The following is a 56,639-nucleotide window of genomic DNA, read 5'->3' as shown; positions in this document are numbered from 1 at the left end:
AATTATCTATGTCTACTGCAACCACCCAAGATTCCGGTATGGAAAGCTTCGCAGCCCTCTTCGAGGAATCGCTGTCGCGTCAAGATATGCGCTCGGGCGAAGTCATTTCCGCTGAAGTCGTGCGCCTGGATCACAACTTCGTGATCGTCAACGCCGGCCTGAAGTCGGAAGCTTTCATTCCGGTCGAAGAATTCAAGAATGACCAGGGCGAACTGGAAGTCCAGATTGGCGACTTCGTTTCCGTGGCCATCGAATCGCTGGAAAACGGTTTCGGCGATACCATCCTGTCGCGCGACAAGGCCAAGCGCCTGGCATCGTGGCTGGCTCTGGAAAAAGCAATGGAATCGGGTGAAATCGTCACCGGTACCGTCAACGGTAAAGTCAAAGGCGGCCTGACCGTCCTGACCAACGGCATCCGCGCATTCCTGCCGGGTTCGCTGGTTGACACCCGTCCGGTCAAGGACACCACCCCATTCGAAGGCAAGACCCTCGAATTCAAGGTCATCAAGCTCGACCGCAAGCGTAACAACGTCGTCCTGTCGCGCCGCGCCGTCATCGAAGCATCGATGGGCGAAGAGCGCCAGAAGCTGATGGAAACGCTGAAGGAAGGCACCGTCGTCACCGGCGTCGTCAAGAACATCACCGACTACGGCGCGTTCGTCGACCTGGGCGGCATCGACGGCCTGCTGCACATCACCGACCTGGCATGGCGTCGCGTGCGTCACCCGTCGGAAGTGCTGTCGGTTGGCCAGGAAATCACCGCCAAGGTCCTCAAGTACGACCAGGAAAAGAACCGCGTCTCGCTGGGCGTCAAGCAGCTGGGCGACGATCCATGGACCGGCCTGTCGCGTCGTTACCCGCAAGGCACCCGCCTGTTCGGTAAAGTCACGAACCTCACCGACTACGGCGCGTTCGTCGAAGTCGAGCAGGGCATCGAAGGCCTGGTGCACGTGTCGGAGATGGACTGGACCAACAAGAACGTGGCCCCGAACAAAGTCGTGCAGCTGGGCGACGAAGTCGAAGTCATGGTCCTGGAAATCGACGAAGAGCGTCGCCGTATCTCGCTGGGCATGAAGCAGTGCAAGGCGAACCCATGGGACGACTTCGGCATGACCCACAAGAAGGGCGACAAGGTCCGTGGTTCGATCAAGTCGATCACCGACTTCGGCGTGTTCATCGGCCTGCCAGGCAACATCGATGGCCTGGTGCACCTGTCGGACCTGTCGTGGACCGAAGCCGGCGAAGAAGCAGTGCGCCGCTTCAAGAAGGGCGACGAGCTGGAAGCCGTTGTTCTGGCCATCGACGTCGAGCGCGAGCGTGTTTCGCTGGGCGTCAAGCAGCTGGAAGGCGACCCGTTCAACAACTTCGCAGCCCTGAACGACAAGGGTTCGCTGGTCACCGGTACGGTCAAGTCGGTTGAGCCGAAAGGCGCCGTCATCGCCCTGAACGAAGAAGTCGAAGGCTACCTGCGCGCTTCGGAAATCTCGCGTGACCGCGTTGAAGATGCCGGCACCCACCTGAAGGTCGGCGACAAGGTCGAAGCCCTGGTCATCAACATCGATCGCAAGGCTCGCAGCATCCAGCTGTCGATCAAGGCGAAAGACAATGTCGAGACCCAGGAAGCGATGAGCAAGCTGGCTTCGGACAACAGCGCAGCGACCGGCACCACCAGCCTGGGCGCCCTGCTGAAGGCCAAGTTCGATAATAAGAACTAAGCAAGAAGTCTAGCTAACTGAGGCGACCAGATGACCAAGTCCGAGCTGATTGCAAGACTGGCTGAGCGTTATTCTCAGCTGGTCGCCAAGGATGCCGAGTATGCTGTCAAGACCATCCTCGACGCGATGACGAACGCCCTGGCGACCGGCCAGCGCATCGAGATCCGTGGTTTCGGCAGCTTTGCGCTCAACAGCCGCCCGCCCCGCATCGGCCGCAATCCGAAGTCCGGCGACAAGGTGATGGTGCCCGAAAAACGGGTGCCGCACTTCAAGCCGGGCAAGCAGTTGCGCGAACGGGTCGACGCGATGGTCGGGCAACCGATCATCGAAGACTGAAGTCCTCTGCCACGTGCAGGCACAGAAACGGCGTCCATTGGGCGCCGTTTTTTTTCGTCGGCGCAGATACCCGTCGGCAAACGGACCTCAACTTTGAAATAAACGTGCGGATATGCGACACTGCGCCTTTGCATCTCCCACCGCCAGGCCCATCTGATGAAATTTGTTTCCACCATCGCGGGATTTATCCTCTTCGTCCTGTTTTTCGGCTTCGCACTGAAGAACACGCAGGAAGTCGACCTGAACTTTTTCCTCGGTTACGAACTGCGCGGCCCGCTCGTGCTGATGCTGCTGGCCTTCTTCATCGCCGGCGCCGCCCTCGGCATCCTGGCCCTGACGCCGACCGTGTTCCGTCACCGCCGCGAAGCCTCGCAGCACAAGCACACCGTGCAGGCGCTGCAGACCGCGGCCGGCACCGGCGCGGCCCAGCCCGCCGCCGACGCGGTCCCGCTCAGCCCGCGCTAAGCGTGCCTTTCAAAACTTAACAATAACAACTCCATGGAATTTGAAATCTGGTGGCTGCTCGCCGTCCCCGTCTTCTTTGGCCTCGGCTGGATCGCCGCCCGGGTCGACATCAAGCAACTCCTGTCCGAATCGCGCACCTTGCCGCGGGCCTATTTCAAGGGCCTGAACCTGCTGCTGAACGACCAGCCCGACAAGGCGATCGACGCCTTCATCGAGATCGTCACGCTCGACCCTGAAACGGCCGACATGCACTTTGCGCTTGGCAACCTGTTCCGCCGGCGCGGCGAGATCGAGCGCGCCATCCGCGTCCACCAGAACCTGCTGGCGCGGCCCGATTTACCCCTGGAGCAGCGCACCCAGGCCCAGTACGAGCTCGGCATGGACTACCTGAAGGCGGGCCTGCTCGACCGCGCCGAAGAAACCTTCAACGGCCTGGTCGACAGTTCGTACAGCGTCCAGGCACGCCGCGCCCTGCTCGAAATCTACCAGCGCGAAAAGGAATGGGGCCGCGCGATCGAGGCCGCCAGCGGCCTGCAAGCCTCGGGCGCCGGCGCCCGCCAAAAGGAAATTGCCCAGTTCTATTGCGAACTGGCGCACGACGCCCTCGTGCGCGGCGACCAGGCGGACGCCCTGGCCCTGCTCGACAAGGCCCTGCACGCCGACCGCAACAGCGTGCGCGCGACCATGCTGCTGGGCGACGCGCTGCTGGCCAAAGGCGATGCCGAGGCCGCGATCACGACCTGGAAGCGGGTCGAACAGCAAAGCGTGCCGCACGTGGCGCTGGTTGCCGGGCGCCTGATGGACGCCTACCGCCGCGTCGGCCGGCCCCAGGAAGGCGTCAACCTGCTGCGCTCGTATTTGGCCGAAGCGTCCTCGATCGACCTGATCGATGTCGTCTTCAAGGCCATGATTGAACTCGACGGCGTCGACGCTGCCAAACAGCTGGTGGTCGACGAGCTGCGCCGCAACCCGACCTTGCTGGGACTGGACAAGCTGCTCGAGGCCCGGCTGATGGACGCGCCGGCCCACATCTGGGAAGAGCTGTCGATGGTGAAGAACCTGATCCACGGCTACACGACCAAGCTGGCGCGCTACCAGTGCAGCCATTGCGGCTTCAAGGCGCGCCAGTACTACTGGCAATGCCCGGGCTGCAGCAACTGGGAAACCTATCCGCCGCGCCGCACGGAAGAACTGAACGTCATGAACTGAATGCATCGAACATGAGCACTGATACCGCAAGCCGCCTGCTCTCGGGCGCAGACTACCTCCACACGGCCGCACCGAGGCTCGACAACGTCCGCATGCTGGTGGTGGGCGACGTGATGCTCGACCGCTACTGGTTCGGCGACGTGTCGCGTATTTCGCCGGAAGCGCCGGTGCCGGTGGTGCGCATCGAGCGGCGCGAGGAGCGTCTCGGCGGCGCCGCCAACGTCGCCCGCAACGCGGCCGCGCTGGGCGCCCACAGCGGCCTGCTGGGCGTGGTCGGGGCCGACGAAGCCGGCGCCTCGGTCGAAGCCTTGCTGCGCGATTCGAGCATCCACAGCTACCTCAAGCGCGACGAGGCGATCTCCACCATCATCAAGCTGCGCGTCATCGGGCGCCAGCAGCAGATGGTGCGCATCGACTTCGAGGACGCGCCGACCGAAAACGTCTTGCGCGACAAGCTGACCCAGTTCCGCGCGCTGCTGCCGGACTACGACGTGCTGATTTTCTCCGACTACAACAAGGGCAGCCTGGTCAACGTGGCCGAGATGATCCGCGCCGCCCGCGAGGCCGGCAAGATCGTGATGGTCGACCCCAAGGGCGACGATTTCTCGCCGTATGCGGGCGCCACCATCCTCACGCCCAACAAGTCCGAACTGCGCCGCATCGTCGGCAACTGGAAGAGCGAGGAGCAACTGACCAGCAAAGCCCAGGGCCTGCGCGTCGAGCTGGGCCTGGAAGCCCTGCTGCTGACCCGATCGGAAGAGGGCATGAGCCTGTACACCGCGGACCAGGTGCTGCACGTGCACGCCGACGCGCGCGAGGTGTTCGACGTGTCGGGCGCGGGCGACACCGTGATCGCCACCATGGCCGCGATGCTCGGCGCCCGCGCCCCGCTGGACGTGGCGCTGGCGACGGCGAACCGGGCAGGGGGCATCGTGGTCGGCAAGCTCGGCACGGCGACCGTCACCCGCGAGGAATTGTTTGCCGCGTAGGGTGGGCTCCGCCCACCGCTGCGGCGCTTGATCGGCCGGCCGGCTGGGCAAAGCCGTGGTGCTCGTTCGGCGAGCTCTGCGGGCCTCGGGTGCGAAATACACGGACCGCATGCGTCGGTCCGCGTAAGCCCAGCCCGCCGCCGACGCCCCTCACATCAACAACACCTCCGCATCCTGCGGCAGCACCAGCCGGCTCGCCGCCGGATACGCCTCATCGCCGTCGAAGCTGCGGCAAAACACCGTCTCGTTCGCATAGTTGCGCAGCTCCTCGCTGGCCGGCAGCGTCGCGACGACCTGCCCGCCGTCGACCAGGGTGACGGCTGCGTCGCGCAGGCGGCTGCACACGGCCACGCTGAGCTTGCGCGTCACCAGCCACACCACGGGCTTCTGATACCAGGGCAACAGGCGACCGACCGAGCCGCGCGCATCGGCCAGCAGGCTGCGCACGCCGCCGATGGTCCAGCCGTCGGCCGCCGTGAGGGGCACCAGCACCAGGTTGACCGACAGGTCTTCCTTGCGTTTATTGATGAGAAAGTGTCCTTTTTCCTGCGCAAGCTGGTCGATCACCGGCACCACGTAGACGCCGCTGCGTTCCGGCCGCACCGCCACCATGTCGCGCTCGCCTTCGAGCCAGATTTCGAGGTCGTCGGTGCGCACGCCCTGGCGCGTCGCGCGCAACTGGACGGCCAGCGCGGCGCGCCCGCCGAGCGCCTGCTGGACCGCCTTGGCCATCGGGTAGAACAGGTCGGCGTAGGGGACCAGGCGGGTGCGCGTGCCCGTGACCTGGACCGTCTGGATCGGTTCGGGCGGCGCTTCGGCCCGGGCCGGCGCCGCGCACAGGGCGCAACACAGCAACAGCAGCGGAAAGAGCCGGATTGGGCGCATGGCGGGCGTGGGATCGCATCTCATGGACTGTCATCCTTTCACGCTTTTGCAAAAAGCTCAACATCGAGGCCGGCAATTGTCGGTTTCCCCGCACAGTCTCGCTTGATTGGGCTCAAGCGTACGGCGTCAACAGGCTCGGCTTTGGGCCGTTAAGCGCTGGTGGCCGGCATCCGCCGTCCACTTCCCGAACATGGAGAGAATCGATGATCAAGAAACTGATGCTTGCCGTTGCCATGCTGGTCGCCTCGGCCGGCTTTGCCTTTGCCCAGGTCGACGTCAACAAGGCCGACGAGGCCGCGCTCAATGGTGTCAAGGGCGTCGGCCCGAGCATGACGAAAACGATCCTGGACGAGCGCAGCAAGGGCGAGTTCAAGGACTGGGCCGACTTCCAGAAACGCGTCAAGGGCGTCGGCGACAAGAAGGCGGCCAAGCTGTCCGAAGCCGGCCTGCAGGTGAACGGCAAGGCCAAGGAAGGCGCGGCCGCCGCGCCGGCGCCGAGCAAGGCCGCCAAGGCAGCCCCGGCCACGAAAGAGCCCAAGGCCAAACCGGCCGACGTCAAGGCAGCCACCTAAGGCGGCCGGTCGCGGAAAACGGCCCCGCCGCCAGGAATATTTGCATGTAAATACTGCAGGCGGCGGGGCATGCATGAGAAGATATGTTGCTTGCTTGAAGCGCAACGATTCCAAGGATTCTCATGCCTCCCATTCGCCTTACCGCCGGCCTGATCGCCGCCCTGTTTGCCGGCAGCGCCGCCGCTGCCGCTGTTGCTCCCGCCGCTGCTCCCGACGTTTCCCGCCGCCAGCCCCAGATCGAGAAGATCGTCGCCGAGATCTCGCCCAAGCGGATCGAGGCCTATGTGCGCAAGCTGGTCAGCTTCGAGACCCGCCACACGATGTCCGACACCGTGTCCGACACGCGCGGCATCGGCGCCGCGCGGCGCTGGATCAAGGCCGAGCTCGAGCGCTGCGGCGCCGGCACCGCCCTGCAGGTGGCCTTCGACAGCCACATCGCCCCGGTCTCGGCGCGCATCTCGCGCCCGACCGAGATCGTCAACGTGGTCGCCACGCTGCCCGGCACGCAGGAGGCCTCGAAGAACCGCCTGTACGTCGTCAGCGGCCACTACGATTCGCGCAATACCGACGTGATGGACGCGAGCGGCGCGGCGCCGGGCGCCAACGATGACGCCTCGGGCACGGCGGCGGTGATGGAAATGGCCTGCGTCATGGCCAAGCACAAGTTCGACGCCACGCTGGTCTTCATGGCCGTCGCCGCCGAAGAGCAGGGCCTGCTGGGCGCCGGCCACTGGGCGAAACAGGCACGCGCGAACAACCTGAACGTCGCCGGCATGTTCACCAACGACATCATCGGCAGCTCGCGCGCCGACGACGGCCGCATCGACAACAAGCAGGTGCGCCTGTTCTCGCAAAGCGTGCCCGCCACCAAGGAAATGAGCGAGGCCGTGCGCGCACTGCTGGCCACCGGCGGCGAGAGCGATTCGATCTCGCGCCAGCTCGCGCGCCACACCAAGGAGCAGGGCGAGCGCTACGTCAAAGGCTTCAAGGTCAACGTGATCCACCGCCACGACCGCTACCTGCGCGGCGGCGACCACATGCCCTTCCTGGAGCAGGGCTACGCCGCGCTGCGCTTCACCGAGCCGAACGAGGACTTCGCGCACCAGCACCAGAACCTGCGCACCGAAAACGGCAAGGTCTATGGCGACCTGACCGAGTTCGTCGATTTCGACTACATCGGCAAGGTGGCGAAGGTGAATGCGGCGACGCTGGCCTCGCTGGCCCTGGCCCCGGCCGCGCCGCAGCAGGTCAAGGTCCGCACCGACAAGCTGACCAACGACACGACCCTGGTCTGGCAGGCGAACGCCGAACCGGATGTGGCCGGCTACCGCGTCGTCTGGCGCGAAACGACCTCCCCCGTCTGGCAGGGCGCCAAGTCGGTCGGCAACGTCAACGAGGCCACCATCAACCTGTCGAAGGACAATTACTTCTTCGGCGTGCAGGCGCTCGACAAGGATGGCAACGTGAGCGTGGCGACCTATCCGCTGCCGCTGCGTTAATAGGTGGTCAACGCGTGGAGTCGGGGACTCCACCCTACGTAGGGTGGAGCGGGCGGCGAACCGCTCCTGACTCCACGCGCTCCAAGCCCGGCGCTTACCGACCCCTCCCAATACGCCTGATTGCTTCTCGGATTAAAATGGCAGCTTAAGAACTGCAAGAGAGCAACCATGGCCTACAAGACCATCGAAGATACGATCGGCAATACTCCGCTGGTACAACTGGTGCGCCTGCCGGGCGCCGACGCTGCCGCGCGCAACAACATCATCCTCGGTAAACTCGAAGGCAACAACCCGGCCGGGTCCGTGAAGGACCGCGCCGCGATGTCGATGCTCAAGCATGCCGAGGAACGCGGCCAGATCAAGCCGGGCGACACCATCATCGAGGCCACCTCGGGCAACACGGGCATCGCGCTGGCGATGGCCGCCGCCATCCGCGGCTACAAGATGCTGCTCCTGATGCCGGACAACCTGTCGATCGAGCGCCGCCAGAGCATGGCCGCCTACGGCGCCCAGATCGTGCTGACGCCGAAGACGGGCGGCATGGAATACGCGCGCGACATGGCCGAGCAGATGCAAAAGGAAGGCAAGGGCATCATCCTGGACCAGTTCGGCAACCAGGACAACCCGCGCGCCCACTACGAGACCACCGGGCCGGAGATCTGGCGCGACACCGACGGGCGCATCACCCATTTCGTCAGCGCCATGGGCACCACCGGCACCATCATGGGCGTGTCGCGCTACCTGAAGGAGCAGAACGAGGCGGTGCGCATCGTCGGCGCCCAGCCCGAGGAAGGCTCGTCGATCCCCGGCATCCGCAAGTGGCCGCAGGCTTACCTGCCGAAGATCTTCGACAAGTCGCGCGTGGACCAGGTGGAAAACGTGAGCCAGGCAGCGGCCGAGCAGATGGCGCGCCGGCTGGCGGCCGAGGAGGGGATCTTCTGCGGCATTTCCGCCGCCGGCGCCTGCGAAGTGGCGCTGCGCATTTCGCAGACCGTGGAGAATGCGACCATCGTGTTCATCGTTTGCGACCGCGGCGACCGGTATTTGTCGACGGGCGTGTTCCCGGCCTGAGCCTGCCACTGGACGGGCAATAAAAAAACGGGGCAATGCCCCGTTTTTTCATGACGCCTGGATGGTCGTCCGATGCGTCTTTCCGTATCCCGTTTGCTGCAATGCAGCCAGGATGGCCCCGGCGCGTGGCCGGGACACAGCGCGATTACTCGCCGCTGTTGCCGGCAGGCGCTGCGCCTTCTTTTGGCTTGAACTGCTTGTCGCTGATGCGGAACTTGTTGCGGCGGTCGCCCATCAGGTAGCGCAGGTCGCGGATCGACAGGTCGCTCACTTCGTGCATGCGGATCAGCAGCGAAGCGCCGACCGGCAGGCGGTGGTGGCGGATCTTCGAGATGACCGGCGGTGCCACTTCCAGTGCACGCGACAGCGCTGCGTCGTTCTTCAGGCGCAGGTTCTCGATCAGGGTGTCCAGCAGACGGTTCGGGTTGTATTGCAACAGTTCATCCGACTCCGCATCGCTGTTCATATCAATGCCGACTTGGTTTGTCATGATTTCAAAAATTCCTATGTGGGTTACGGAAAGTCGCTAGCGGCGTTTCGATTCCGGAAGTTCTTTCGAAAAAATCTACTCAATTGTACAACTATTTTAGGCTCTAGTACTTATGAGCAATAGAATTCGGTGCGAAGTATTGACTCTGTTGTCTAATCGCAACAATAGCCGCAATGCAATTCTCTCACAAACTCACTGAAAAAATAATTGTTTTTTCATTAAACTGAAGTTTAAGGGAAACACGTGTTGCGCGCCGCACGTTTCAAGAAAGTATGCCGGATTGATAAGATAACGGGGAGTATGCCCGACGCATGAATGTTTCCATAGAGTACAGAAACTGCGCCAGGAGGGATACACCGGGGGAGTACCCGGTGTGAAGCGTGCTGCACTGCGGCAGAGGACGCCGCAGGTGGTTACAACCTGTTACAAAGTTTCCATCGCTGCAATAGCTGCGCGCGCGCGCGCTTCGCGCACGGCACGGCCCAGGTCGATGACCGACATGGCGTAGAAATAACTCCGGTTGTACTTGGTGATGGCAAAGAAGTTATCGGTCGCCGCCCAGTATTCGGTCGGCTCGGCGCCGTTTTGCAGGTCGACCAGGCCGTACAGGCGGCCGGGCGGCAGCGGCACGTCCGTCACCACGCCGGCTGCCAGCAGTTCGTCGGGACGCAGGGTGGCGGCCAGGCCGCGATCGAGCAGGCTTTCCCATTTCTGGTGCGGCGCGACGTCCGCCTGGAACACGGCGGGCCCGGTATCGCGCGGATTCCAGCCGTGTTCGATCAGGAAGTTAGCGACGCTGCCGATGGCGTCGCTGGTCGAGCCGCGCAGGTCGACGTGGCCGTCGCCGTCGAAGTCGACGCCGTATTTCAGGATATTGCCGGGCATGAACTGCGGCAGCCCGACGGCGCCGGCAAAGGAACCGAGCAAGGAGAACGGATCGATCTTTTCGTGGCGCGCCAGCAGCAGGGCGTTCTCGAGCTCGCTACGGAAGAACACGGCACGGGCCGCCTGGTTCGGCGCTTCCGGATAGGCAAAGGCGAGCGTGGTCAGGGTATCGATCACGCGGAAGCGGCCGGTGTCGCGGCCATACACGGTTTCCACGCCGATGATGCCGGCGATGATCTCGGCCGGCACGCCGTAGGTCGCTTGCGCGCGCTCCAGGGCTTCGGCATTCTCGTTCCAGAAGCGCACCCCGGCGTTGATGCGGATCGGTTCGATGAAGCGATCGCTGTAGGCTTGCCAGTTCTTCGGCTTGCCCGGCGGCGCCGGCTTGACCAGCTGCACCGCCGATTCGACGAAGCGCGCCTGGCGCATCAGGATTTCCAGTTCGCTGCGATCGAGGCCGTGCTTGACGACCATCTCGTCGATGAACTCGCGCACGGCCTGCCATTCGGCGAAATTGACTTGCTCGCCCGCGTAATCGATGGCGCCGGCAGCGGCCACCGGCGCTGCCGCCTTCTTCACGACGGGCGCTGCCTTGGCCTTGGCCGGCTTGGCGGGTTTGGCCTTGGCGGGCTTGGCTTTGGCCGCCTTGGCCTTGGCCGTCCTGGCTTGTTCGGCGCGGGTCTTGGCCGGCTCGTTCTTGGTGGCCGCGGCGGCGTCAGGGAGAGGTGCTGCTGCGAGGAAGAGTGCTGCGAGAAGTGGTACGAACGATTTCATCTAACCTGCGAAAGTAAGCGCTTCAGGGTCGCGGCGAGAGGAGCGTGGTCGCGGCGCGGCGCATAACGCCAGGCGCCGTAGCGGGCCAGGAACTCTGCCGTCGCTGCCTGCACGGGCGGGGCCAGCTGGCCGCTTGCCGTAATCCGCGCGGCATACATGGACGGGCTCTCGTCTGCCGAGCGCGCCAGACCCATCCGGGCCAGGCGCGCGCATAGGGCCGAGTATAGCGCATCGATCGGATCAATTTCCCGACGGCGCCGTAAAGTTCTCAGGAGCAGCAACACAGTTGCCAGGACGGCCACGCCGAGCGGCAGGCGCCAGTCCAGCAGCGACGCCTGTACCCGCTCGACCAGGCTGCGCTGGCGCTGCGGCGAGTAGTTCAGCACCCACTGGTTCCAGCCGTTGTTGAGGGCGCCGGCCGCGTAGCGCAGCTGCGCCAGCCACGGATGGCTGTCGGCATCGAGCCGCATCAGGCGGCCCAGTCCGTCGAGGCCGAAGGCCGGCGCCGGCGGCAGCGCCTGGTCCAGGCCGCGCCGCACCCGCTCCGGGGCCACCGCCGCGGTCGGGTCGACCCGCACCCAGCCGCGCCGCTCGAGCCAGACCTCGGCCCAGGCATGGGCATCGGACTGGCGCACGGTCACGAACCCGTCGATGGGGTTGAGTTCGCCGCCCTGGTAGCCGGTGACGACCCGCGCCGGCACCCCGGCCGCGCGCATCAGGAACACGAAGCTGCCGGCGAAATGCTCGCAGAAGCCGGCGCGGCTGCCGTACAGGAAGCCGTCGACGGCGTCGCGCCCGAGCAGGGGCGGGCTGAGCGTATAGACGTAGTTCTCGCGCCGGAAACTGTTGAGGACCGCCACGACGCGCTGGCGCGGATCGGGTTCCGCGCGCAGCGCCAGCCCGGCCATCAGCGCGCGCGGGTTGCCGTTGCCCGGCAGTTGCAGCCACTGGCCGGCGTCGTCCGGCACGCCCGGCGCCTGCAGCCGGTAGTCGACGAAGGAAGCGAGCCGGTAGCGCAGCCTGGCCTCGACCGGCAAGGCGGTGGTGAGTTCGAATTCGCCCGACACCTGGGCCAGGTTGCCGTCCAGTTCGGGCAGGCGTTGCGGCATCTCGAGCGCGAACAGCCAGCGGCCGCGCGAGGGCTCGAGGGTGATCTCGTAGCCGATCGGCGCGCCGCTCACCGACAGCGCGAGCGACTGCGGCAAGGGCCCCGTGCCGGCGGCCGGCGGGCGCGCCGCCCTGGCGCGGGTCCAGGTGCGGCCGTCGTAGTCGCCCAGCACCGGGCCGCGCCAGTACAGCTGCTCCTGCGGCGGCGGGGCGCCGTCGAAGCGCACGCGGAAGGCCGGCTCGGTGGACTGGGCCAGGCTCGCCATCGTGCCGGGTGCCATCGTCTCCGATAGGCCCGAGCGCGCGCTGGCGGCATCGCCGGGCAGGCCCCACAAGGGTCCCTCCAGGCGCGGGAACAGGAAGAACAGGGCCAGCGCCAGCGGCGTGGCCAGGGCCAGCAGGCGCGCGCTCATCAGGAAGCGCTGGCGCAGCGGCGGTACCGCGCCGCTGAACTGGAAGCTCATCTGGGCGGTGAGCAGGGCCAGCACCGAGAGCGCCATCAGCAGCGCGCTGCCGACGCCCTGCTCGTAGAAGAAATTGGTCAGCACCAGGAAGAAGCACAGGAACACGACCACGAACAGGTCGCGCCGCGCATGCATCTCGAGCATCTTGAACGCCACCAGCAGCACCAGCATCGCGACGCCGGCATCGCGCCCGAGCAGGGTCTGGTAGTTGTGGGCGACGCCGGCCATGGCGAGCGCCGCCAGCGGCAGCAGCAGCAGCGAGGAGGGCATGCGCTTGCCCTGCAGCGTGATCGCGGCGCGCCACAGCAGGGTGGCGGCGCACAGCAGCGAGATCCAGGGCGGCAGGTGCGCCGCGTGCGGCGCCAGCACCAGCACCGCGCTGGCGAGCAGCAGCAGGGTGTCGGCCTTATCACGCGAAAGACGTGGCAGGGCGGTCAGGCGCGCCAGCAGCGCCTTCACCGGGCGCCCCCGCCGTACAGGGCCAGCGCGCGCAGGCAGGCGGCGGCATGCGCGGCGCCGCCGGCCGCCGGATACGCCTGGTCGCCGAGGCGGAAGGCATAGGGCAGGGCGCGCCCTTCGGCGTCCAGCACCCAGCGCGTCATGCGCGACAGGCGCAGTTCGAGGTCGAGCTGGGGGGGCAGGCTGGCCAGGTCCAGCACCAGTTCGTCGCGCGCGCCGCCCTCGAAATGCTTGGTTGCCAGCTGGCCGCCGTCGAGCGGGTCGAGCCGGGCGATCTGGCGCCAGGCCAGGCGCCGCAGCGGGTCGCCGGCGCGGTAGGGGCGCACCCCGGCGAAATCGTCTTCGCCGGCGCGGCCGCCGCCTTCGAGGCCGCTGCCGGCGCTGTGCGGCAGCGGCGGCGCGCCTTGTTCGGGAAACGGGTACACCAGCGTGCGCAGGTCGGGACGCCAGTAGCTCCAGGCGCGGAACAGCCCGAGCGGAAAACGGGTCGACAGGGTCAGGCGCGGCGCGTCGAGCCAGCCGCGCGCCTCGGTCGGCAGGGCCAGGCGCACGGTAGTGCTGCCGAGCGCGGGGACGTCGACCGCGTGGCGCGCCTCCCGCAAATTCGCGACATCGGCGACTTCGATCCAGACCGCATAGCGCTCGCGCGCCGTCGTATTCACCAGCTGCAGCTCGAAGAGCGCTTCCTGGCCGGCGAACACGGGCGCGGCGCGCACCGGCTTCAGGCGCAGGTGCGCCAGGTTGCGCCAGGTGAGCACCAGGTCGACCAGCGCGCACGAGAGGGCGAGGAAGGTCAGGGCAAAGCCGAGGCCCAGGTTGTAGTTGATCGAGCCGATCAGGAGCACCAGCAGCAGGCCGCCGAAGCCCAGCCCCGGCCCGGTCGGCAGGATGTAGATGCGGCGCTGGCCGAGGAACAGCTCGCCCTTGTCGCTCCTGGCCGAGCGCCGCCAGCCCATGCTGCGGCGGCGAAGCCAGTCGCCGATCGGCCCGGCCGTGGTGTGCGCCTGCGCCATCCCGAGGTCCTTACACCGGCACCGATTTTTGCAGTTGCAGCACCAGCTCGCGGCTGGCCAGGGCCATGCCCTGGGCCGCCTTGAGCGGGCGCAGGCGGTGCGCGCAGACCGGCACCAGCACCGCCTGGATGTCTTCGGGCAGCACGTGGTCGCGCCCTTCGAGCGCCGCCCAGGCGCGGCCGGCCTGCAGCAGCGCGATCGCGGCGCGCGGCGACAGCCCCTCGGCGAACAGGGTGCCGCTGCGCGAGGCCTGGGCCAGCGCCTGCACGTAGTCGATCAGCGCGTTCGAGGCATGGATGGCGCGCAGCGCGCCCTGGGCATCGGCCAGCTCGGCCGGGTTCATCGTCGCCTGCAGTTCGCGCAGCAGCGCGCGCCGGTCTTCGCCCATCAGCAGGGCGCGCTCGGCGGCCGCGTCCGGGTAGCCCAGCGACAGGCACATCAGGAAGCGGTCGAGCTGCGACTCGGGCAGGGGGAAGGTGCCGACCTGGTGCGCCGGGTTTTGCGTGGCGATCACGAAAAACGGCGCGGGCAGGGGACGGGTCATGCCGTCGATGCTGACCTGGCGCTCCTCCATCGCCTCGAGCAGGCCCGATTGGGTCTTGGGCGTGGCGCGGTTGATCTCGTCGGCCAGCAGCACCTGGGTGAAGATCGGTCCCGGGTGGAAGGTGAAACCGTTCTTTTCGCGCTCGTAGACCGAGATCCCGGCCACGTCGGCGGGCAGCAAATCGCTGGTGAACTGGACGCGGTTGAACTTCAGGCCGAGCGACAGGGCCAGGGCATGCGCCAGCGTGGTCTTGCCGACGCCGGGCACGTCTTCGATCAGGAGGTGGCCGCCGGCCAGCAGGCAGGTAAAGGCAAGGCGCACCTGCTGCTCCTTGCCGACCACCACCTGGTTGACCTGGCGGGCGGCGGCGTGCAGTTTGTTGAACATGGTTGGGTTCCGATAGCCAATGGTGCGGTGCTGCGGTCGACATGGTAGATTAACGCCATGGACAAGCCTTGCTGTCATGCCGCGACAAGTGTTCGGATGATTCTATGCGAGAACGGCGCGTCCTGGTGTATGGCTGAGTAACAAGCTGTTGGCCGTATTTGAATAACCTTCCCCGATCGCAACCAGCGCACCAACGAGCGCACCGCCACCGCACCACATGAGCACAGCCATCTACAGCCATCCCGACTGCCTCAAGCACGACATGGGCGACTGGCATCCGGAGTCGCCCGCGCGCCTGCAGGCGATCGACGATCAACTGATTCTGGCCCGGATCGAGGGCCTGGTCGAACGCCGCCTGGCGCCGCTCGCCGAACTGCCGGCCGTGCTGCGCAACCACAGCGAAGGCGCGCTGGCGCTGGTGCGCGACAACACCCCGCAGGCGCCCGGCGAGGTCTATCCGCTCGACGGCGACACCCTGCTGTGCCATGCGAGCTACACCGCCGCCCTGCGCGCCGCCGGCGCCGCGCTGGCGGCCACCGATGCGGTGCTTGCGGGCGAGCTCGAGAATGCCTTCTGCGCGATCCGCCCGCCCGGCCACCACGCGCGCCGCACCGAGCCGATGGGCTTTTGCCTTTTCAATAACGTGGCGATCGCCGCGCGCCACGCGCTCGAAGCCCATGGCCTGGAACGCATCGCCATCGTCGATTTCGATGTCCACCACGGCAACGGCACCGCCGAATCCTTCCGCGACGACCCGCGCGTGCTGATGGCCAGCTTCTTCCAGCACCCGTTCTATCCGTTCACCGCGCCCGAGCCGATCACCGCCACCCACGTCAACGTGCCGGTGCCGGCCGGCAGCGGCGGCGATGTGGTGCGCCAGGTGGTCCAGGAATACTGGCTGCCGGCGCTGCATGCGCACCGGCCGCAAATGATCTTCATTTCGGCCGGTTTCGACGCCCACCGCGACGACGACATGGGCGGCATGGCGCTGGTCGAGGCCGACTACGCCTGGATCACGCGCGCGGTCATGACAGTGGCGCGCGAACACGCGAACGGCCGCATCGTCAGCTGCCTCGAGGGCGGCTATGACCTGTCGGCCCTGGCGCGCAGCGTCGTTGCACACCTAAAAGTTCTTTCGGAACTTGATTAAAAGCAGACCTGCGTCGCTTTTGCGAATCCGCCACACAATCCCTCCCGTTTCGTTCAATCGTGCGTGACTCGTAGCAAGCTCAGGCATACAGTCGAACGCAGCCGCAGGAAGCGGCTGCGCCTGCGTTTGCCGGCAGCGATGGCCCCTTGGCAGGCGTCCACCAAAAAGGAGGAGACTGTGAAGAACGTACTACGGATCGTATTGGCGGCCTGCCTGCTGGCGGCCTCGAGCTTTGCCGCGGCGGCAAACTACACCTTGTGGATCAACGGGCGCACCGGCGGTGGCGTCGTCGGCAACTACGACAGCTGGACCTACTGGGGCCCCGGCACCACGGCCGCCGGCGTCAACAAGAAATCGGTCAACTGGGACGGCCGCAGCAGCATCGCTTCGCAAAGCGGCAAGATCCGCGACGCGCTCGACTGCTTCTGCACCGGGAACAACTGGTGCTACGTGGCGACCCACAGCGCCGGCGACCTGATGATGGGCTACACCCTGGCCAACTACGGCGGCTCGGCGCGCATGAAGAAGAACGCCTCGCCCGGCTCGACCGGCGTGTGCGGCAATGCGGACGGCACTTCCCAGACCGGCTGGAACATCAAGTGGGTGCGCGCCGCCTCGGGCGCGGGCGGCGGCTCCGAGCTGTCGGACGCCGGTTCCTGGACCACCTCCGAGCCGCTGGTGCAGGACCTGAAGACCACCACCGCGCGCGCGATGTACAACCACAACACCACGCGCAACGTCTGGTTCTACATGTATGCGGGGGCCAAGGGCACGGCCTATTCCGGCATCCTGCCGGGCCAGGACGACGAGGCCGTGGCCTACCACAGTACCGGCGGGGTGGCCGGCAGCGGCGGCGGCTCCTACTGCAATCCGAGCGACTGGTTCTGCAACGACCTAAGCTTGGGCACGGCGGCCAACGAGGGCGGCAGCGTCAAGTGGAGTTACCACTCGGTGAGTTTCCGCGACGACGGCGAGGCGTATAACCACTACGCCAACGGCAGTTGGGGCGGGATCGTCGGGGTGGTGCGCAACGCCGTGGTGAACAGTGCCCTCTGAGCGCCCATCGGCCCGCAAGCCCGTGCGCCGCTGGCTGCCGGTAGCGAAGTTGCTGGCGTTGCTCGCGCTGCTGGCGGCGATCGGCTGGCTGGCCTTGCGGGAAACGCCGCCGGCGGCCGCGCCTGCCGCCGCCGGCGCCGCCGCGGCCCCGGGCCCGCAGTTCTTCGGCCAGGTGCCGGTCCAGTCCGGCCCGCCAGTGGCCGAGGACCGCGCCCGGCAGCGCCAGCAACTGGTGGAAAACTTCCAGCTTGCCGACCACAGCTATTGCAGCTACCGCGAGGGCAGCAAGTACCCGCCCGCTTCGCGGCCGATGGCGCAGAATCCGGACCAGGCCTATCCCAACAGCCCGGTCACGGAAATGAACCCGATGCGCGGCGCCGAGGGGCGCAGCAACCCCAACATCCTGCTCCAGACCTCGCAGTCGCGCGTGTATCTCGCGGCCGGCGAATCGGTCGCGTTCTCGCTGCGCGCGGTCGAGCCCGGCGGGGCGGAGGTGCCGCTGGTGATCACGCGCGCGCTCGCGGCCGGGATCACGCCGACAGGCGCGCGTCCGACCGCCCAGGTGCCGCTGGCCTTTGCCGACGACGGCAGCGGTGCCGACCCGGTGGCGGGCGACGGCGCCTTCGCCGCCGTGCTCACGCCCAGCCAGACGGGACTGGCGCTGTTCCACGGCACCATCCGCACCGAGGTGCGCTACACGGCCGGCGGCAAGAACGGCGTGCTGATCTTCGACGTGATCCATTCGCCGAAGGCGCCGGCGGTGTGGGCCGGCGCGCCGCGCGAGGCGATCGAGGACGGTTCGCTCGCCTTCATCCTGCGCGTCGACGTGCGCCAGCCGGGACGCTACGTCATCACCGGCCGCATCGACGACGCCGGCGGCAAGCCGTTTGCGCTGGCCACCTTCAACGAGGTGCTGGGGCCGGGCCCGAACGAGGTCAAGCTGGTCGCCTTCGGCAAGCTGATGATCGACGGCGCGCCGCAGTTGCCGCTCACGCTGCGCGACGTCGACGGCTACCTGCTCAAGGAAAACACCGATCCCGACCGTGAACTGATGCCGCGCCTGGAAGGACCCGTGCTGACCAGCCGCACGCGCACGCTGGAGGGCATCGCCGACACCGAGTGGAGCAGCGAGGAGCGCCAGCGCTATCTCACCGAGTTCGCCAAGGACCGCAGGCAGGCGCAGGCCGATCTGGCGAAGTTCGACCCGGCCGCGCCGCTGCCGCCAAGCGCCTGCGGACCGGTGAAGTAAGGGCGGCGGGCGCCGCCGCTCGGGCGCCCGTTCGTCTTCGACAGCGCCGCCGCGCCGCTGTTCGGTATCCTCCAAGCGACTCGTCCGCGCAAGCGCATTGACGCAGCGGCAGCGTTATCGCAAATTTGGCCATGCGCGGTCGGCCGTCCCCCGGTCCCACTGCACTCGATAAACGGAGGATGCCATGCGACGTTCCGCGCGCCTTGCGCTGTGCCTGCCCGCCTTGCTTGCCGCGGGCGTGGCCGGCGCCACCGATTACAGCTTGTGGATCCACGGCCGCACCGGCGGCGGCGCGATCGGCAACTACAACGACTTCAGCTATTTCGGCCCAGGCGCGGTGGCGGCCGGCGTCAACAAGAAGGCGGTCAACTGGGACGGGCGCAGCAGCGTGGCCTCGCAAAGCGGCACCATCCGCTCCGCGCTCGATTGCTTTTGTACCGGTAACAACTGGTGCTATGTCGCCGTGCACAGCGCAGGCGACATGCTCATCGGCTACACGCTCGCCAACTACGGCGGCTCGAGCAGGCCGGTGACGAATGCCCAGCCGAACGCGGCCGGCGTGTGCACGGCCGGCAGCGGCGCCACCCAGAGCGGCTGGAACATCAAATGGGTGCGGGTTGCGGCAGGCTCGGCCGGCGGCAGCGAGCTGGCCGACATCGGCTCCTGGACCACCAGCGAACCGCTGGCCCAGGAGCACAAGGTCGCCACCGCGCGCGCCCTCTACAACCACAACGAGACGCGCAACATCTGGTTCTACATGTACGCCGGCGCCGCCGGCACGCTGTACTCGTTCACGCTGCCCGGGCAGGACGACGAGGTCGTGGCCTACCACAGTGCGGGCGGCGTCTCGGGCAGCGGCGGCAGCTCCTTCTGCAATCCGGGCGACTGGTTCTGCAACGACTTCACCACCGGCGCCGGCCCGAACCAGGGCGGGCGGGCCAAGTGGGCCTTCCATTCGGTGGTGTTCCGCGACGACGGCGAGGATTACGGCCACTATACGGGCCGCAACTGGGGCGGGGTGACCTCGCTGGTCCGGCGCGACATGGAAGCGCTGGCACGGTAGGGTGGAGTCAGGGACTCCACCCTACAAGTCACCCCGCGCGGTCAAGCTTGCGCTTCTCGGCCGGGCTCAGGCGTTTGCCAGTGACGTACACCACATATACCGGCTGCCGGGCTCCTGGCGGCTGCGTCAGTTCGGTTTCGGCCACCGCGCTCACCGGGGTCGCCGGCAAGGCCCGTTGCGATGGCCCGCCCAGGCAGGCGGCGAGGACGAGTCCGCCGAAAGCCCCAAAGATCCACACCTCGACGTTGCGCGCGATTTCCATGATCTTCTCCATGACGTGATGCCTGTGCGGCCACAAGCGGCCGTCCCCTCATCCTGCCCGTCCAGGATGCGTCGATATTGCAACGAATCAAGTCAGAAGAATTCCAAACGGAAACTTTGCAACACGGCGTCCAGACGCCGGCCCCGATAGCCGCGTAAAATACCGCCTCGTTCGCAGAAATTTGAAAGCACAGCATGTCGATACAATGGTTCCCCGGCCACATGAACTCCGCCAAGAAGCAGGCGGAGGAGCAGATGGAATTCATCGATCTCGTGATCGAGGTGCTCGACGCGCGCCTGCCGGAGGCGAGCTGCAACCCGCTGGTCGACCGGATGCGTAAGTTCCGCCAGCGCCCTGTGCTGAAGATCCTCAACAAGATCGACCTGGCCGACCCCCAGGCCACCGCCGCCTGGAAGGCGTATTACGACGCCCAGCCCGGCGTCACGGCCTACCCGATGACGACCAAGAAGCCGGCCGATGTCGCGCGTATTCCGTCGCTGGCGCTGTCGCTCGCCCCGCACCGCGGCGTGCCGACCAAGCCGCTGCGCATCATGATCATGGGCATTCCGAACGTCGGCAAATCGACGCTGATGAACGCGCTGCTGAAAAAGCGCGTGGCAAAAGTCGGCGACGAGCCGGCCGTGACCAAGACCCAGCAAAAGCTGTATCTCGACAAGCACACGGTGCTGGTCGACACCCCTGGCCTGATGTGGCCCAAGATCGAGATGGCCAGCGACGGCCTGATGCTTGCCGCCAGCCACGCGATCGGCACCAATGCGCTGATCGAGGAGGAGGTCGCCTTCTTCCTGGGCGACGTGCTGCTCGAGCGCTATCCGCAGCTGCTGACGGCGCGCTACGGCTTCAAGACCGAGGGCCTGGACGGCATCGGCGTGGTCGAGAACGTGGCGGCGCGCCGTGGTTTCCGCGTGCGCGGCGGCGAGTTCGATGTCGAAAAGGCGGCCCACGTGCTGCTGCACGACTACCGCAGCGGGGCCCTGGGCCGCATCAGCCTGGAGACCCCGGAGAGCCGCGCCGCGCGCCTTGCCGCGCACCAGGCCGAGGTCGAGGAAAAGGCCCGCATCGCGGCCGAGAAGGCGGCCGCCAAGGCGGAAGAGGCCGCTCGGGGCAAGCGCGGGACCTGACAGCACGCGATGAAACCGCGACATACGAACACCGGCGCTTCGCGCAAGACCCTTCCGTGACCATTTCCCTTGTCACGTATATAATCACCCCCGTTCTGGTGCCCGCGTACGCCATCCGCATACGCAGTTAAACGGGAAACACGACGCCCCAGCGCCTCCGGCGCGTGGCCAACGTGTGCTGCCCCCGCAACGGTAAACAAGCGTCGCCCCCGGCGACAGGCCGCCTCGACACCACTGTGCTTTGGCATAGGAAGGTGAGGCGGTCCGACTTGCTAGCCCGGATACCGGCCAGGACAGGGGGACGCGCCCGGCGCGTCTCACAAGACCCCATGGCGGCGTTGCATCGTCTCGCCGTACTTGCGTACTGTCTTCGACGATGCGCCTTGCCCTGGGCTCTTGTGAGACGCACCGAGAAGGCGGCGTCCGTTGAATCCGGCTTGCGGGGACGCAGGCCGGGTGCACATCATTCAAAAGAACACCATCATGACCTCTGCTGTTGTTTCGAGCAGCGCGCCGGCAATCAAGCCGATCGCGCTGGCCTGCGCGTTGTCCTTCTCCCTGTTTGCCGGCGCCGCCTCGGCCGATGAACAGGCTCTTGCCACCGTCCACGTCACCGGCGCGCGCTTCCCGGCCGACGCCGCGCTGCCCGCGGTCGGCGCCACCGTCATCACCGCCGACCAGATCCGCAGCGCCGGCGCGACCGACGTGAACCAGGCGATCCGCAAGATCGGCGGCGTGTATGGCCGCCAGAGCCTGGACGGCTCGCCCGACTTCGGCCTCGACCTGCGCGGCTTCGGCACGAACAGCAGCCAGAACATGGTGATCCTGGTCGACGGCGTGCGCATGAACGAGAACGAATTGACGGGACCGGTGCTGTCGACGATTCCGGTCGATACCGTGGAGCGCATCGAGATCAACCGCGGCGGCAGCAGCGTGCTGTACGGCGAAGGCGCGACCGCCGGCGTCATCAACATCATCACCAAACGCGGCGCCGAGGCCGGCTACCACGGCTCGGCCAGTCTCGAAGGCGGCCGTTTCGACCAGCACGACGCCCGCGTCTCGCTGCGCCACGGCGAAGGCGCGCTGTCCTTCGACCTGGCCGGCGCCCGCCAGGGCACGGATAACTACCGCGAGAACAACGCATTCCGCCAGAAGGCCGTCAGTGGCGGCGTCCAGTGGGCCCGGGGCGACAGCCGCCTCGGCCTGCGCGCCGAATCGGCGCGCCAGGAATCGCGCTTCCCGGGCGCCTTGACCCTGGCCCAGTTCGAGGCCAACCCGCGCCAGAGCCTGACCCCGGACGACTTCGGTTCGCTCGACAGCGACCGCGTGATCCTGTCCGGCGCGCACCGCATCGGCAGCGTCGAGCTGGCGGCCGAACTGTCGCACCGCGAGCGCGAAACCATCGGCCACTACGAGTCCGCATTCGGCAACAGCGACGTCGTCAACCGCAGCCGCCAGACCCAGTTCTCGCCGCGCCTGCGCCACCTGGCGCGCAGGGACGGCATGCTCAACGAATTCGTCGCCGGCGTCGACCTGCTGAAATGGGAACGCGTTTCCACCTTCGGCAGCGCCTTCGGCACCACCCGCAACGATGCGCAGCAGGACGCGCGCGCGCTTTACCTGCGCGACGAAGTGCGGTGGAACGACGCGTACAACGCGCGCCTGGCCGTCGGCGCGCGCCACGAGGTGTTCGAGAAGGATTACGCCGACCAGTTCGCCAGCGTGCCGCAGGAGCGCAGCAGGCAGTCGCAGAACGCCTGGTCGCTGGAAGGCAGCATCGATCCGGTGCCGGGCCTGACCCTGCACGCCAAGGCGGGCGAAAGCTACCGCATCCCGAACGTCGACGAGAACAGCTACCGCTCGAGCGTCGGGGTGCTGGACGTGCAGACCTCGCGCGACCTCGAGTTGGGCGCCACCGCGGGCAGCGAGGCTGGCCGTGTGACGGCGCGCGTGTTCCGCCACCGCCTGCGCGACGAGATCTTCTTCGACCCGACCCTGGCGGGCGGCTTCGGCATCAACACCAACCTCGACCCGACCCGCCGCCAGGGTGTCGAGCTCGAAGGCCAGGTGGACCTGCCGGCCAGCCTGCGCCTGTCCGGCCAGCTGCAGCACGTGAAGGCCGAGTTCACGGATGGCCCGAACGCGGGCCGCGAGATGGTGCTGGTGCCGAAGAACGTCGTCACAGCGCGCCTGGCCTGGCTGCCGGCGAATGGACATAGTGCCGACATCGGTGCCCAGTACGTGTCGAGCCAGCGCTACGGCAGCGACTTCGACAACCGCTGCGGCGCGCGCATCCCTTCCTATACGACGATCGACGCCCGCTACGCGGTCAAGGTCGGCGCCTGGGAGTTCGCCGCCACCGGCCTGAACCTGGGCGACCGCCAGTACTTCAGCCAGGCCTTCGGCTGCCGCAGCGGCATCTACCCGAGCGACGGCCGCCAGCTGAAGCTGTCGGCGCGCTACGACTTCTGATGCACTGAGCTGATGCCCCGAGCCGATGCCGTGAGTTTCCTCCCAGCCGCCTCCCGTCCGCGCCAGCGCGCCACGCTGGCGCTCCTCGGCGCCTGCGCGCTGCTGGCGCTGCTGGGGGCGGGGGTGGCCGGTTCGGTGCCGGTTGCCCTGCACGAGGTGCCGGCCGCGCTGGCCAGCCTGGCGCAGGGCGCCCCCGAGGGCATGGCGGCGACCCTGCTCGACCTGCGTCTCGGGCGCGCCAGCAGCGCTTTCGTCACCGGCGCCGCGCTGGCGCTGGCCGGCGTCATGATGCAGGCGCTGGTGCGCAACCCGCTGGCCGATCCCTACGTGCTGGGCGTGTCGGCGGGCGCCGCGGTCGGCGCGCTGGCGGCGCTGCTGTTCGGCGCCGCCCTGTGGGCGGTCGACCTCGGCGCCTTCGGCGGGGCGATCGGCATCTCCCTGCTGCTGTACCTGCTCGCGCGCCGCGATTTGAGCGGCATGCGCGGCGGCGCGGCGCGCACCGGCGAGTCCGGCGTGCTGCTGCTGACCGGCGTGGTGCTGGCCTCGGCCTGCATGGCGCTGGTCACCCTGATGCTGTCGGTGGCGCCCGAATCGCGCCTGCGCGGCATGGTGTTCTGGATGATCGGCGACCTCGCCGGCAGTTCCTGGCGCCTGCTGCCCTGGCTGGTGCTGGGAGCGGCGCTCTTGCTCGGCTTGCGCCGTGCACGGGCCTTGAATATCCTGGCGCTGCACACCGACGCCGCCGTCACCCTCGGGGTCGACGTCGCGGCGCAGCGCCGCTTCCTGTTCGTGTGTTCCGGGCTGCTCACGGCCTGCGCCGTCACCACCGGCGGCAGCATCGGTTTCGTGGGCCTGGTGGTGCCGCACGCCTGCCGCCATGCCTTCGGCCCGGACCACCGCATCCTGCTGCCCGCCGCGGCCCTGGCCGGCGGCAGCTTCCTGGTACTGGCCGATACCCTGGCGCGCACCGTGCTCGCGCCCCAGCAACTGCCGGTCGGCGTGCTGACCTCGCTGATCGGCGTGCCCGTCTTCCTGTTCCAGCTCCACCAATTGCACCTGCGCCGCCGATGAAGCCTACTGCGATGTTCGAAACCCAAGGCCTGAGACTGCACGCCGACGGCCGCACCCTGGTCGAGGCCCTGGACTGGCGCGTCAATGCCGGCGAAAGCTGGTGCGTGATCGGCCCCAACGGCGCCGGCAAGAGCACGCTGCTGCGCACCGTGGCCGGCCTGCGCGCGCCCGATGGCGGCAGCGTGCTGCTGGCCGGGAAACCGCTGGCCGCCTGGCCGCTGGCGGCGCTCGCGCGCGAGCGCGCCTACCTGGCCCAATCGCGCGGCGACGCCTTCGCCTACCGCGTCATCGAAACGGTCCTGATGGCGCGCCACCCCTACCATGCCGACCGCTACTGGGAGGGCAGCGACGACCACGCCGCCGCCCAGGCGGCCCTGCGCACCCTGGACGTGCTGCACCTGGCCGAGCGCGACGTGCGCACGCTCTCGGGCGGCGAGCGCCAGCGCGTGGCGATCGCCGCCTTGCTGGCCCAGGACACGCCGCTGCTGCTGCTCGACGAGCCGGCCAACGCGCTCGACCTGGCGCACCAGGTCGCGCTGACCGAATTGCTGGCGCGCCTGTCGCAGGACGAGGGCAGGGCGGTGGTCAGCGTCGGCCACGACCTGAACCTGGCCTGGAGCGGCGCCACCCACGCGCTGCTGCTGATGAACGGCGGCGCCTGGCGCGCCGGCCCGGTGGCGCAGGTGATGCGTCCCGAGCTGCTGGGCGCCTGCCTCGGCCACCCGATCGCCGCCGTCGAGCACGACGGGCGCACCATCTTCCTGCCCGCCGCCCCGGCGCGCGCGGCAGGCTCGAATCCTGTCCGGAGCCTCCCGTGAAAGCGATCCTGTTTGCGCTGCTGGCGCTGTGCATGCAAGCTGCGAATGCCGCCGTCAGCGTGGTCGACGACAGCGGCCGCCAGGTCACGCTGGCCCAGCCGGCCCGGCGCGTGATTTCGATGGCCCCGCACGTGACCGAACTGTTGTTCGCGGCCGGCGGCGGCGCGCGCATCGTGGGCGCGATGAATTACAGCGATTACCCGCAGGCGGCGCGCACCATCCCGCTGATCGGCTCGAACAGCCAGATCGACCTCGAGCGGGTGGTCGCCATGAAGCCGGACCTCTTGATCGTCTGGCAAAGCGGGAACACGGCGCGCCAGATCGCCCAGTTGGAGGGCCTCGGGATTCCCGTTTTCCACAGCGAGCCGCGCAGCTTCGAGAGGGTGGCGGACAGCCTGCTGCGCTTCGGCCGCCTGCTCGGCACCGAGGCGCAAGCGGCGGCGGCGGCCGCGCAGTTTCGCAGCGAGGTCGCGGCCTTGCGCACCCGCTACGCCAGCCGCCCGCCGGTCACCGTGTTCTACCAGGCCTGGGACAATCCGCTGTACACCCTGAACGGCGAGCAGATCGCCAGCGACGCGATCCGGCTGTGCGGCGGACGGAATATCTTCGAGCAGCTCAAGACCATCGCGCCGCAAGTCGGCATCGAGGCGGTGGTGCAGCGCGACCCGGAAGCCATCGTCGGCGGCCAGCTCTACACCCCGCAGGACCGCGGCCTGTCGATCTGGCAGCCCTACCGCAGCATGACGGCCGTGAAGCGCAACAACCTGTTCACGCTCGACGAACAATTGCTGACCCGGGCCGGCCCGCGTATCGTGGAGGGCGCGGCACGCCTGTGCGAGCGGCTCGAACTGGCCCGCGCGCGGCGCGGCTCGGCGGCGCAATAAGCCGTTACAGTCGTAAGCAATTGCAAAAAAACGGGGCATGCCCCGAAGGCCGGCCGAAAAAGTGGTAATCTCGCGGTCGTTTTCTTCACCTTTTACACAAGAAGGATTTATATGCGCCGCTCCCTGCGTTTCGCCCTTGTCGCCGCCAGCCTGGTCGCCAGCACCGCTTTCGCTTCGCCCACCAATCCGCAAAACGGCGTCGAGTACGTGACCTTGTCCGCACCGCAGCCGGTCCAGACCGTGGGCAAGAAGGTCGAAGTCATCGAATTCTTCGCTTATCACTGCCCGGCCTGCAACATGCTGGAACCAGGCCTGAACGAGTGGGTCAAAAAGCAGGGTGACAAGATCGTGCTGCGCCGCGTGCACCTGCCGTTCCAGGGCCCGAACGATCCGGAAGCCCACCTGTTCCTGACGCTCGAAGCAATGGGCAAGCTCGACCAGATGCACAGCCGGATCTTCCAGGCAGTCCACGGCCAGCGCGTGCGCCTGATGAAAGACGAGCAGATCATCGACTGGGTGGCGAAGAACGGCATCGACCGCGCCGAATTCCTGAAAGTCTGGAATTCGTTCGGCGTGATGACCAAGCTGCGCCGCCTGCCGCAAACGACGGCAGCCTACCAGGTGAGCGGCACCCCGACGATCGTCGTCGACGGCAAATACCAGACCTCGCCGGGCCTGATCGCCGAGAAGCTCAAGATCAACGACGGCAAACAGATCCTGCAGGCGCACTTCCAGGTGCTCGATGCACTCGTGGCAAAGGCAGCAGCAACGAAATGAGCGACGTAGAACGCAAGGTCCTCGAAATGTACGAGGGCGCCCGCCCCCGTGAAGAGGACTTGTTCGAGACCAGCAATGTGAACCACATTGCCTGGTCGCTTGCCGTGATCTTCGGCGGCCTCGTCATCTGGCTCTGCATTGCGCTCGTCAATGCAGAGAACCAGCGTTACGCGCTGCTGACCAACAAGTGTCCGGACCCGGTCTTCAAGGGCGGCATCGACAAGGCCTGCCTCTACACGGTGCGCTCGCGCGACCACTGGTGGGAACACCTGTGGTACGGCTTTACGCACGTCCGGCCTGAAGTGGCCGGCAAGGAAGGCAGGTAGGGAACGTAGGGTGGACGGCTACACCCGGGCGCGTGGACAGCCCGCGGCCTTGGCGCCGCCCACGCGTTCAACGCACAGATGCATCGTCGCAAGCTTGCCGGAGCCGGTTGAACGCGTGCGCGGCGCCGAGGGCGCGTGTCCTACGGCGGCAAACTCACCACGAAGCGCGCGCCCCCCATGGCGGAGCGCTCCGCCTGCACGCTCCCGCCGTGCAGCAACACCGCCTTGCGCACGATCGACAGGCCCAGCCCGAAGCCGCCGGTCGCCCGGTCGCGGCTGCGGTCGAGCCGGTAGAAGGGCTCGAAAATGCGTTCGCGCTCCTCGTCCGGGATCCCCGGCCCGTCGTCCTCGACCGTGATCGTCACGCGCGCGCCTTCGCGCCGCGCCGCCAGGCGGATCGTACCGCCCGCATATTTTTGCGCATTGCGCAGCAGGTTCGACAGCGCCCGCCCCAGCAGGCGCGGATCGGCCTCGACCGTGCCGGCATCGGGCGCGCAGTCGATCTCCAGCACGGCGTCGCCCGGCGGCAGCGCCGCCCCGGCCGACTCCAGCAGGCCGGCCAGGTCGACCGCTTCGCGCTGCAGGGCTTGCCCGCTGTCGAGCCGCGCCATGCCGAGCAGTTCATTGACCAGGGTGTTCAGTTCCGACAGGTCGCCTTCCATGGCCGCGATGCGCTTGCGCAGTGCCGGGTCGTTGGCCTTGGCGCCCAACAGTTCGAGCGCGAATTCGAGGCGCGCGATCGGGGTGCGCAGCTCGTGCGAGACCGAATGCAGCAGGTTCTTCTGCGACACCAGCAACTCTTCGATGCGGTCGGCCATGTGGTCGATCCGCTCGGCCAGCGGGTAGATGCTGCTCGAGGGCTGCATGCGCGCCCGTACCGAGAGCTTGCCGGCCCCGAATTCGTCGGCCACCCGCGACAGCGTCTGCAGGCCCTGCCAGTGCGAGCGCGACCACAGCAGGATAGGCAGCAGCAGCGCCAGTGCCACGATGACGTAGCGCACCACCTCCATCTGCAGCGCCAGTCCTACGTCGATCGGCAAGTCCTGGGCATGGATGACTTCGGCCTCGCTGCCGATATAGCGCTCGCCCTTGAGGTCGACGCGCCGGTAAAACGCCTTGCCCTCGACGTCGAGCACGACCTCGCCGCGGTCGAGCGCGTCCAGGCTGGACGCCGGCAGCATCGAACGCGCCTTGTTCAGCATGACGAGGTCGAAGCGCGTGTCCGACACCTCGCGCACGCGGTTCAGGCGGATCAGCCAGTCGTCGCGCGGCGCCGCGTCGACGTATTGCTCGATCAGGAAGATCTGGGCCGAGGCCTGGCGCCGCGCGATGTCTTCCAGCGGATCGCCGAACAGCCGGCTCATCGCGAAGAAGATGACGAAGGTGGCGGCAGTAATGGACAGCATCACCAGCGTGAAAAAGCGGAAGAAAATCCGGTTCACCCCGGTCCTCCCGCCGTCAGTCCTGGTTTTTCACGCATGCGCAACATCATTTTTCTCCTGCCGACATTGTAGCTGCGCAAACTTTACTGCGGGTATTACAAATTCACGACAATTTGGCTACATCTGAGGTGGGACTGGACCGTGTTTGCAGACTAAGATCGGTCGCAATGGATTGATCAGCAGATTTTCCGTTTGCCCACTCGGCATGCGAGTGTCGGTGGGCTTTTTTATTCCGGCCGCAGCCCAAGGGGGCGGCCCAAGGGCGGGGCCACCCCAAGGGGAGGGGGCTGTTGACAACAAGGGCAGCAAGGAGATTTGGGAGCTGGGCTTGCCTCAACGTAAAATACTGGCACCTGCGTTTTCGCTACCCCGACCATGACCAAGCTTTTCGTCCTCGCTGCCCTTGTATCGGGCGCTGCCGCATCGGGCGCCGCCGCCCAGACGCCGGCGTCCAATCCGATGCCGGACGGCAGCCGCGACATGTATATCGGGCTGGGCGTGGCGTCCAAGCCGCGCTACGAGGGCAGTGCCGACCGTGAAGCGTCTGCCTTGCCGGTCATTCAATTCCAATGGAGTAATGGTGTGTTCGTGTCGGGCATGAGCGCCGGCATGCACCTGTCGCGCGTACCGCAGGTCGAATTCGGTCCGCTGCTCGAGGTGCAGCCGGGCCGCGACGCGTCCGGCGCCGGCAACACCGCCGGCGGCATCGAGGCCACCAGTTTCGCCATCCGCGCCGTGCCGGACAACCTGCCGCCTTTCATGCCGGCGGGTTTCCCCGAGAACCGGCTGGCGGGCATGACCGAGATCGACGCGCGGCTCCAGGCCGGCGCCTTCCTGAACCTGTACCTGACGCCCTCATGGCGCCTCACCGGCAGCGCCCTGTACGGCGCCGGCAATGCGCGCCACGGCGGCCGCCTCGACCTGGGCCTGCAGCGCCTGGCCATGCACATCGGTGCACAGCACCGGGTCACCCTGGGCGCCGGGCTGACGCTGGTCAACCGCAGCCATAACCGGGCGTTTTTCGGCGTGACCGAGGAAGAGAGCATCAATAGCGGCAACCTGATGTATGCGCCCGATGGCGGCCTGCGCGACGTCCACCTGGGCGCGCGCTGGAACTGGGCGCTGTCGCCGAGCTGGATGCTGACCTCGCAGGTGCAGGCCAGCCGCCTGCAAGGCGACGCCCGCCGCAGCCCGCTCGTCGAGCGGCCGACCAACCTGACGGTTTCCACCGCCATCGCCTGGCGCTTCTGACGATGCTACTGGCCCGCCACCTCACCGCCTGCTGCGTCCTGTCGCTGGTCGCACCGCTGTTCGCGTCCCATGCCGGCGCCCAGGTGCGCCCCGGCGAGTGGGTGAGCTATCGCGACGCCTACCGCGCAATGGTGGTGTTCGAAAAATACGGCGGCCCCAAAAACTATCTGCAGAGCCAGCTCCAGGTCGCGCCGCTGGACAAGACCGCTTCCGTCGACGCCCTGCAGCTGACGCTGGCCGGCAAGACCAACCAGGTCAACCTGCCGCTCGACCCGCTCGGCCGCACGGCCTTTCCCCTGTTGAAGGGCGCCTACGACGAGAACGTCGCCCTCGTGCTCAGCCGTAAGATCGGCAGCTTCACGGTACGGCCGCGCATTTCGATCGCCCTGCAGGCCGACGGCGTCTACGAGGATGGCGAGCTGCGTGCCGCCTGCGAGCAGGCGCTCGGTTTCGCGCGCTACGGCGACGGCTCGCTGCGCAACCGCCAGTGCGGCGGCGTGCGCTTCGTGTTCGCCAAGCGGGCAGGGGAGGCCGGCGTGCGCCTGCAGCGGGCCGACGGCAGCGACGTCGCGCTGGCGGTGACCGGCGGCGCCGCCTTCCACGGCGACCTCGACAACAGCTTCCCGACGGTCGTGTACCGCTTCGCCGGCGCCGAGCGCGGGCAACTGATCACCGCCAACCCGCCGCTGGCGATCGTGCCGCTCTTCGACTAGGAAGAACGGCTGCCGCGCTCGCCGCTGGCCCGGGCTAGCGCGCCGAGTAGTAGCTGGCCAGTTGCGCGATCTCCTCGTCGGTCAGCTTGTGCACCGCATTCCTCATCTGGCGGTTGATATCGTTGGTGCGGCGGCCTGCACGGAAGGCCAGCATCTGGTCGCGCAGGTAGGTTTCCGACAGGCCTTCGAGCACCGGCGTGGCAGGACGGGCGGCGTGCGGGCTGTGGCAGGACGAGCAGGCGCCCACGCTACGCATCGGATCGCCATTGCGGACGAGGCGCGGCGTCGATGCGGCCGATGGCGCGATATCGGCGATCCGCTCGCGCTCCTGCGACGCATAGAAGGCGGCCAGGTCGCGCATGTCCTGGTCGCTCAGGCGGGCGACCATCGGCTGCATGATGGCGCTTCGGCGGTGGCCGGACGCATAGTCGCGCAGCTGCTTGTAGGTCGACGATGCCGGCTGCCCGGCCAGGTGCGGCGTGCCGGCGGGGCTGGTGCCGCGCGCGCCATGGCACATGGTGCATGCCAGGGCGAGCGTGGCGCCGTTGCCGACCGAGGCGGCGCCCGCATCCTTCATCATCTGCGCATTGACGATCACGCTCGTCGGGAATGTCTGCTGCTCGGCCGGCAGCCCGGCCGGCTGGAAAGGCGCCGGGGCGCCCGCGGCCCTGCAGATGGCTTCCCACAGGCTGGCCATGGCAGTGCGCGCGTGCGCCTGCGGCACCCACACGAAGCCGATGAACGCGGCAATCAGTGCGACCGCCGCCAGCAGGCCCACGCTGACGGTGAACCAGCGGTTCTTGAACGAAAAGGTTTTTTCCATGCTCATGGCTCGCTCCCGACCGGCACCGCGGGGACCGAGGTCTGCTTGAGCGTGATGAGCTGGCTGATCGGGTAGCCGTAGTTGACCACCGACAGGCCGATCATCAGCGCGAGCCACAGCGCGTAACTGTTCAGGGCCGCCGGCAGCCTGCCCTCGTTGTGCGCAGCCTGGCTGAAGCGGAACTCGGGCAGGGTGATGCGCGCACTGCGATGGCCGCCGAGCAGCACGAGCAGGAACAGCAGGCCCGATATCACCAGCATCAGCCCGCCGATGAAGGTAATGATGACCGCCACCGCCTGGGGCGCGATCTCGGGATTGCTGTAGTCAAAATACGCCATGCGGCGCGGCATGCCGAGCACGCCCACCACGTGCCAGGGGAAGGTCAGCACGATCATGCCGACGAACCACAGCCACAGCTGGGTACGCATCATGCGCCCGCTGGCCAGCTGCTTGCCGGTCAGGTGCGGCCACAGGTCGTAGGCCAGCGCGAAGTACATGATGACGATGGCGCCGCCGAAGATCAGGTGAAAGTGGCCCGTAATCCATTGCGTGTTGTGGACCGCGAAGTCGAGCTGGTAGCTCATGTTGATCAGGCCGCCGGCGCCGCCGAAGCCGAGCAGGATGAAGGAAAACGCGACCGCCAGCATCATCGGGTTGTTCCAGGGCAGTGCCTTGAGCCAGCCAAAGGCGCCCTTGCCGCCGCGCAGGCGCCCGGCGATCTCGACCGATGCGGTAATCGTGAAAATCGTCAGCAGCGTCGGGATCGACACCATGCCGGTGAAGACGGCGTGCAGGAACTTCACGCCGGAGCCGACCTGCGGGTCCTGGAACAGGTGGTGCACGCCGATCGGCATCGAGAACACCAGGAACAGGATGAAGGAAATGCGCGCCATCCTGTCGCTGTAGAGGCGCCCGCCGATCGCGCGCGGCACCAGGGTGTAGAAGGCAATGTAGGCCGGCATCAGCCAGAAATACACGATCGCGTGCAGGGTCCAGGAAAAGAAGACGCGCGCGAGGCCGGCGTCGATGGTCGACTTGAAGCCCAGCGCCACCGGCAGGATCATGAACAGGATCTCGATCGCCGCCCCGAGCGAGGTCCAGGCCCACAGGTAGGCGCCGGCCAGGTTGGCGAACATCGGCAAGGGCACCGATTCGCCGGGATGGGCCGCCTTCCAGGCGCGCAGGTTGACCGACATGAGCGCGACCCAGATCCAGGAACCGACGACGACGAGCACGACGCCGATGTAATAGAAGGCATTGCCGATCAGCGGCGGATAGAAGGTGTACAGCACCGTCGCCAGGCCCATCGACACCGGCACCATGGCCGTCACGGTGCCGATCACCACCAGGAAGAAGCCGATCCAGGCCCAGCGCCTGCCGACCAGGCTTTGTTTCAGCGACAGTTCCACGATCGCATAGCCGAACCCCATCGCCACCAGGGTGGGGAACACGTAGCCCATGGCCGAACCGTGGGCGGTGACGGCGCGGTAGTACAGTTCGGGGTTGCCGATCCAGTCGCGCAGGGGACTGCGGATATACATCTGCCACTCGCCCAGCAGCAGGGCGACGAAGAAGGCAAGGAAGGCGACCCAGAAGTGCGCCAGTACCAGGCGCCGGGTGTCATTGTTCAACACAGCTCACCCTCCTTGCGCCGGCGGCCTGCCGCATGAACTCGGCCTTGTCGATGATCTTGACCCGTGCCCACATCGCGGCGTGGCCGACGCCGCAGTACTCATGGCAGGGCATCGCGTGCTCGCCCGTCTTCTCGAACTTCGTGCGGAAATTCGAGATATAGCCCGGCACCAGCATCACGTTGACGTTGCTTTGGGTAATAGAAAAACCATGGACCACGTCGGCCGCGGTGCCGCGGATATGCACCGGCGTATCGGTCGGCACCAGCAGGCAGGACGGCGTGAACGAATACTGGTTGGCGAGCACGCGCACGGTGACCGAACCGTCCGGCTCGGCCGTCGAACCCAGGTTGGACTCGATGAACTCGCCGGAAATGTGCAGGGTGCCGGGGTCGATGGTCTCGGTCCGTACCGGCGGCATGGCGGCCCAGTGCACGCTCATGTAGACGATCATGCCGATCAGGAAAACGATGATGGCGCCGACCATCAGCGCCCAGCGCGATTCGGCGGCATGTGCAACGGCGCCGCCGCTGGAATGTTGACCCGTCGCCATGTCAGTCGCCTCCGCGCGCAAGGAAGACGAAGATATAAAAGGCGAACCACATCGCCAGCACCAGGGCGACGGCCAGGCCGGCTACCGCGAACGCACCGCGCGGACCTTGCGCCACGACCGCATCGACCCGTTGCTGGTCGTGGCTGGTATCGGTTTCTCTCGGTTCAACAATCATGAACACTCCTCGGTGACTTATTCGACGGTGGCCGCACGCAGGTCATTGACTTCGCGTACGCCGACCGGCGCGCCGCGGTTGCCCCAGGCCGTGCGGATATAGGTCACCACCGCCGCGATGTCGGCGTCCGACAAGGCCTGGGCAAAGGGCGGCATCCCGTAGGGCATCGGATTGCGTCGGGTACCGGGCGGATAGCCGCCGTTGAGCACCATGCGGATCGGGTTGACGGCCGAGGTCATCGTGATCGACTGGTTCGAGGCCAGCGGCGGGTAGTGCGGCAGCTTGCCGCGCCCCTGGGCGCCATGGCAACTGGCGCACTCGGCGTCGTAGATGCGCTTGCCTTGAGTAAACTGCTGGGTGATATTGGCACGGGCCGGCGCATTCGCCGGGTCGTTGGCGACCGGCTGGTCGGACGGCAGGCTCTTCAGGTAGACGGCCATCGCGCGCACGTCTTCGGTCGTCATGAACTGCAGGCTGTTGAAGGTGACCTCGGCCATCGGGCCGTAGACCGTGCCGCGGTTCGAGACGCCTTTCTGTAGCAGGTCGATGATGTCCTGGATGTCCCAGGTGCCCAGGCCCGCTTCCTTGTTCGACGTCAGCGAAGGGGCATACCAGTTCTGCATCGGGATCAGGCCGCCCTGGAAGGCCCGTTCCTGCGACGAGCCGCCGAGCGCGTTGATCGGCGTGTGGCACATCGAGCAGTGGCCGAGCCCCTCGACCAGGTAGGCGCCGCGGTTCCATTCGGCCGACTTGCTGCGGTCGGGAACGTATTCCCCCTCCTTGAAATACAGCGTGCGCCAGCCGATCAGCAGGGCGCGGTTGTTGTACGGAAAACGCAGGTCGTGCTGGCGGGTCGGGAGGCGGACCGGCGGCACCGAGCGCAGGTAGGCGTAGATGGCGTCGGTATCGGCACGGGTCACCTTGGTGTAGTTCGCGAACGGCATGGCCGGGTAAAGCAGTTCGCCATTGCGCGAGCGTCCGGTGCGCATCATCCTGAAGAAATCCTCGGACGTCCACCTGCCGATGCCGGTCTCCGGGTCGGGCGTGATGTTCGGTGCGTACAGGGTGCCGAAGGGGGTCGGCATCGGACGGTTTCCGGAAAAGATCTTGCCGCCCGGGGTGGTGTGGCAGGCAATGCAGTCGCCCGCCTGGGCCAGGTATTTACCGCGCTCGAGCAAGGCCTGCTGCGCGTTCGCGGCTGGCCTGGGCGCTGTGCCCGCCGCCTGCTGCGCCTGGGACGGCGCCAGCGCCGCCGCCAGCCCGGCCAGCGCCAACACGCCCAATAGTCCTTTGAACAGTTGTGTGGTTTTCATCGGATGCGCCTCCTACTTCGGCTGGGGCTGGCTACCGCAGGCCAGCGGCAGGCGCACGCCGGCCAGTTTTGCCGGCCGGATGGTGGTCACCGGAAGCGAGGCCAGGTAGGCCGCGACGGCCGCCACCTCGGCTTCGCTCAGGCTCGACGCGATGATCTGCATGCAGTCGGGCGCCAGCGCGGTACGCACGCCGTAGCGCCAGGCGCCAAGTTGGGCGCTCACGTAATCGGCGCGCAGCCCGAGCAGGCCGGGGATGCCGGGTTCGCGCCCGGCCAGGTCGGCGCCGTGGCAGGCCGCGCAGGCCGGGATGCGCTTGCCCGGCACGCCCTGGGTGACGATGCGCTGGCCGTCGCGTACCTGCTGGGCTGGGGCATTCACGCGCGCTTGGGCAAGCGGAGGCGGATTCTGGGCCGCGAAGTGCTCGGCCATCTTGTAGAGGTAGGCATCGGGCAGATAGGCCAGCAAGTAGTTCATCGGAACATACTTGCGGCGCCCGTCGCGGAAGGCCACCAGCTGGTTGTAGAGGTAGCCGGTGGGTTTGCCCGCGAGACGGGGAAAGTAGACGTTCTCGACGCCGCGCCCGGCCGGGCCGTGGCAGCCGACGCAGGCGGCGATCCGCGCCTCCATCGTGTCGGGAATCCGGTCGGCGTCAGCCGCTTGCGCCAGGGCCGCGGCCGGAACGATCGATGCAACAAAGACGGCTGCACAAAGAGAAATCTTCACTTCTCCCCCGCACGGTATGCTGCTGCTTAAGGTCTTTGAGACGAACTGGTAACGAAATTATCACATCCGTTACGAACGCGACGCACACAGCGTTAACGCGGCGCCACGGATACGCATGGCGTATGCCGGCTCAGGACCAGTCCTTGTCCGGCTGCACGTCCAGCCGGTGCGCGGCATCGATCACGTCCTGCAATTCGACCGGATCGCTGTAGGGATCCTCGTCGAGCCGGGTGACCCGGTTCAGCTCCTTTTGCCAGCGCCGCAGTTCGGCGACGTACTCCGCGGACGGCACCCGTTTCAGGTCGCCGTCTTCCTCGACCAGGTCGCAGATGCCGTTGTGCAGCCACTTGCCGGTATGCCAGTCCGGCATGTCGACCGCGGGGAACAGGCAGATCCCCTGCAAGTCCATGCCGCGCCGCACCGCCGCCAGCGATTCACCCATCACGTCGCGCAGCCAGTCGGCGCGGCCACGGCCGAAGCCGCTCGTTTCGCCGATGATCATCGGCCTGCGATAGCGCTGCCAGACCGTCTCGAGCATGTCGCACAGCGGCGCGATGCGCTCGTCGCCGGGCGGCAGCGCCGCATGCGGGCCGTGCTCGCGGTATTCCATCTGCCCGAAGGCATAATTGTTGGCGCCGACGATATCGAGGATCTCGGGCGCGCCGCCGAATTCGGGATGGGTGCGCCCGCTGATGATGTCCCAGGCGAGGAAGGTGTCCTCCTCGGTCTCGTGGCGCGCGGCCTCGATTTGGTCTGGACGGTCGCGCGGCGCCACCACGCGCACCAGCGGATCGATGTGCACCATGCGCGCCTCGGCGTCGACTTCCCGGATCGCCTTGACGCCGGCGATCGCGGCCCGGCACAGCGCCAGCCGCAGGCGCATCCTGTCCTGCCGGCTGCAGCCATAGGGCGCTGCCCATCCCCATTCGCCGGCGCAGAAGGAAAAGAAGGTGGTCTCGTTGATCGGCGTGAAGAAATGCGGGCCGCGGACCTTGGGCAGCACGTATGCGGCGGCGGCGCGCGCATAGGCGGCAAAGCGGTCGACGAAGGCGTCGGAAAACGGATCGAGGTCGTCCGGATAGCCATAGTGGCAGAGGTCCCAGATCGGCGTGATCTTCGCCGCATTCATGGCCTCGATGAAGGGATCGATGATGGAAAAGTCGAGCCGGCCGCCGCGGTCCACCATCGGCCAGGGAATGCCTTCGCGGGCCACGGCGATGCCGAGCTCGGCCAGGATCCGGTAATCCTCGGCGGCATGCCGGTCGTGCCCTGTCTCCTGGACCAGGTTGCGCCGTACGCCGTCGCGCCAGAGGAAGCTGGAGCATTCGAAGCCGGACAGGAAAAAGGTCGGGAAGATCCCCGGACGACGTGCCATGCGAGGCTCCTTTCGGGTGGGTCTTGCTGGTCGGGTTGAGACAGCAGGATGCCACGAGTCCGCTTTTCGGCGCGCAGGCGAGGGCCTGGCCGGGGTTTTACGCAAACTTAACGGGCGCCTGACGAGCTCCTAACGCTGCGCCTGCTATCGTCTGCCGGCGCTGCCATTCCCGGCAGCGTGTCTTGAAACGAAAACCATGCACGAGCTCCTCGACAGGCATTCCCCCATCACGGCCGAGGCCGCCAGCGCACCTGCGCGCGCGCAGCCATTGCTGGGCAAGCGCGCTGCCCTCTGGATCGCTGCCGCCCTGGCGCTGGCGGCGCTGCTGATCTTCGCGGCCGGCCGCTACACCAATATCGACTTCGCCCTGGCCGACATGGCGTTCGACGAGGTCACCGGCACTTTCCCGTGGCGCGAGTCGTGGCTGACCGTCACCTTCAGCCACCGGATCCTCAAGGCAGGCCTGATCCTGCTGGCGCTGGCCGTCATGGCGGCGGCCGCCTTCGACGCGATCTGGCCCCAGCCCGTCCTCGACGCAGGGCTCGCGCGGCTGCGCCTGCGCGTGGTCGCCTGGTCGGCGCTGCTGGTGCCGTCCGTGATCAGCCTGCTGAAGCAGGGCAGCGATGCCTACTGCCCGTGGGACCTGGCACGCTACGGCGGCGACGCGCCGTATGTCCGCCTGTTCGAGGCGCTGCCCGCCGGCGTGCTGCCGGGCCACTGCTTCCCGGCCGGCCACGCATCGAGCGCGCTGTGGCTGGTGTCGCTGGTGGTGCTGTGGCTGCCGGGCGATCCGCGCCGGGCCTGGCGCGTCTGGAGCCAGGCCATGGGTTTCGGCCTGGCGGTCGGCTGGATGCAGCAGATGCGCGGCGCCCATTTCCTGAGCCATACGCTGTGGTCGGCGTGGGTCGCCTGCGCGCTGGTGCTGGCGATTGTCGTGTTACTGCAGGCGGTGCAGGCAGGAGCGGGGCGCCGCGCCGCGCCGGCGGTTCAGGCCCAGGCCGAGGGCGAGAACAGGTAACCCTCGCCCCAGACCGTCTTGATCTTTTCCGACTTGGCGTCGTCGAACTTGCGCCGCAGCTTGGAGATGCAGTTGTCGATGCTGCGGTCGAGCCCGTCGAACTCGATGCCGCGCATTTTTTTCAGCAGTTCGTCGCGCGACAGCACGCGCCCGGCGGCCTCGGCCAGCACCAGCAGCAGCTTGTATTCGGTATTGCTCAGCACGCAGAGTTCGCCGCGCCAGTACACGGTGCGGTCGGCGCCGACGATGCGCAGCGCGCCGAACACGAGTTCGTTGCTGTCGGGCGCGGTTTTCGGCTGGGTGCGGCGCAGCAGGGCGCGCAGGCGCGCCAGCAGGACGCGCGGCTGCACCGGCTTGTTGACGAAATCGTCGGCGCCCTGCTCGAGACCGGAGACTTCGTCGTAGGAATCCTCGCGCGCCGTCAGGATCAGGATCGGCACCTCGGACAGTTCGCGGATCTGGCGGCACACGACCATGCCGTCCAGGCCCGGCAGCATCAGGTCGAGCACGACGATGTCGGGCGCGCAGGCCTGGAAGCGCGCCAGCGCCTGGTCGCCGCGGGTGACCAGTTCGACCGCGAATTCATAGTTCGACAGGTACTCCGTGACGAGTTCGGCCAGGCGCGCGTCGTCTTCAACCAGTAATACTCGATACATGTCATTCTCCTCACCCGATATTGTATAGATGCAATCGAGCAGGGGAACCATTCCTACATTGTGGGGACAGTTGGATACATTTTAGAGACAAATAGCTGTTCCGAAAAAAACAAAGGCCGCGCGCAGCGGCCTTTGCCGGGCATGCGGCGCGCTAGCCCATCTTCCTGCTCAGGTCATACATGGCCGCCACCAGCCGGTCGATATCGTCCACGCTCGTCCACAGGTGGGTCGAGATCCGGATCGCGTAATGGTCGCTCGGCGCCCCGACCACCGGCACGTTGACGTTGCGCACCACGAAGCCCGGGCTGTAGTCGCTCAGCAGGCGCGCCACGAACTCGCCCGACTTGGCGCTGTTGAGGACATCGCCGGCCACCATGAAAGGATTGAAGGAGGTCAGCGCCGAGACCAGCTTCGGATCGTCCTTGGGCGAGTACAGGCGATCGACGCCCCACACCTCGGCGATGCGTTCCTTGAGGTAGGCCGACAGGGTCAGGTCGTAGGTCTCGATCTTCTTGCGCCCGATCTGGTCCCAGACGCCGCAGCTTGAAACCAACGCATGGAACATCGGCGTGTGCAGGCTGCCGCACGAGGTGATCACGGAGCCGATGTCCCAGGTGGCCGTGCCGTTGGTGGTGCGCGGGCGCGGCGTCCAGCTGCTGGTATGGATCGGGTACCAGTTCGGCAGCGGCAGCGGATTCGAGGGGCGGATCTTGTTGCGCACCACCAGGATGCCGGTCGAGCCGGGGCCGCATTGCCACTTGTGCCCGGCGCCGGACATGAAGTCCATGCCGAGATCGGCATAGTTGTAGGCCATCATGCCGGGCAGGTGGGCGCCGTCGACGATGCTGATCAGCTCGTGCCGCTTGGCCACTTCCATCAGTTCAAGAATCGGCAGCATGGTGCCGGTCTTGTAGGTCGGCGCCGAGAACATCATCGCGCGCACCCGGCGGCCTTGCGTCCTCAGCGCGCGGACCTGGTCGTCGAACAGGGCGACATAGGTGGCCGCCGTCTGGTTGTTGCCGACCGGGAGTGCCACGCGCGAGATCTCGATGCCGAAGCGCGCGGCGGCGATCGCCAGCGGCACGTCGCCGCCGGGGTGCTCGTGGTTGGTGGTGACGACGACGTCGCCCGGGTTCCACCCGATGCCGAGGATCGCGTGGCACATGCCCGACGAGGTATTGTAGGAAAAGGCCAGCTCGTCGGGATCGACGCCGAAGCCGGGAGCGATTTGCGTGCGCTCGGCCAGCATGTTCGTATAGCCGCTCAGGCACTCGGCTGCCTTGGCGCGGTTCTCCTGGTCGAACAGGTCGAGCGAGACCTTCGGCATCGAGCCGGCGGTGCCGACGTTCATGAAGCGCTTGGCCGGATTGAGGGGGAACATCGCGTTGACGTCGGCCCAGAAACGCTCGTCGACCAGCAACTGCCGGCGCAGCTCGTCGATCAGGCTGCTGGCATTGCCCTGGCTGCAGCCGGCCAGCGGGCCGAGCGTGGCCGCCAGCGCGCTTGACCCGAGGATGCGCAGGAAGTCGCGCCGGTTGCGGCCCCAGTGTCCAGGGGCCTCGATCGTGCGTGCGGCAGAAGCGCCATCGTCGTGGCGCGCGGTGGAATTGTGCATGGTGTCTCCGGTGGGGCGCTTCAGCGGCGCGCGGCAATCACGGCGATTTCGATCCTGGCGTCGCGCGGCAGGCGTGCCACCTCGAGCGTGGCGCGGGCCGGCGGGTCCTTCCGGAAGTACTGGCCGTAGACGGCGTTCATGGCCGCGAACTCGTTCAGGTCCTTCATGTAGACCGTACTCGTCAGGACGTCCTCGTAACCCAGTCCTTGCGAGCCCAGCTCGGCGCCGATGTAGTCGAGCACCAGCCTGGTCTGCTCTTCGATGGTGGTGCCCTCGATCGCGGTGCCGGCGCGGTTCAGCGCGATGACGCCCGAGAAATAGATCACGTTGCCATGCGCAACCATCTGCGAATAGGGCCCGATCGCCGGATAGATCTTGTCGGTGGACAGCACCACCTTGCCTCCGCCCGGCGTGGCGCAGCCGCTCATCGCAAGCGCGACGGCAGCAACACATGCGGCGGTCATCAGTTTTTGAATGTTCACGCGTTCTTCCTCGTCAAATGGTTCCAGGTTCTGGTTTGTGTCAGGAAATACAGCCGAACCATTTAACGCCTAGTCATGCACCAAAATGGTGCATCGGCATCAATGCTTGCAGTGAATCAACTTCGGCGGCGTGAAAGTGTTGCGCTTATGCACAAGGATGGGATGGCACAAACAAAACGGCCCGCCTGGGGAAGGCGGGCCGCGTGGGAGCAGGAGTCAATCAGCCCCTGGGCAAGGCGGTGCCGGCGAAATGCTGTTCGATCTCTTCCAGCGTCTTGCCTTTGGTTTCGGGCAGCAGGAAGGCGGCGGTCAGGAAATACAGGACCGTACATCCTGCGCCGAAGAAGAACATGGTCGAATAACCGTAGTAGCCGACGGTGGGCAGGAACACCGCGGCGATGACGGTCGACACGAACTGGTTGATCAGGAGCGCGATGCTCATGCCGTTCGAGCGGATCCGGGTCGGCATCAGCTCGGACAGGGCGAGCCAGACGCAGACGCCCGGACCGACCGCGAAGCCGGCCACGAACAGCGAAATGGCCAGCGCCACCTGCCAGCCGTGCGCCTGGGAGGGCACGCTGCTGAGCCAGGCGCGTTCGATGGTCAGCGGCGCGTCGCGCGCGGCCGCCGGGTCGGCAAAGGGATTCAATCCGAGGCGGCGCAGCGTGGCACCGATCACGTTGTCTTCGACCACGGCCTCGTCACGCTGCAATTGCAGCAAGGGCAGGAGCGGATCGTTACTGCGCAGCGATTTGACGTCGGTGAAGGGACCGTAGGCATAGGCCACCGTCAACTGCTGCGGCTGGTCGCCACTGGCGCCCAGCGCGGCGAGCTGGCGCTGGTCCAGGCGCAGCGCCAGCCGGCCGTCCTGCACCTGCGCTTCGATCAGGGTGCGCACGTCGCGCTGCCCGGTTTCGACGCTGCGAAACAGCAGCCCGGCCGCGACCAGGGCAACCACGATGCTGCCGCTGCCGAGCATGAGCAGGAACTTGCGTCCCTTGCGGTCGACCAGGACCACGGCAACGACCGTCATGACGGCGTTCAGGACCTTGAGCACCACGTCCGCCGCGTTGGCGGTCGCGCCCGGCAAACCGGCCTGGTTCAGGATCGTGACCACATAGGCGAGGATCGAATTGATGCCGGTCGCCTGGGTCAGCGCCAGCACCAGGCAGGCCAGCAGGAAGGGCAGGACGTAGCGGCGGCTTGCCAGCGAATCGCGCGCCACGGCCGGAATCGGAAGCTCCTGCGCGGCCGTCTTGCCGTGCGCGCGCAGGGCCAGCCAGCGCGGCGATTCCTTCAGGGCCAGGCTGCCGAGCGTGAACACCAGCCCCGGGGCCAGGCAGATCCAGAAGATGGTGCGCCAGGCGCTGTCCTGCGCCCGGAACACGGCCGCGCTCCTGGCCGACTGCTCCAGGCCGGCGGCGGCCTGGGTGGCCGCATCGACGTTCTGGGCCTGGGTCAGGCCGATGACGGCGGCGCCGACCAGGCCGATCGTCAGCATCAGCTGGAACAGGGCGGCGCCGCGGCCGCGGCGCGCGGCCGGCAGCGACTCGGCCAGGTAGAGCGGCACCACCACCCCGATCAGGCCGCCACTGATGCCTTGCAGCAGGCGCCCCAGCAGCAGCGGGGTATACCCCTCGGCCAGCGCGATCATCGGGATGCTGAGGGTGAACAGGGCGCCGGCCAGCACCATTGCCCAGCGCCGGCCGATGGCGTCGGCCAGGGCGCCGGCGAACAGCGAGGACAGCACCGACCCGAGCAGCACCGCGGCGACGATGTAGGAGAGCTGCTGGGTGCTCAGCTTCCAGGCCAGCGTCGCGGTCGACTCCAGGTAGGGCAGGGCGCCGGCGATGATGCCGACGTCGATCCCGTACAAGAGTCCCCCCATCCCGGCGATGAAGAGCAGGTAGTGCATGGCGCGGTCGGACGCCGCGGAAGCTGCGGTCATGGTGTCTCCAGATGTCTGTCTTGTTCGATGTTGTGTGTGTGGCCAGGCGCTGCGCCCGGCCCGGGCGGCTTGTTTGCGCCTCAGTCCCCGCGTGCGATGCGTTCGCCTTCGACGTAGACGTCGACGACCTGCAGCGCGCTGTCGAGCACGACGATGTCGGCCCAGGCGCCGGGCGCGAGCCGGCCACGTTCGTGCTCGCCCAGGTAGTCGGCCGGATAGGTCGACAGGCGGCGCGAGGCGTCGGCGAGGTCGAGTCCGAGCCCGACGAAGTTGCGCAGCGCCTGGTCCATGGTCAGCACGCTGCCCGCCAGCGAACCGGAGAGCAGGCGCACGCAGCCGCCGCACTTGAAGACGCGCTGGGTGCCGAGCGCGTACTCGCCGTCCGGCATGCCGGTGGCCGAGGTGGCGTCGGTCACGCCGTACAGGCGCGGGATGGCGCGCAGGGCGGCGCGCAGGGCGCCGGGTCCGACGTGTTCGAGGTCGGGAATGATTTCCGCATACTCGGCATGCGCGAGCGCGGCGCCGACCATGCCGGGCGCGCGGTGCGCCAGCGCGCTCATGCCGTTGAACAGGTGGGTAAAACCGGCGGCGCCCGCGCGCAGGGCCGCCACGCCGTCCTCGTAGCTGCCCGCGCTGTGGCCGACCTGGACCCGGATGCCGAGGGCGGCCAGGTGCGGGATCAGCTCGAGGTGGCCCGGCAGTTCCGGCGCCATGGTCAGCACGCGGATCGGCGCGAGCGCGTGCAGGCTGCGCACGAAGTCGAGATTCGCGGGAATCACGTCGGGCGGCTGGGCGCCGAGCCGGCTCGGGTTCAGGAAGGGGCCCTCGAGGTGCACGCCGAGCATGCGCGCGCCGCCTTTGGGGCGCTGCGCGATCACGCCGGCCAGGCCGTGCAGGGCATGGCGGATGTGGTCCTGCCTGGCGGTGAGCGTGGTGCCGAGCAGGGAGGTGGTGCCGTGGCGCGCGTGGGTGCGGGCGACGACGGCGCCGGCCTGGCCGCCTTCCATGATGTCGGTGCCGGCCGCGCCGTGGACGTGGAGGTCGACGAAGCCGGGGAGGATGGTGTGCCTGCTAGCGGCAGGGCCTTCGATGATCCGGTGGACGCGATCGCTGAATTCGATACTGCCTGTGATCCAGCCTTGGGGAGTGAGGATTCTGCCGCTGAGCATTTAGTCCGCTATGAGTAACTCGATGCCCAGCCTTTGCAGCCCTTCGCGGTACTCGGGGCTGATGCTGGCATCGGTGATGATGGTATGGACCCGGTCCAGCTGCACGATGCGGTGCAGGCTGACACGGCCGAATTTCGAGGCGTCGGTGAGCACGATGATCTTCTTCGCGCGCTCGACCATCTTGTGGTTCAGGCTGGCCTCGGCCTCGTGGTGGGTGGTGACCCCGAACTGGAGGTCGCAGCCGTCCACGCCGAGGAACAGCTTGTCGAAGTTGTAGGCCTGCAGGGTCGCCTCGGCCTGGCTGCCCTGGATCGACAGCGACTGCTTGCGCAGCAGGCCGCCGGTCAGGATCAGTTCCACGCCGGGCGCATCGGCCAGTTCCCAGGCGATGTTCAGGCCATTGGTCATCACCGTCACGCCGTTGGCCTCGCGCAGGTGGCGCGCCAGCGAGATGGTGGTCGAGCCCGAGTCGATGATGATGTTGTCGCCTTCTTCCACCAGGGTGGCCGCGAGCGCGCCGATGCGTTCCTTCTGCAGGTGGTTGATCGCGTCCTTCTGGCGGATCGACTGCTCCGGCGGCGGTGTGCGGGTGAGCGTCGCGCCGCCATGGCTGCGCGAGGCCAGTCCCTGCGCCTCGAGCGCGCTCAGGTCGCTGCGGATCGTCACCGCCGACACCTCGAACTCCTGCACCAGGTCGGTGACCTGGACGGAACCCTGGCGGGTCAGCAGTTGCAGGATGGCTTCGCGGCGTTGAGTAGTGTTTCGCATGGTGGCGGCTCGGTGGACAGGGAAAACGCCGAGCTTAACAGATCGATACCGTGCTGTTGAGCTGCAGCGCCGCATTCCGGCTGCAGGCCCGTGCGTACTGCGCCAGCACCCGGCCGATCTTGTGTTCGAGCAGCGCGCGCGCGCCCGTTCCCAGCTGGCCTTGCAGCACCTCCAGGTACTGCTCGTGCAGGTACTGGCTCAGCAGCGGCAGCGGAATCTCGACCGCGTCGATGTTGGCGAACAGCCGTTCGACGGCGGCCGCCACCTCCGGCTCGCCCCAGTAGTAGCGGCAGCGGTCGGACAGGCCGTAGCGGCGCATCAGGCGCTGCTCGTCGCTGTTGCCCGGGTAATGGTTTTGCCAGTGCTGCGGCTTGGCCAGCATCACCTCGTCGAGCACCTGCATCAGGCCCGAGGCGCGCGTGTCCGGCACCAGGTCGTCCTCGATCCGGCACAGGGCCAGCAGGCCCTCGCGCAGGGCAAAGGTTGCGGCCGGGCCGACCTTCAGGATGGCGAAGTGGTCGCGCACCATGTCGTGCAGCGAGGACTCGCGCTGGTAGTCGGTGGAGTGGGCCTCGAACACCAGGCCGGGCTGGCCGGCGACGAATTCGGACAGGCGCGCCGCCGCCTGCGCGTCGTAATGCTGGATATGGCTGTGGTCGAAATCCACGCCCGGCTGCACCACCATCGCGATGACGCGGCGCCAGGCGCCGTGCAGGCCGGCGTCGAGGAAGGCGTGGCAATGCACCTTGAGCGTTTGCGCGGCCGCCTCGGGCGAGGTCGGCGCGCCGGCGTCGGCCAGGGCCGACTCGCCGCCCGGCACCGGCACCTCGGTCCCGATCACGTACACCGGCGGCGGATGGCCGGCCGCCTGCGCGGCCTGCTCGGCCACCGCCGCCAGCCGTGCCGAGCGGGCGGCGACGGTCTCGTCGTCGAGCGTGGCCGGGTCGTCGGCGCAGCGCATGCTGCAATCGAGGTGGATCTTGTGGAAGCCGGCGCCGGCATAGGCCGCGATCAGGATCTCGGCATGCGCCATCGCCTCGGCCGCGGGCAGCTTTTGCCATGCATTCGGGCCGAGGTGGTCGCCGCCCAGCACCAGGCGCTCGACCGGAAAGCCGCGTTCCTGCGCCAGCCCCTCTACGTAATCGCGGAACTGGGCCGGGTTCATGCCGGTGTAGCCGCCGAACTGGTCGACCTGGTTCGAGGTCGCCTCGATCAGCAGCAGCGTGTCGAACTGCTGCGCCACGCGCATGGCGGCCGTGAGCACGACCGGGTGACTGCAGCAGACGCTGTACAGGCCGACGGGTTCGCCGCGCCGGTGCGCCTTGATGACCTGCTGGATGGGGGAGAGGTGTTGGTTCATGTGCTCGCTCGAGTGCTCGGTTGTTGAAGGGCCAGCAGGGCCGCGCCGCGCGCCCCGCCGGCGTCGCCGAAGCGCGGCGGCAGGATCGGCGGCACGCAGGCGCCGCGGAACAGGTGGCGCTTGAGCGCGGCCGGCAGGTCCTGGTAGAGGTGGGGCAGCTGGGACAGGCCGCCGCCAAGGACGATGGCGTGCGGATCGTAGGACAGCACCAGGTTCGACAAGGCGTGCGCCAGCAGCTCCAGGTGGGCGCCCAGGGTCTGGATCGCGATCGCGTCGCCCAGGTTGGCGCGCCCGGCCAGGACCATCGGCTCGGCGCCGTCGCCGCCGAAATGGCGGTGCAGCAGCACCATGCCGGGGCCGGACACGTAGCGCTCCAGGCAACCGCGCCGTCCGCAGGGACAGTCGATCACCGGCAGGCCGTATTGCTGGAGCAGGTGGGCCGGCGCGGGCCAGTGGCCCCATTCGCCGGCGATCCCGTTCAGGCCGCGCAGGAGCTGGCCGCCGGCGCAGAATCCGCCGCCTGCGCCGGTGCCGAGGATGGCGCCGAACATGCTGGCGAAACCCTCGGCCGCGCCGCCCTGCGCTTCCGACAGGGCGAAGCACTGGCAGTCGTTGCCGATGACGGTCTTGCGCCCGAGGGCCTGTTCCAGCGCCGGCGCCACCACGCGCCCGTTCAGGGCCGGCACGTTGGAGCTGAGCTGGCGCCCGCTGTGCGGGTCGGCCAGGCCCGGCAGGCCGATCCCGACCGGCGCGGCCAGGCCGAGCGCGGCGTCGGCCCGCTGCACCAGCGCGGCAATGGAATCGACGAACAGCGCGAAATCCAGCCCCGGCGTGGCGATCCGCTCGCGGTAGGCTTCGCGCAGGGCGCCGCCTTCGAGCGCGAAGGCGACCAGTTCGATCTTGCTGCCGCCGATGTCGATGCCGTGGCAGCCCAGGAGTTCAGTCGTGTTCATAGATGGTGACGCCCTTGACGACGCGGTTGACCACACCGCTGGCAAACGGGTTATCCGGACGCAGCGCCAGCGCGGCCGACAGGTGCAGGGCCAGTTGCTGGGCGACGAGCAGCCACAGCGGCGCCAGCCAGGCATCGGGCCAGTCCGGCACCTGGAGGCCGATGTCGCTCGGGCTGATCTCGCTGCCAGGGCCGACGGTCAGCACGTGGCCGGCGACCACGTCGCGCCGCAGTTCGCCGACCAGGTCGGCTTCGTAGCGCTGCGCCAGCGCCTTGTTGCTGCCGTAGACGATGACCAGCGAACCCGGGTTCAGGAAGGACTTGGGACCGTGGCGAAAGCCCAGCGGGGTATCGGCCATCGAGGCCACGCGCCCTGCCGTCAACTCAAGCAGCTTGAGCGCGCTTTCCTTGGCCAGGCCCTGCAATGGGCCGCTGCCCAGATACACTACGCGCTCCGCGGGCTGCGCGGCCAGCGCCGCGATGCGCGGCGCCCAGTCGGCCAGGGCGCGCTCGGCCAGGTGTGCCAGCTCGACGATGCGCTCGGGACGGTCCATCTTGCCGAGGACGGCCAGCGCGGCCAGCAGCATGCAGGTGAAGCTGCTCGTCATTGCGAAACCGCGGTCGCAGCTGGCCGGCGGCATCAAGAGGGTGAGCGCGAGCGGATCGTCCCGGCTTTCCAGCGCCAGCTTGCCCTCGGCATTGCAGGTGATGTTGAGCAGCAGCGCGCCGGGGACGACGGCGCGCACCAGGCGCAAGGCGGCCAGGCTCTCCGGGCTGTCGCCGCTGCGCGCGAACGACACCAGCAGCAGCGGCGCCGCCCCATCCAGGTACAGCTCGGGATGGGTCAGCAGGGTGGTGGTGGCGAGGGCGCGCACCTGCGCCGGCCAGGCGGCGTTCAGCTCGTCGGCAACGATCTCGCCGGCGAAGGCGGAACTGCCGGCGCCGGTCAGGATGACCTGCTGCGCGGGATTGGCCAGGCAATCGCCGAGGAAGCCCTTGACGCGGCCGCGCTCGGCACACAGGCGGGCGTACAGGTCGCGCCACAAGCCGGGCTGCTGCGCGATTTCCTCGGCCGTATGCAAGCCGCCGATTTCGCTCCAGGCTGTTGGGCTGCGCTGCAGGAGAGTAGTCATCGAAAGAAATGGAAAGAAGTTTTGACGGATTGATCTTAAATAGAAACCAAACGAAAGTCAAACAGAAAAAACGAAAGCGTTCAACACCTTGGAAACGCACTGCGTGCATGGCGAAATGCGCTCCTGCCCGTGTCCAAGGCCCAGTGTAGCCACAAAAACCTCGGGTGGCTCCCCGAAATCGAAAGCAAACTTGTTCAATTGCCGGCTAAACGAAAGATAAAACTGTATTTTTCTGTCTTTTTTTCTCAAATTTACTGTTTTGCACTTTCTTTTTGTTGACGAGCATTGTTTTTGTTCATACATTACATTCCATCAAAACCGCATCCACACAGGTCGATATGTCTTTTCCCACCACCGTTCAACGCTGCCTGGTCCTGTCCTTGATGGCGGCATTCTCCGCCCCGCAGGCGTTTGGCGCACCGCTCGGCAAGCTGCGCAGCGTCAGCGCGGGCCAGGCCGACGGCCCGTCCTGGGATCTGGTGTCCGACTCCGGCGCCCGGGTCCGGGTCAGCCTGCCGCGCGCCGATGTCGTGCGCATCCAGGCCACGCGCAAGGAGTTCACCGGCCCCGGCGACAAGGCCGCGCCGATCGTCGTCGCCAAGCCAGCCGGCACGGTGCAGTATGAATTCAGCGAAGACAAGGGACGCCTGCTGATCGCCACCGATGCGCTCACGCTGCAGGTCGAGCGCAGCCCGCTGCGCTTTACCCTCTACCGCAAGGGCGACAGCGCGCCGCTGTGGCGCGACCTGCAGCCGCTCGACCTCGACGACAAGCGCAGCGTGCAGGTGATCTCGAGCGACAAGGCCGAGCGCTTCTTCGGCGGCGGCCAGCAGAACGGCCGCTACGAATTCAAGGGACGCGAGCTGCAGGTCTCGTACTCGGGCGGCTGGGAAGAGGGCGACCGTCCGAATCCGGCACCCTTCCTGATGAGTTCGCGCGGCTGGGGCATGTTGCGCAACAGCTGGGCCGACGGCAACTACGACCTGCGCGAGCCGGGGCAGGCCACGCTGCAGCACGCGGAAGCGCGCTTCGATGCCTATTATTTCGTCGGCAAGTCCATCCATGACGTGGTGAACCGGTATACCGAGTGGACCGGCCGCGCGCGCCTGTTGCCGCGCTGGGCGCTCGAATACGGCGACGCCGACTGCTACAACGACGGCGACAACGTCAAGAAGCCGGGCACGGTGCCCCCCGGCTGGAGCGACGGCCCGACCGGCAAGACCCCCGACGTGGTCGAGAGCGTCGCCCGCCAATACCGCGAGCACGACATGCCGGGCGGCTGGATCCTGCCGAACGACGGCTATGGCTGCGGCTACACCGGCTTGCCGGAAACCGTGCAGGGCCTGGCCAAGTACGGTTTCCGCACCGGCCTCTGGACCGAGAACGGCGTCGACAAGATCGCCTGGGAAGTCGGCAAGGCCGGCAGCCGCGTGCAAAAACTCGACGTCGCCTGGACCGGGAAGGGCTACCAGTTCTCGCTGGACGCCAACAAGGCGGCCTACGACGGCATCCTGAATAATTCCGACAGCCGCCCCTTCATCTGGACCGTGATGGGCTGGGCCGGCTCCCAGCGCTATGCGGTCGCCTGGACCGGCGACCAGAGCGCGAGCTGGGACTATATCCGCTGGCATGTCCCGACCCTGGTCGGCTCCGGCCTGTCGGGCCAGGCCTATGCCACCGGCGACGTCGACGCCATCTTCGGCGGCAGCCCGGAAACCTTTACCCGCGACCTGCAGTGGAAGAGCTTTACCCCGGTGCTGATGGGGATGTCGGGCTGGTCGGCCAGCGCGCGCAAGCACCCGTGGTGGTTCGACGAGCCTTACCGCAGCATCAACCGGCGCTACCTGAAGCTCAAGATGCGCCTGACGCCCTACATGTACACGCTGGCCCAGGAAGCCGAGCAGACCGGCGCGCCCCTGGTGCGCGGCCTGATGTGGGACCACCCGAACGACCCGCACGCCTACACGGAAGCCTATAAATACCAGTTCCTGCTCGGGCGCGACCTGCTGGTGGCGCCGGTGTACCGCAGCCAGGCCGTCAGCCAGGGCTGGCGCAAGGACATCCACCTGCCCCAGGGACGCTGGATCGAGTACTGGGACGGGCGCCAGGTGACGGCCGGGCCGGAAGGCAAGACGGTCGACCTGCAGGTCACCCTCGACAAGCTGCCGGTGTTCGTGCGCGCCGGGGCGATCATCCCGATGTATCCCGACATGCTGTACGACGGCCACAAGCCGAAGGACAGGCTGACCCTCGACCTGTATCCGCAGGGACAATCGACATACACGCTCTACGAGGACGACGGCAGCACGCGCCGCTACCAGCAAGGCGCGTCCAGCCGCCAGAAGATCGCCATGGTCGAAGCCGCCGGCAAGGTCGAGGTAAGCATCGCCCCGGTCGAAGGCAGCTACGCCGGCCAGGAGCGCGAACGCGGCTACAGCCTGCGCGTCGCCAGCCGCCAGCGCCCGACCCAGGTGCTGCTGGGCGCCGCCGCCTTGCCCGAGGCCGCCAGCCGGGAGGCCTTCGAGCAGGCCGCGCAGGGCTGGTTCTTCGACGCCGCCGACCGCCTCGGCACCGTGCACGTGAAAGCGCCGAAGCAGGACATCCGCCAGCCGCTCGCTTTTGCCCTGCACGGGGTGACGGCGGCCGCGGCCGACGATGCCTTCGCCGCCGCGCCGGTGCCGGGCCGCGCCCTGCCGCCCGATGCGCTGGCGGTGGTGAACCGGCCGGCCGAGGAGCCCGGCCATCCGATCGAGAACGCGTTCGACGGCAATCCGGCCACCTGGTTCCGCACCGTGCGCAGCCGGACGGTCAAGAGCGGCGCCCACGAATGGGTGATCGGGTTTACCGAGCGGCGCCTGGTCGACGGCATCGAGATCGCGCCGCGCACCGACCAGCATTGGAAGAGCGGCCAGGTGCGCGACTACGAGGTCTACCTCGCCGACACCAATGGCGAGTGGGGCGCGCCGGTCAAGCGCGGGCGCCTGGCGCTGTCGAAGGACACGCAGACGATCGCCTTCCCGGCCGCTGCCGGCCGCCTGCTGCGCTTCCGCGTGCTCAGCACCCAGAACCAGGACGGCAGCGGCGCCGCCGGCACCGACCCGATGGTGACCGCGGTGCCGGGCGAGCAGCCGGCGCGCGCCTTCGACGCCGCCGTGCCGGCCGACGTCGCCCCGATCACGCTGTCCGAGTTCCGCGTGCTCGAGCACCTGGTGCCGGAAGGCCAGGAGCAGCGCCGCTACCTGTCCGAGCTGCCGCTGCCGAAGAAGCTCGGGCGCGACAAGCCGGTTGGCAAGGCCGTCGAGATGCGCATGAACGGCCTGCGCTTCAACAAGGGCGTCGGCATGGGGCCCGCGGGACGCCTCGACCTGCGCCTGGACGGCAACTGGAACCTGCTGCGCGCCGACCTCGGCGTCGACGACAGCTGCCGCAGCGCCGGCGGCCTGCGCTTCCAGGTCTGGAACGGCGAGCGCCTGCTGTATGACAGCGGCCTGGTCAAGGCCCCGGCGGTGGTCAAGCCAGAGATCGACGTGCGCGGCATCGACCAGCTCAGCCTGCGCACCGTGGGCGCGGTCGGACCCGAGCCGGCGCGCACCTGCGGCAACTGGGCCAACGCCGTCCTGAGCGGCACCGAAGGCGCGACCGTCAAGCTGCGCTAGCCCTCCTCACTCCATCGCCAGTGCCTGCGCCCCCGTCCACGGACGGGGGAGGGCGCTGCACATCCCTCCATCTTGAAGAAACGGAAAAAATTATGAAGAGACGCAATTTTCTCGGCATGGGTTCGGCGCTGGCCGGCAGTGCCCTGTATGCCGGCGCCCTCGCCGGTGCGAATGCCGCCGGCGGCGCCCGCCGCCAGCCCCTGCGGATCGGCATGATCGGTACCGGCATGCGCGGCCAGGTCTTGCTGCGCGAGCTGGTGAGCCGCGACGACGTCGCGGTGGCCGCCCTGTGCGACATCGAGCCGCTGATGCTGCGCCGCGCCCTCGACATGGTGGCCAAGGCCGGCAAGGGCAAGCCCGCCACCTTCGGCGAGGACGGCGACAGCCAGGCCTGGCGCCGCATGCTCGACAGCGGCAAGCTCGATGGCGTGATCATCGCCACGCCCTGGGAGTGGCATGCGTCGATGGCGATCCATGCGATGCAGGCCAAGGTCGCCGTCGGCTGCGAGGTGGTCGCCGGCGTGACCCTGCAGGACCACTGGGACGTGCTCGACGCCCAGCTCAAGAGCGGCACGCCCTACATGCTGCTCGAGAACGTCTGCTACCGGCGCGACGTGCTGGCCACGCTGCGCATGGTGCGCGCCGGCCTGTTCGGCGAACTGGTGCACCTGCAGGGCGGCTACCAGCACGACCTGCGCGCCGTGAAGTTCAACAGCGGCGACCCCGCCAAGCCCTACGGCGGCGGCGTCGAGTTCGGCGAGAAGGGCTGGTCCGAAGCGCGCTGGCGCACCGAGCACTCGGTGCGCCGCAACGGCGACCTGTACCCGAGCCACGGCATCGGTCCCTGCGCCATGTACACCAACATCAACCGCGGCAACCGCTTCACCCGCATCAACAGCTTCGCCAGCAAGGCCACCGGCCTGCACGACTACGTGGTGAAACAGGGCGGCAAGGACCACCCGAACGCGCGCACGCGCTTCCGACTGGGCGACATCGTGACCACCACGCTCGCCTGCGAGAACGGCGAAACCATCCTGCTGCAGCACGACACCTCGCTGCCGCGCCCGTATTCGATGGGCTTCCGGGTGCAGGGCACGCGCGGCCTGTGGATGGACCTGAACCGCTCGGTCCACGTCGAGGGCGTGAGCAAGCCGCACGAGTGGGACGACGCCAAGGTCTGGCACGACAAGTACGACCACCCGCTGTGGCGCCGCTTCAGCGAGCGCGCGGCCGGGGCCGGCCACGGCGGCATGGACTTCTTCGTGATCAACGCCTTCGTCGAGGCACTCAAGGCGAATGCCCCGATGCCGATCGATATCTACGACGCCATCACCTGGAGCGCGATCACGCCCCTGTCCGAGCAATCGATCGCGCTGGGCTTCCAGACCGTCGACTTCCCCGACTTCACCGACGGCGCCTGGCGCCAGCGCAAGCCGATCTTCGGCTTCGACGACCGCTACTAAGGCGCAGGGCGCCGCGGCGCCATGCTGGTTTTATCAACGCGCGCTCCCGGGACGGGGAGCGCGACAACACATCAACGGAGACCCACTTGAAACTGAAAACAATGATGGCGGCGCTGGCCGCCGCAGGGATGGCGTCCGGCGCGCTGGCGGCCGGGCAGGTCGAGGACAAGGCCGCCAAGGCCGACGAAGCAGGCGGCGCGACGGAAAAGATCGCGCGCGTCGAGGTGACGGGCTCGAGCCTGAAGCGCATCAACGCCGAAACGGCCTCGCCGGTCCAGGTGATCGACGCCAAGCAGATCGAGAACATGGGTGCGCGCACCCTGATGCAGGTGCTCGACAACCTGCCGGCCGCGCGCCCCGCCCAGCAGGACTTCCGCTCGATGTTCACCGGTTCCGACGGCGGCTCGCAGGCCAACCTGCGCGGGCTGGGCGCCCAGGGCACGCTGGTGCTGCTCAACGGCCGCCGCCTCTCCTTCTATGGCGCGCCGGCGGGCTTCCAGACCATGTTCGTCAACATCGACGCAATTCCGGCCGCCGCCATCGAGCGCATGGAAGTGCTGACCGACGGCGCCTCGGCCGTGTACGGCTCGGATGCCGTCGCCGGCGTCATCAACGTGATCACCAAGAAGAACTACCAGGGCCTGGAAGCGCGCGTGAGCGACGATTCCTCGCGCGATGTCGATTCGTACGGCGAGCGCCAGGGCAGCCTCCTGTTCGGCACCGGCGACATGGGCGACGACGGCTTCAACGTGATCGGCTCGCTCAACGTCTACCAGCGCGACCGCATCTCGCTGGCCGACACCTACGACAAGCGCCCGGCGCACTTCTACGTCAACAATCCGAACTTCATCCCCGGTTTCCGCATCGGCACCGGCACCGAGCCGGGCACCCTGAACCCGGGCACCCTGTTCGTCTTCGACCCGGCCCGCAACAACGCCCGTACCCAGCGCGCGGTTCCCGGCTGCACGGCGCAGATCACCGAAGCCGCCGGAACCCGCTGCGTCTGGAACTCGCTGCCGTATCAGCTCGATACCGGCCCGACCTCGGACCGCATGACCGGCTACCTGGCCGGCCGCATGCGCGTCGGCCGCGACATGGAAGCCTTCGCCGAAGGCGCCTACACCCACATCCGCCTGCGCGGCGAGAACGGCCCGCGCACCTTCAACAGCGGCAGCACCAGCAACTGGTTCTCGCGCAACACCGGAACCAGGCTCAATACCTTCACGGTTCCCTACCTGGGCCCGAACAACGTCTACCTGAAGGGCAGGCTCGACCCGGACATGGCGGCCCAGATGGGCGGCGCCGCCGGCCTGAACTACCTGATGCAGGATGCCGTCGGCCATTTCGGCCAGAAGAACACCGACGACAGCTACCGCGCGCTCGCCGGCCTGCGCGGCCCGATCTTCGGCGGCTGGGAATTCGAGACGGCGCTGAGCGTGGCGGGCAGCCATTCGGTGCTGTACCAGACGGTCAACGTCAACACCGCGGGCTTCGCCAAGGCCTTCGGCCCGTTCACCACCGACCCCGTCACCGGCCGCACCTATATCGCCGATAACCCGGCCTATAAATTCGGCGAGATCAGCGAAGCCAATGCGGCGCTGCTGCGCCAGGCCTACCCGACCTTCGACATCCAGTCCTGGACCAAGCTCATTACCTGGGACGCGAAGGTCGAGGGCACCCTGGCCAAGCTGGGCGAGCGCGAAGTGCGCGCCGCCTTCGGCACCAGCCTGATGCGCGAAAGCTTCGAGACCCCGGGCAATGCCGACGCCGCCAACGGCCTGATCACCCAGCAGGGCGGTTCCTGGTTCAACGGCGCCCGCACCATTGCCGCCCTGTTCGGCGAAGTGGTGGTGCCGCTGACCGACACCCTGGAAGTGAACGCCGCCGCGCGCCTCGACAAGTACCCGAACTTCAGCGCCAACCTGGCGCCGAAGCTGGGCGTCGTCTGGCGCGCGCGGCCGGAACTGATGGTGCGCGGCACCTATTCGGAAGGCTTCCGCGCACCGAACCTGGCCGAATCGGGCGAGGGCGGCGTGTTCGCCCAGGTCGGCGGCATCCGCGACACCGTGCGCTGCGACGAAACGAATGCCATCGCGCGCCTGCTGATGAAGTCGGTCGCCAAGCCGGAGGCGGACCTCGGGCGCACCCTGCTCAATTCGAACTGCTCGACGACGGTCGGCGGCCTGACCCCGCCGAACCCCAACCTGCAGCCGGAAAAAGCGAAGATCGCCACCGTCGGCCTGGTCCTGCAGCCGGTCAAGGATGTCAGCGTCTCGCTCGACTACTGGTACGTGAACCGCCGCGACGAGATCGTGCGCCAGGACTTCAACCAGCTGTTCACCCAACTGGTCGAGGAGCACGGCCCGGGCCTGGCCGGCACCAGCCAGGCGATCCGCAACCCGCTGACCGACGCCGACCGCGCCAACATGGCGGCGGCGGCGACCATGTGCGCCAACCCGGCCAATGCCGCGGCCTGCGCCGGGGGCGTGCCGCGCTATTCGGTGGGCGACCTGGGCGGCCTGGTGAACTCCTACCTGAACCGCGGCAGCACGCTGGTCGACGGCTTCGACATCGACGCCCGCACCCGCTTCGGCCTGGGCGACTACGGCAAGATCAACACCGGCGTGGCGCTGACGATCCGCAACCGCGAGACCTACGACTACGAGGACGGCGGCGGGTATTCGGGCAACTACGTCGGCTACTACGACTCGCCACGCCTGCGCGGCACCTTCAATGCCGACTGGGTCTACCGTAACTTCACGACCAGCCTGTTCGTGAACTACACGGGCAAGACCAAATGGGCCTACGGCGACTACGACACCGACAACACGCCGGAAAACTGCACCGCGGCCGGCGTATCGCTGCCGGACGACCTGTGCGGCGGCGCGCCTTCGTACACCACGGTCAACCTCGGCTTCCACTGGAAACCGATCAAGCACCTGGACCTGGGCCTGAACATCAAGAACGTGTTGAACAACAAGCCCTACTACGATCCGAACGGCTGGGAGGGTTATAACCATGCCCAGAACCTGTTCGGCCGCCAGATCGCGCTCTCGGCCAGCTACAAGTTCTGGTAACCCGCGCGCCTGCCTCCTGATGTGAAGGGGCAGGCAGCGTCGCGCAAGCCGGCGTCCCAGCAATGGGCGCCGGCTTTTTTTATGTCTGGCGGGAGAGAGGGCGCCAGAAACGACACAGCCCTCGTAGGGTGGAGTCCTTGTTCAGCACAGGGACATAGGTAACACCTGGCTAGGGACATAGGTAACACATGTGGTTTCATTCTAGCCGG

At 67.5% G+C, this 56,639-nt stretch carries 49 protein-coding genes and 1 riboswitch; of the genes, 25 read left to right on the top strand and 24 right to left on the bottom strand.

All coding sequences use genetic code 11. From position 1 onward, the window contains the following. Positions 1–8 precede the first annotated feature (8 nt). The 5 genes from rpsA (at position 9) to rfaE1 (ending at position 4,714) form a co-directional block, all read left to right on the top strand. On the top strand, positions 9–1,715 hold the full coding sequence (gene rpsA, locus ACFPAH_RS14575; RefSeq protein WP_379746699.1) for a 30S ribosomal protein S1: 1,707 nt from the start codon (positions 9–11) through the stop codon (positions 1,713–1,715). A 30-nt stretch (positions 1,716–1,745) separates the two neighbouring features. Continuing rightward, entirely contained in the window at positions 1,746–2,051 is a 306-nt protein-coding gene (locus ACFPAH_RS14570) for an integration host factor subunit beta (RefSeq protein WP_056344442.1), read from the top strand. A 156-nt stretch (positions 2,052–2,207) separates the two neighbouring features. Next, on the top strand, positions 2,208–2,516 hold the full coding sequence (locus ACFPAH_RS14565) for a LapA family protein (RefSeq protein WP_379746697.1): 309 nt from the start codon (positions 2,208–2,210) through the stop codon (positions 2,514–2,516). A gap of 33 nt (positions 2,517–2,549) precedes the next feature. Beyond that, the gene (gene lapB / locus ACFPAH_RS14560; protein ID WP_379746695.1) at positions 2,550–3,725 is read left to right on the top strand and encodes a lipopolysaccharide assembly protein LapB; all 1,176 of its coding nucleotides are present in this window, start codon (positions 2,550–2,552) and stop codon (positions 3,723–3,725) included. 11 nt (positions 3,726–3,736) lie between these two features. Further along, complete coding sequence (gene rfaE1 / locus ACFPAH_RS14555) at positions 3,737–4,714, top strand: D-glycero-beta-D-manno-heptose-7-phosphate kinase (protein ID WP_379746693.1); 978 nt, start codon at positions 3,737–3,739, stop codon at positions 4,712–4,714. 150 nt (positions 4,715–4,864) lie between these two features. On the opposite strand, the gene ACFPAH_RS14550 is transcribed toward rfaE1, so the two are convergent. Further along, positions 4,865–5,623 carry a hypothetical protein gene (locus tag ACFPAH_RS14550; RefSeq protein ID WP_379746691.1) on the bottom strand — a complete coding sequence of 253 codons (759 nt, stop codon included), beginning with the start codon at positions 5,621–5,623 and terminating at the stop codon, positions 4,865–4,867. 179 nt (positions 5,624–5,802) lie between these two features. Between ACFPAH_RS14550 and ACFPAH_RS14545 the strand changes: the two genes are divergently transcribed. The 3 genes from ACFPAH_RS14545 (at position 5,803) to cysM (ending at position 8,741) form a co-directional block, all read left to right on the top strand. Beyond that, the gene (locus ACFPAH_RS14545) at positions 5,803–6,171 is read left to right on the top strand and encodes a ComEA family DNA-binding protein (RefSeq protein ID WP_379746689.1); all 369 of its coding nucleotides are present in this window, start codon (positions 5,803–5,805) and stop codon (positions 6,169–6,171) included. A gap of 122 nt (positions 6,172–6,293) precedes the next feature. Further along, the gene (locus tag ACFPAH_RS14540; RefSeq protein ID WP_379746687.1) at positions 6,294–7,670 is read left to right on the top strand and encodes a M20/M25/M40 family metallo-hydrolase; all 1,377 of its coding nucleotides are present in this window, start codon (positions 6,294–6,296) and stop codon (positions 7,668–7,670) included. A 168-nt stretch (positions 7,671–7,838) separates the two neighbouring features. Next, positions 7,839–8,741: a cysteine synthase CysM gene (gene cysM, locus ACFPAH_RS14535; RefSeq protein WP_379746685.1), complete on the top strand. Its 903-nt coding sequence runs from the start codon at positions 7,839–7,841 to the stop codon at positions 8,739–8,741. 145 nt (positions 8,742–8,886) lie between these two features. Here the strand turns inward: cysM and ACFPAH_RS14530 are convergent, their stop codons facing one another. The 5 genes from ACFPAH_RS14530 to ACFPAH_RS14510 all read right to left on the bottom strand — a co-directional run bounded on the left by ACFPAH_RS14530 (position 8,887) and on the right by ACFPAH_RS14510 (position 14,864). Next, positions 8,887–9,231 (bottom strand): hypothetical protein, encoded by a 345-nt coding sequence (locus tag ACFPAH_RS14530; RefSeq protein ID WP_379746683.1) that lies wholly within the window; start codon positions 9,229–9,231, stop codon positions 8,887–8,889. Positions 9,232–9,654: 423 nt separating this feature from the next. Next, positions 9,655–10,890 carry a lytic murein transglycosylase B gene (gene mltB, locus ACFPAH_RS14525; protein ID WP_379746681.1) on the bottom strand — a complete coding sequence of 412 codons (1,236 nt, stop codon included), beginning with the start codon at positions 10,888–10,890 and terminating at the stop codon, positions 9,655–9,657. Further along, positions 10,887–12,920, bottom strand: coding sequence for a transglutaminase TgpA family protein (locus ACFPAH_RS14520; RefSeq protein WP_379746679.1), 2,034 nt, complete (start codon positions 12,918–12,920; stop codon positions 10,887–10,889). Before ACFPAH_RS14520 ends, mltB begins: the two co-directional genes overlap by 4 nt. Beyond that, the gene (locus ACFPAH_RS14515; RefSeq protein WP_379746677.1) at positions 12,917–13,933 is read right to left on the bottom strand and encodes a DUF58 domain-containing protein; all 1,017 of its coding nucleotides are present in this window, start codon (positions 13,931–13,933) and stop codon (positions 12,917–12,919) included. The genes ACFPAH_RS14520 and ACFPAH_RS14515 overlap by 4 nt, the downstream gene beginning before the upstream one ends. 10 nt (positions 13,934–13,943) lie before the next feature. Next, positions 13,944–14,864 carry an AAA family ATPase gene (locus ACFPAH_RS14510; RefSeq protein ID WP_379746675.1) on the bottom strand — a complete coding sequence of 307 codons (921 nt, stop codon included), beginning with the start codon at positions 14,862–14,864 and terminating at the stop codon, positions 13,944–13,946. Positions 14,865–15,081: 217 nt separating this feature from the next. Between ACFPAH_RS14510 and ACFPAH_RS14505 the strand changes: the two genes are divergently transcribed. The 4 genes from ACFPAH_RS14505 (at position 15,082) to ACFPAH_RS14490 (ending at position 19,382) form a co-directional block, all read left to right on the top strand. Next, complete coding sequence (locus ACFPAH_RS14505) at positions 15,082–16,014, top strand: histone deacetylase family protein (protein WP_379746673.1); 933 nt, start codon at positions 15,082–15,084, stop codon at positions 16,012–16,014. Between the two features lie 177 nt (positions 16,015–16,191). After that, on the top strand, positions 16,192–17,070 hold the full coding sequence (locus tag ACFPAH_RS14500) for a hypothetical protein (RefSeq protein ID WP_379746671.1): 879 nt from the start codon (positions 16,192–16,194) through the stop codon (positions 17,068–17,070). Continuing rightward, on the top strand, positions 17,060–18,319 hold the full coding sequence (locus ACFPAH_RS14495; protein WP_379746669.1) for a choice-of-anchor X domain-containing protein: 1,260 nt from the start codon (positions 17,060–17,062) through the stop codon (positions 18,317–18,319). Before ACFPAH_RS14500 ends, ACFPAH_RS14495 begins: the two co-directional genes overlap by 11 nt. A gap of 184 nt (positions 18,320–18,503) precedes the next feature. After that, a complete protein-coding gene (locus ACFPAH_RS14490) occupies positions 18,504–19,382 on the top strand; it encodes a hypothetical protein (RefSeq protein WP_379746667.1) in 879 nt (292 codons plus the stop codon). 28 nt (positions 19,383–19,410) lie between these two features. On the opposite strand, the gene ACFPAH_RS14485 is transcribed toward ACFPAH_RS14490, so the two are convergent. Beyond that, a complete protein-coding gene (locus tag ACFPAH_RS14485; protein ID WP_379746665.1) occupies positions 19,411–19,656 on the bottom strand; it encodes a hypothetical protein in 246 nt (81 codons plus the stop codon). 182 nt (positions 19,657–19,838) lie between these two features. On the opposite strand from ACFPAH_RS14485, the gene ylqF reads away from it, so the two are divergent. The 7 genes from ylqF (at position 19,839) to ACFPAH_RS14450 (ending at position 27,134) form a co-directional block, all read left to right on the top strand. After that, a complete protein-coding gene (gene ylqF / locus ACFPAH_RS14480; RefSeq protein WP_379746663.1) occupies positions 19,839–20,786 on the top strand; it encodes a ribosome biogenesis GTPase YlqF in 948 nt (315 codons plus the stop codon). 79 nt (positions 20,787–20,865) lie between these two features. Then, positions 20,866–21,094: riboswitch (cobalamin riboswitch) on the top strand. Positions 21,095–21,269: 175 nt separating this feature from the next. Next, positions 21,270–23,258, top strand: coding sequence for a TonB-dependent receptor family protein (locus tag ACFPAH_RS14475; protein ID WP_379746661.1), 1,989 nt, complete (start codon positions 21,270–21,272; stop codon positions 23,256–23,258). 12 nt (positions 23,259–23,270) lie between these two features. Then, positions 23,271–24,329 (top strand): FecCD family ABC transporter permease, encoded by a 1,059-nt coding sequence (locus ACFPAH_RS14470; RefSeq protein WP_379746659.1) that lies wholly within the window; start codon positions 23,271–23,273, stop codon positions 24,327–24,329. A gap of 11 nt (positions 24,330–24,340) precedes the next feature. Next, positions 24,341–25,147: an ABC transporter ATP-binding protein gene (locus tag ACFPAH_RS14465; protein WP_379746657.1), complete on the top strand. Its 807-nt coding sequence runs from the start codon at positions 24,341–24,343 to the stop codon at positions 25,145–25,147. Then, positions 25,144–26,031 carry a cobalamin-binding protein gene (locus ACFPAH_RS14460; protein WP_379746655.1) on the top strand — a complete coding sequence of 296 codons (888 nt, stop codon included), beginning with the start codon at positions 25,144–25,146 and terminating at the stop codon, positions 26,029–26,031. The genes ACFPAH_RS14465 and ACFPAH_RS14460 overlap by 4 nt, the downstream gene beginning before the upstream one ends. Positions 26,032–26,142: 111 nt before the next feature. Next, on the top strand, positions 26,143–26,808 hold the full coding sequence (locus ACFPAH_RS14455; protein WP_379746653.1) for a thiol:disulfide interchange protein DsbA/DsbL: 666 nt from the start codon (positions 26,143–26,145) through the stop codon (positions 26,806–26,808). After that, positions 26,805–27,134: a hypothetical protein gene (locus ACFPAH_RS14450; protein WP_379746651.1), complete on the top strand. Its 330-nt coding sequence runs from the start codon at positions 26,805–26,807 to the stop codon at positions 27,132–27,134. The genes ACFPAH_RS14455 and ACFPAH_RS14450 overlap by 4 nt, the downstream gene beginning before the upstream one ends. 140 nt (positions 27,135–27,274) lie before the next feature. Here the strand turns inward: ACFPAH_RS14450 and ACFPAH_RS14445 are convergent, their stop codons facing one another. Continuing rightward, the gene (locus ACFPAH_RS14445) at positions 27,275–28,576 is read right to left on the bottom strand and encodes an ATP-binding protein (RefSeq protein ID WP_379746649.1); all 1,302 of its coding nucleotides are present in this window, start codon (positions 28,574–28,576) and stop codon (positions 27,275–27,277) included. 375 nt (positions 28,577–28,951) lie between these two features. On the opposite strand from ACFPAH_RS14445, the gene ACFPAH_RS14440 reads away from it, so the two are divergent. Both ACFPAH_RS14440 and ACFPAH_RS14435 read left to right on the top strand, forming a co-directional pair. Then, entirely contained in the window at positions 28,952–29,827 is an 876-nt protein-coding gene (locus ACFPAH_RS14440; RefSeq protein ID WP_379746647.1) for a MipA/OmpV family protein, read from the top strand. A gap of 2 nt (positions 29,828–29,829) precedes the next feature. Next, positions 29,830–30,540, top strand: coding sequence for a hypothetical protein (locus ACFPAH_RS14435; protein WP_379746645.1), 711 nt, complete (start codon positions 29,830–29,832; stop codon positions 30,538–30,540). 34 nt (positions 30,541–30,574) lie between these two features. Here ACFPAH_RS14435 and ACFPAH_RS14430 read toward each other — a convergent pair whose 3' ends face one another. The 7 genes from ACFPAH_RS14430 to ACFPAH_RS14400 form a co-directional block, all read right to left on the bottom strand. Continuing rightward, positions 30,575–31,369 (bottom strand): c-type cytochrome, encoded by a 795-nt coding sequence (locus tag ACFPAH_RS14430; protein ID WP_379746643.1) that lies wholly within the window; start codon positions 31,367–31,369, stop codon positions 30,575–30,577. Then, a complete protein-coding gene (locus ACFPAH_RS14425) occupies positions 31,366–32,997 on the bottom strand; it encodes a b(o/a)3-type cytochrome-c oxidase subunit 1 (RefSeq protein ID WP_379746641.1) in 1,632 nt (543 codons plus the stop codon). The genes ACFPAH_RS14430 and ACFPAH_RS14425 overlap by 4 nt, the downstream gene beginning before the upstream one ends. Continuing rightward, positions 32,984–33,547, bottom strand: a complete 564-nt coding sequence (locus ACFPAH_RS14420) for a cytochrome C oxidase subunit II (RefSeq protein WP_379746639.1) — start codon at positions 33,545–33,547, stop codon at positions 32,984–32,986. The genes ACFPAH_RS14425 and ACFPAH_RS14420 overlap by 14 nt, the downstream gene beginning before the upstream one ends. Before the next feature lies 1 nt (position 33,548). Beyond that, positions 33,549–33,722, bottom strand: a complete 174-nt coding sequence (locus ACFPAH_RS14415; RefSeq protein ID WP_379746637.1) for a hypothetical protein — start codon at positions 33,720–33,722, stop codon at positions 33,549–33,551. Positions 33,723–33,739: 17 nt separating this feature from the next. After that, positions 33,740–35,035 carry a c-type cytochrome gene (locus ACFPAH_RS14410; RefSeq protein WP_379746635.1) on the bottom strand — a complete coding sequence of 432 codons (1,296 nt, stop codon included), beginning with the start codon at positions 35,033–35,035 and terminating at the stop codon, positions 33,740–33,742. Positions 35,036–35,047: 12 nt separating this feature from the next. After that, the gene (locus ACFPAH_RS14405; RefSeq protein ID WP_379747011.1) at positions 35,048–35,719 is read right to left on the bottom strand and encodes a c-type cytochrome; all 672 of its coding nucleotides are present in this window, start codon (positions 35,717–35,719) and stop codon (positions 35,048–35,050) included. A gap of 169 nt (positions 35,720–35,888) precedes the next feature. Beyond that, entirely contained in the window at positions 35,889–37,133 is a 1,245-nt protein-coding gene (locus tag ACFPAH_RS14400; protein WP_379746633.1) for a b-glycosidase, read from the bottom strand. Between the two features lie 196 nt (positions 37,134–37,329). On the opposite strand from ACFPAH_RS14400, the gene ACFPAH_RS14395 reads away from it, so the two are divergent. Next, complete coding sequence (locus tag ACFPAH_RS14395) at positions 37,330–38,151, top strand: phosphatase PAP2 family protein (RefSeq protein ID WP_379746631.1); 822 nt, start codon at positions 37,330–37,332, stop codon at positions 38,149–38,151. Here ACFPAH_RS14395 and ACFPAH_RS14390 read toward each other — a convergent pair. From ACFPAH_RS14390 to ACFPAH_RS14350, 9 genes are all read right to left on the bottom strand, one after another. Further along, positions 38,121–38,807 (bottom strand): response regulator, encoded by a 687-nt coding sequence (locus ACFPAH_RS14390; RefSeq protein ID WP_379746629.1) that lies wholly within the window; start codon positions 38,805–38,807, stop codon positions 38,121–38,123. The genes ACFPAH_RS14395 and ACFPAH_RS14390 overlap by 31 nt on opposite strands. 151 nt (positions 38,808–38,958) lie before the next feature. Then, positions 38,959–40,422 carry an aminotransferase class V-fold PLP-dependent enzyme gene (locus ACFPAH_RS14385; RefSeq protein WP_379746627.1) on the bottom strand — a complete coding sequence of 488 codons (1,464 nt, stop codon included), beginning with the start codon at positions 40,420–40,422 and terminating at the stop codon, positions 38,959–38,961. 20 nt (positions 40,423–40,442) lie between these two features. Then, positions 40,443–40,886: a Rid family detoxifying hydrolase gene (locus ACFPAH_RS14380; protein WP_379747009.1), complete on the bottom strand. Its 444-nt coding sequence runs from the start codon at positions 40,884–40,886 to the stop codon at positions 40,443–40,445. A 238-nt stretch (positions 40,887–41,124) separates the two neighbouring features. Further along, positions 41,125–42,852 (bottom strand): MFS transporter, encoded by a 1,728-nt coding sequence (locus ACFPAH_RS14375; RefSeq protein ID WP_379746625.1) that lies wholly within the window; start codon positions 42,850–42,852, stop codon positions 41,125–41,127. An 80-nt stretch (positions 42,853–42,932) separates the two neighbouring features. Continuing rightward, positions 42,933–44,021 carry an N-acetylglucosamine-6-phosphate deacetylase gene (locus ACFPAH_RS14370; protein ID WP_379746623.1) on the bottom strand — a complete coding sequence of 363 codons (1,089 nt, stop codon included), beginning with the start codon at positions 44,019–44,021 and terminating at the stop codon, positions 42,933–42,935. After that, a complete protein-coding gene (locus ACFPAH_RS14365) occupies positions 44,022–44,789 on the bottom strand; it encodes a DeoR family transcriptional regulator (RefSeq protein WP_379746620.1) in 768 nt (255 codons plus the stop codon). 34 nt (positions 44,790–44,823) lie between these two features. Beyond that, positions 44,824–46,149: a D-tagatose-bisphosphate aldolase, class II, non-catalytic subunit gene (locus ACFPAH_RS14360; protein WP_379746618.1), complete on the bottom strand. Its 1,326-nt coding sequence runs from the start codon at positions 46,147–46,149 to the stop codon at positions 44,824–44,826. Beyond that, the gene (locus tag ACFPAH_RS14355) at positions 46,146–47,102 is read right to left on the bottom strand and encodes an ROK family protein (protein ID WP_379746615.1); all 957 of its coding nucleotides are present in this window, start codon (positions 47,100–47,102) and stop codon (positions 46,146–46,148) included. The genes ACFPAH_RS14360 and ACFPAH_RS14355 overlap by 4 nt, the downstream gene beginning before the upstream one ends. Continuing rightward, on the bottom strand, positions 47,089–48,234 hold the full coding sequence (locus tag ACFPAH_RS14350; RefSeq protein WP_379746612.1) for a tagatose-6-phosphate ketose isomerase: 1,146 nt from the start codon (positions 48,232–48,234) through the stop codon (positions 47,089–47,091). The genes ACFPAH_RS14355 and ACFPAH_RS14350 overlap by 14 nt, the downstream gene beginning before the upstream one ends. A gap of 338 nt (positions 48,235–48,572) precedes the next feature. Between ACFPAH_RS14350 and ACFPAH_RS14345 the strand changes: the two genes are divergently transcribed. The 3 genes from ACFPAH_RS14345 to ACFPAH_RS14335 all read left to right on the top strand — a co-directional run bounded on the left by ACFPAH_RS14345 (position 48,573) and on the right by ACFPAH_RS14335 (position 56,430). Then, positions 48,573–51,890: a TIM-barrel domain-containing protein gene (locus ACFPAH_RS14345; protein WP_379746609.1), complete on the top strand. Its 3,318-nt coding sequence runs from the start codon at positions 48,573–48,575 to the stop codon at positions 51,888–51,890. 92 nt (positions 51,891–51,982) lie between these two features. Further along, positions 51,983–53,353 carry a Gfo/Idh/MocA family protein gene (locus tag ACFPAH_RS14340; protein ID WP_379746605.1) on the top strand — a complete coding sequence of 457 codons (1,371 nt, stop codon included), beginning with the start codon at positions 51,983–51,985 and terminating at the stop codon, positions 53,351–53,353. Positions 53,354–53,439: 86 nt separating this feature from the next. Further along, positions 53,440–56,430, top strand: a complete 2,991-nt coding sequence (locus tag ACFPAH_RS14335; protein ID WP_379746602.1) for a TonB-dependent receptor plug domain-containing protein — start codon at positions 53,440–53,442, stop codon at positions 56,428–56,430. Positions 56,431–56,639: the final 209 nt, after the last annotated feature.

Source organism: Massilia sp. GCM10023247 (assembly GCF_042653325.1).
Classification (GTDB): Bacteria; Pseudomonadota; Gammaproteobacteria; order Burkholderiales; family Burkholderiaceae_D; genus Telluria.
Note: the sequence above shows the minus strand (reverse complement) of the source record. Positions and strands in the feature narration are given on the sequence as shown.

Bases quoted from the DNA above. Each gene is read 5' to 3' on its own strand.
- ACFPAH_RS14345 (WP_379746609.1), top strand. From the start codon at position 48,573: ATGTCTTTTCCCACCACCGTTCAACGCTGCCTGGTCCTGTCCTTGATG.
- ACFPAH_RS14545 (WP_379746689.1), top strand. From the start codon at position 5,803: ATGATCAAGAAACTGATGCTTGCCGTTGCCATGCTGGTCGCCTCGGCC.
- mltB (WP_379746681.1), bottom strand. From the start codon at position 10,890: ATGAAATCGTTCGTACCACTTCTCGCAGCACTCTTCCTCGCAGCAGCA.
- ACFPAH_RS14530 (WP_379746683.1), bottom strand. From the start codon at position 9,231: ATGACAAACCAAGTCGGCATTGATATGAACAGCGATGCGGAGTCGGAT.
- ACFPAH_RS14390 (WP_379746629.1), bottom strand. From the start codon at position 38,807: ATGTATCGAGTATTACTGGTTGAAGACGACGCGCGCCTGGCCGAACTC.
- lapB (WP_379746695.1), top strand. From the start codon at position 2,550: ATGGAATTTGAAATCTGGTGGCTGCTCGCCGTCCCCGTCTTCTTTGGC.
- ACFPAH_RS14400 (WP_379746633.1), bottom strand. From the start codon at position 37,133: ATGGCACGTCGTCCGGGGATCTTCCCGACCTTTTTCCTGTCCGGCTTC.
- ACFPAH_RS14515 (WP_379746677.1), bottom strand. From the start codon at position 13,933: ATGGCGCAGGCGCACACCACGGCCGGGCCGATCGGCGACTGGCTTCGC.
- rfaE1 (WP_379746693.1), top strand. From the start codon at position 3,737: ATGAGCACTGATACCGCAAGCCGCCTGCTCTCGGGCGCAGACTACCTC.
- ACFPAH_RS14455 (WP_379746653.1), top strand. From the start codon at position 26,143: ATGCGCCGCTCCCTGCGTTTCGCCCTTGTCGCCGCCAGCCTGGTCGCC.
- ACFPAH_RS14435 (WP_379746645.1), top strand. From the start codon at position 29,830: ATGCTACTGGCCCGCCACCTCACCGCCTGCTGCGTCCTGTCGCTGGTC.
- ACFPAH_RS14475 (WP_379746661.1), top strand. From the start codon at position 21,270: ATGACCTCTGCTGTTGTTTCGAGCAGCGCGCCGGCAATCAAGCCGATC.
- ACFPAH_RS14470 (WP_379746659.1), top strand. From the start codon at position 23,271: ATGCCCCGAGCCGATGCCGTGAGTTTCCTCCCAGCCGCCTCCCGTCCG.
- ACFPAH_RS14370 (WP_379746623.1), bottom strand. From the start codon at position 44,021: ATGCTCAGCGGCAGAATCCTCACTCCCCAAGGCTGGATCACAGGCAGT.
- ACFPAH_RS14395 (WP_379746631.1), top strand. From the start codon at position 37,330: ATGCACGAGCTCCTCGACAGGCATTCCCCCATCACGGCCGAGGCCGCC.
- ACFPAH_RS14550 (WP_379746691.1), bottom strand. From the start codon at position 5,623: ATGAGATGCGATCCCACGCCCGCCATGCGCCCAATCCGGCTCTTTCCG.
- ACFPAH_RS14505 (WP_379746673.1), top strand. From the start codon at position 15,082: ATGAGCACAGCCATCTACAGCCATCCCGACTGCCTCAAGCACGACATG.
- ACFPAH_RS14415 (WP_379746637.1), bottom strand. From the start codon at position 33,722: ATGATTGTTGAACCGAGAGAAACCGATACCAGCCACGACCAGCAACGG.
- ACFPAH_RS14540 (WP_379746687.1), top strand. From the start codon at position 6,294: ATGCCTCCCATTCGCCTTACCGCCGGCCTGATCGCCGCCCTGTTTGCC.
- ACFPAH_RS14355 (WP_379746615.1), bottom strand. From the start codon at position 47,102: ATGAACACGACTGAACTCCTGGGCTGCCACGGCATCGACATCGGCGGC.
- ACFPAH_RS14385 (WP_379746627.1), bottom strand. From the start codon at position 40,422: ATGCACAATTCCACCGCGCGCCACGACGATGGCGCTTCTGCCGCACGC.
- ACFPAH_RS14420 (WP_379746639.1), bottom strand. From the start codon at position 33,547: ATGGCGACGGGTCAACATTCCAGCGGCGGCGCCGTTGCACATGCCGCC.
- ACFPAH_RS14510 (WP_379746675.1), bottom strand. From the start codon at position 14,864: ATGTTCAACAAACTGCACGCCGCCGCCCGCCAGGTCAACCAGGTGGTG.
- ACFPAH_RS14365 (WP_379746620.1), bottom strand. From the start codon at position 44,789: ATGCGAAACACTACTCAACGCCGCGAAGCCATCCTGCAACTGCTGACC.
- ACFPAH_RS14485 (WP_379746665.1), bottom strand. From the start codon at position 19,656: ATGGAGAAGATCATGGAAATCGCGCGCAACGTCGAGGTGTGGATCTTT.
- ACFPAH_RS14490 (WP_379746667.1), top strand. From the start codon at position 18,504: ATGCGACGTTCCGCGCGCCTTGCGCTGTGCCTGCCCGCCTTGCTTGCC.
- ylqF (WP_379746663.1), top strand. From the start codon at position 19,839: ATGTCGATACAATGGTTCCCCGGCCACATGAACTCCGCCAAGAAGCAG.
- ACFPAH_RS14450 (WP_379746651.1), top strand. From the start codon at position 26,805: ATGAGCGACGTAGAACGCAAGGTCCTCGAAATGTACGAGGGCGCCCGC.
- rpsA (WP_379746699.1), top strand. From the start codon at position 9: ATGTCTACTGCAACCACCCAAGATTCCGGTATGGAAAGCTTCGCAGCC.
- ACFPAH_RS14565 (WP_379746697.1), top strand. From the start codon at position 2,208: ATGAAATTTGTTTCCACCATCGCGGGATTTATCCTCTTCGTCCTGTTT.
- ACFPAH_RS14360 (WP_379746618.1), bottom strand. From the start codon at position 46,149: ATGAACCAACACCTCTCCCCCATCCAGCAGGTCATCAAGGCGCACCGG.
- ACFPAH_RS14570 (WP_056344442.1), top strand. From the start codon at position 1,746: ATGACCAAGTCCGAGCTGATTGCAAGACTGGCTGAGCGTTATTCTCAG.
- ACFPAH_RS14350 (WP_379746612.1), bottom strand. From the start codon at position 48,234: ATGACTACTCTCCTGCAGCGCAGCCCAACAGCCTGGAGCGAAATCGGC.
- ACFPAH_RS14375 (WP_379746625.1), bottom strand. From the start codon at position 42,852: ATGACCGCAGCTTCCGCGGCGTCCGACCGCGCCATGCACTACCTGCTC.
- ACFPAH_RS14410 (WP_379746635.1), bottom strand. From the start codon at position 35,035: ATGAAAACCACACAACTGTTCAAAGGACTATTGGGCGTGTTGGCGCTG.
- ACFPAH_RS14440 (WP_379746647.1), top strand. From the start codon at position 28,952: ATGACCAAGCTTTTCGTCCTCGCTGCCCTTGTATCGGGCGCTGCCGCA.
- ACFPAH_RS14380 (WP_379747009.1), bottom strand. From the start codon at position 40,886: ATGACCGCCGCATGTGTTGCTGCCGTCGCGCTTGCGATGAGCGGCTGC.
- ACFPAH_RS14465 (WP_379746657.1), top strand. From the start codon at position 24,341: ATGTTCGAAACCCAAGGCCTGAGACTGCACGCCGACGGCCGCACCCTG.
- ACFPAH_RS14340 (WP_379746605.1), top strand. From the start codon at position 51,983: ATGAAGAGACGCAATTTTCTCGGCATGGGTTCGGCGCTGGCCGGCAGT.
- ACFPAH_RS14430 (WP_379746643.1), bottom strand. From the start codon at position 31,369: ATGAGCATGGAAAAAACCTTTTCGTTCAAGAACCGCTGGTTCACCGTC.
- cysM (WP_379746685.1), top strand. From the start codon at position 7,839: ATGGCCTACAAGACCATCGAAGATACGATCGGCAATACTCCGCTGGTA.